The 56,624-nt window shown below is 70.6% G+C and carries 50 protein-coding genes and 1 pseudogene (1 of these 51 only partly in view); 21 read left to right on the forward strand and 30 right to left on the reverse strand.

Annotated elements, in window-relative coordinates:
• Positions 1-134 precede the first annotated feature (134 nt).
• Positions 135-893, reverse strand: a complete 759-nt coding sequence (locus ACFVTC_RS14410; protein ID WP_390126886.1) for a TIGR00730 family Rossman fold protein — start codon at positions 891-893, stop codon at positions 135-137.
• A 107-nt stretch (positions 894-1,000) separates the two neighbouring features.
• Positions 1,001-2,080 carry a succinyl-diaminopimelate desuccinylase gene (dapE, locus tag ACFVTC_RS14415; RefSeq protein WP_390126887.1) on the reverse strand — a complete coding sequence of 360 codons (1,080 nt, stop codon included), beginning with the start codon at positions 2,078-2,080 and terminating at the stop codon, positions 1,001-1,003.
• 109 nt (positions 2,081-2,189) lie between these two features.
• Here dapE and ACFVTC_RS14420 point away from each other — a divergent pair, with 109 nt between their 5' ends.
• Complete coding sequence (locus ACFVTC_RS14420; protein ID WP_390126889.1) at positions 2,190-3,218, forward strand: heavy metal transporter; 1,029 nt, start codon at positions 2,190-2,192, stop codon at positions 3,216-3,218.
• Positions 3,219-3,570: 352 nt separating this feature from the next.
• On the forward strand, positions 3,571-4,017 hold the full coding sequence (locus ACFVTC_RS14425) for an ATP-binding protein (RefSeq protein ID WP_390126890.1): 447 nt from the start codon (positions 3,571-3,573) through the stop codon (positions 4,015-4,017).
• An 80-nt stretch (positions 4,018-4,097) separates the two neighbouring features.
• Here the strand turns inward: ACFVTC_RS14425 and ACFVTC_RS14430 are convergent, their stop codons facing one another.
• Entirely contained in the window at positions 4,098-5,189 is a 1,092-nt protein-coding gene (locus ACFVTC_RS14430) for a bifunctional succinyldiaminopimelate transaminase/glutamate-prephenate aminotransferase (protein WP_390126891.1), read from the reverse strand.
• 130 nt (positions 5,190-5,319) lie between these two features.
• A complete protein-coding gene (fdxA, locus tag ACFVTC_RS14435; RefSeq protein ID WP_018089397.1) occupies positions 5,320-5,640 on the reverse strand; it encodes a ferredoxin in 321 nt (106 codons plus the stop codon).
• 140 nt (positions 5,641-5,780) lie between these two features.
• Here fdxA and ACFVTC_RS14440 point away from each other — a divergent pair.
• Both ACFVTC_RS14440 and ACFVTC_RS14445 read left to right on the forward strand, forming a co-directional pair.
• Positions 5,781-6,767, forward strand: a pseudogene (locus ACFVTC_RS14440) (GNAT family N-acetyltransferase); the annotation flags it as partial.
• 296 nt (positions 6,768-7,063) lie between these two features.
• Entirely contained in the window at positions 7,064-7,915 is an 852-nt protein-coding gene (locus ACFVTC_RS14445; protein ID WP_390126892.1) for a tetratricopeptide repeat protein, read from the forward strand.
• Positions 7,916-7,941: 26 nt separating this feature from the next.
• Here ACFVTC_RS14445 and ACFVTC_RS14450 read toward each other — a convergent pair whose 3' ends face one another.
• From ACFVTC_RS14450 to ACFVTC_RS14485, 8 genes are all read right to left on the reverse strand, one after another.
• Positions 7,942-8,556 (reverse strand): response regulator transcription factor, encoded by a 615-nt coding sequence (locus ACFVTC_RS14450; RefSeq protein ID WP_168530074.1) that lies wholly within the window; start codon positions 8,554-8,556, stop codon positions 7,942-7,944.
• A complete protein-coding gene (locus tag ACFVTC_RS14455; RefSeq protein WP_390126893.1) occupies positions 8,553-9,746 on the reverse strand; it encodes a sensor histidine kinase in 1,194 nt (397 codons plus the stop codon). The genes ACFVTC_RS14450 and ACFVTC_RS14455 overlap by 4 nt, the downstream gene beginning before the upstream one ends.
• A complete protein-coding gene (locus tag ACFVTC_RS14460; protein WP_168530072.1) occupies positions 9,743-10,483 on the reverse strand; it encodes an ABC transporter permease in 741 nt (246 codons plus the stop codon). Before ACFVTC_RS14460 ends, ACFVTC_RS14455 begins: the two co-directional genes overlap by 4 nt.
• Positions 10,480-11,406 carry an ABC transporter ATP-binding protein gene (locus ACFVTC_RS14465; RefSeq protein WP_390126894.1) on the reverse strand — a complete coding sequence of 309 codons (927 nt, stop codon included), beginning with the start codon at positions 11,404-11,406 and terminating at the stop codon, positions 10,480-10,482. Before ACFVTC_RS14465 ends, ACFVTC_RS14460 begins: the two co-directional genes overlap by 4 nt.
• Positions 11,407-11,573: 167 nt before the next feature.
• Positions 11,574-13,850, reverse strand: coding sequence for a hypothetical protein (locus ACFVTC_RS14470; RefSeq protein WP_390126895.1), 2,277 nt, complete (start codon positions 13,848-13,850; stop codon positions 11,574-11,576).
• A 160-nt stretch (positions 13,851-14,010) separates the two neighbouring features.
• On the reverse strand, positions 14,011-14,430 hold the full coding sequence (locus tag ACFVTC_RS14475) for a DUF6113 family protein (RefSeq protein ID WP_390126896.1): 420 nt from the start codon (positions 14,428-14,430) through the stop codon (positions 14,011-14,013).
• Positions 14,427-15,392 carry an N-acetyl-1-D-myo-inositol-2-amino-2-deoxy-alpha-D-glucopyranoside deacetylase gene (gene mshB / locus ACFVTC_RS14480; protein ID WP_390126897.1) on the reverse strand — a complete coding sequence of 322 codons (966 nt, stop codon included), beginning with the start codon at positions 15,390-15,392 and terminating at the stop codon, positions 14,427-14,429. Before mshB ends, ACFVTC_RS14475 begins: the two co-directional genes overlap by 4 nt.
• 172 nt (positions 15,393-15,564) lie before the next feature.
• A complete protein-coding gene (locus tag ACFVTC_RS14485; protein WP_390126898.1) occupies positions 15,565-16,443 on the reverse strand; it encodes a helix-turn-helix domain-containing protein in 879 nt (292 codons plus the stop codon).
• A 371-nt stretch (positions 16,444-16,814) separates the two neighbouring features.
• Here ACFVTC_RS14485 and ACFVTC_RS14490 point away from each other — a divergent pair, with 371 nt between their 5' ends.
• The gene (locus tag ACFVTC_RS14490; protein WP_390126899.1) at positions 16,815-17,090 is read left to right on the forward strand and encodes a Scr1 family TA system antitoxin-like transcriptional regulator; all 276 of its coding nucleotides are present in this window, start codon (positions 16,815-16,817) and stop codon (positions 17,088-17,090) included.
• Here ACFVTC_RS14490 and ACFVTC_RS14495 read toward each other — a convergent pair.
• Positions 17,080-17,274, reverse strand: a complete 195-nt coding sequence (locus tag ACFVTC_RS14495; RefSeq protein WP_385086132.1) for a hypothetical protein — start codon at positions 17,272-17,274, stop codon at positions 17,080-17,082. The two genes, ACFVTC_RS14490 and ACFVTC_RS14495, sit on opposite strands and share 11 nt — an antisense overlap.
• A gap of 176 nt (positions 17,275-17,450) precedes the next feature.
• On the opposite strand from ACFVTC_RS14495, the gene ACFVTC_RS14500 reads away from it, so the two are divergent.
• Positions 17,451-19,580 carry a prolyl oligopeptidase family serine peptidase gene (locus tag ACFVTC_RS14500; RefSeq protein ID WP_390126900.1) on the forward strand — a complete coding sequence of 710 codons (2,130 nt, stop codon included), beginning with the start codon at positions 17,451-17,453 and terminating at the stop codon, positions 19,578-19,580.
• Between the two features lie 170 nt (positions 19,581-19,750).
• On the opposite strand, the gene ACFVTC_RS14505 is transcribed toward ACFVTC_RS14500, so the two are convergent.
• The 5 genes from ACFVTC_RS14505 to ACFVTC_RS14525 form a co-directional block, all read right to left on the reverse strand.
• Positions 19,751-20,836 (reverse strand): ABC transporter ATP-binding protein, encoded by a 1,086-nt coding sequence (locus tag ACFVTC_RS14505; RefSeq protein ID WP_390126901.1) that lies wholly within the window; start codon positions 20,834-20,836, stop codon positions 19,751-19,753.
• Positions 20,829-21,839: an ABC transporter ATP-binding protein gene (locus tag ACFVTC_RS14510; RefSeq protein WP_390126902.1), complete on the reverse strand. Its 1,011-nt coding sequence runs from the start codon at positions 21,837-21,839 to the stop codon at positions 20,829-20,831. The genes ACFVTC_RS14505 and ACFVTC_RS14510 overlap by 8 nt, the downstream gene beginning before the upstream one ends.
• 5 nt (positions 21,840-21,844) lie before the next feature.
• Entirely contained in the window at positions 21,845-22,828 is a 984-nt protein-coding gene (locus ACFVTC_RS14515) for an ABC transporter permease (RefSeq protein WP_329527310.1), read from the reverse strand.
• Positions 22,821-23,744, reverse strand: coding sequence for an ABC transporter permease (locus ACFVTC_RS14520; RefSeq protein ID WP_390126903.1), 924 nt, complete (start codon positions 23,742-23,744; stop codon positions 22,821-22,823). The genes ACFVTC_RS14515 and ACFVTC_RS14520 overlap by 8 nt, the downstream gene beginning before the upstream one ends.
• A 62-nt stretch (positions 23,745-23,806) precedes the next feature.
• Positions 23,807-25,438, reverse strand: a complete 1,632-nt coding sequence (locus ACFVTC_RS14525) for an ABC transporter substrate-binding protein (protein ID WP_390126904.1) — start codon at positions 25,436-25,438, stop codon at positions 23,807-23,809.
• Between the two features lie 481 nt (positions 25,439-25,919).
• Between ACFVTC_RS14525 and ACFVTC_RS14530 the strand changes: the two genes are divergently transcribed.
• The 7 genes from ACFVTC_RS14530 to ACFVTC_RS14560 all read left to right on the forward strand — a co-directional run bounded on the left by ACFVTC_RS14530 (position 25,920) and on the right by ACFVTC_RS14560 (position 34,096).
• Positions 25,920-26,948: an ABC transporter permease gene (locus ACFVTC_RS14530; RefSeq protein WP_390126905.1), complete on the forward strand. Its 1,029-nt coding sequence runs from the start codon at positions 25,920-25,922 to the stop codon at positions 26,946-26,948.
• 82 nt (positions 26,949-27,030) lie between these two features.
• Positions 27,031-28,791, forward strand: a complete 1,761-nt coding sequence (locus ACFVTC_RS14535) for an ABC transporter substrate-binding protein (protein WP_390126906.1) — start codon at positions 27,031-27,033, stop codon at positions 28,789-28,791.
• Positions 28,792-28,893: 102 nt separating this feature from the next.
• Positions 28,894-29,874, forward strand: a complete 981-nt coding sequence (locus ACFVTC_RS14540; protein WP_390126907.1) for an ABC transporter permease — start codon at positions 28,894-28,896, stop codon at positions 29,872-29,874.
• A 58-nt stretch (positions 29,875-29,932) separates the two neighbouring features.
• On the forward strand, positions 29,933-30,970 hold the full coding sequence (locus ACFVTC_RS14545; RefSeq protein ID WP_390126908.1) for an ABC transporter ATP-binding protein: 1,038 nt from the start codon (positions 29,933-29,935) through the stop codon (positions 30,968-30,970).
• Positions 30,971-30,996: 26 nt separating this feature from the next.
• Positions 30,997-32,043 (forward strand): ABC transporter ATP-binding protein, encoded by a 1,047-nt coding sequence (locus ACFVTC_RS14550; RefSeq protein ID WP_390126909.1) that lies wholly within the window; start codon positions 30,997-30,999, stop codon positions 32,041-32,043.
• Between the two features lie 258 nt (positions 32,044-32,301).
• Entirely contained in the window at positions 32,302-33,594 is a 1,293-nt protein-coding gene (locus ACFVTC_RS14555) for an MFS transporter (RefSeq protein ID WP_390126910.1), read from the forward strand.
• Positions 33,595-33,694: 100 nt separating this feature from the next.
• Entirely contained in the window at positions 33,695-34,096 is a 402-nt protein-coding gene (locus tag ACFVTC_RS14560) for a VOC family protein (RefSeq protein ID WP_390126911.1), read from the forward strand.
• A 98-nt stretch (positions 34,097-34,194) separates the two neighbouring features.
• Here the strand turns inward: ACFVTC_RS14560 and ACFVTC_RS14565 are convergent, their stop codons facing one another.
• Positions 34,195-34,602 (reverse strand): DUF4232 domain-containing protein, encoded by a 408-nt coding sequence (locus ACFVTC_RS14565; RefSeq protein WP_390126912.1) that lies wholly within the window; start codon positions 34,600-34,602, stop codon positions 34,195-34,197.
• Between ACFVTC_RS14565 and ACFVTC_RS14570 the strand changes: the two genes are divergently transcribed.
• Positions 34,601-34,783 carry a hypothetical protein gene (locus ACFVTC_RS14570; RefSeq protein ID WP_390126914.1) on the forward strand — a complete coding sequence of 61 codons (183 nt, stop codon included), beginning with the start codon at positions 34,601-34,603 and terminating at the stop codon, positions 34,781-34,783. The genes ACFVTC_RS14565 and ACFVTC_RS14570 overlap by 2 nt on opposite strands.
• Before the next feature lie 244 nt (positions 34,784-35,027).
• On the opposite strand, the gene ACFVTC_RS14575 is transcribed toward ACFVTC_RS14570, so the two are convergent.
• Together ACFVTC_RS14575 and ACFVTC_RS14580 are read right to left on the reverse strand one after the other, a co-directional pair.
• A complete protein-coding gene (locus ACFVTC_RS14575) occupies positions 35,028-35,444 on the reverse strand; it encodes a VOC family protein (protein WP_390126915.1) in 417 nt (138 codons plus the stop codon).
• 4 nt (positions 35,445-35,448) lie between these two features.
• The gene (locus ACFVTC_RS14580; protein ID WP_390126916.1) at positions 35,449-35,961 is read right to left on the reverse strand and encodes a DinB family protein; all 513 of its coding nucleotides are present in this window, start codon (positions 35,959-35,961) and stop codon (positions 35,449-35,451) included.
• Positions 35,962-36,052: 91 nt separating this feature from the next.
• Between ACFVTC_RS14580 and ACFVTC_RS14585 the strand changes: the two genes are divergently transcribed.
• A complete protein-coding gene (locus tag ACFVTC_RS14585) occupies positions 36,053-37,099 on the forward strand; it encodes an amidohydrolase family protein (RefSeq protein WP_390126918.1) in 1,047 nt (348 codons plus the stop codon).
• A 66-nt stretch (positions 37,100-37,165) separates the two neighbouring features.
• Positions 37,166-37,915, forward strand: coding sequence for a class I SAM-dependent methyltransferase (locus ACFVTC_RS14590; RefSeq protein ID WP_390126919.1), 750 nt, complete (start codon positions 37,166-37,168; stop codon positions 37,913-37,915).
• A 72-nt stretch (positions 37,916-37,987) separates the two neighbouring features.
• Here the strand turns inward: ACFVTC_RS14590 and ACFVTC_RS14595 are convergent, their stop codons facing one another.
• The 7 genes from ACFVTC_RS14595 to ACFVTC_RS14625 form a co-directional block, all read right to left on the reverse strand.
• Positions 37,988-39,031 (reverse strand): ABC transporter ATP-binding protein, encoded by a 1,044-nt coding sequence (locus tag ACFVTC_RS14595; protein ID WP_390127060.1) that lies wholly within the window; start codon positions 39,029-39,031, stop codon positions 37,988-37,990.
• Positions 39,032-39,198: 167 nt separating this feature from the next.
• Positions 39,199-40,266 (reverse strand): ABC transporter ATP-binding protein, encoded by a 1,068-nt coding sequence (locus ACFVTC_RS14600; protein WP_390126920.1) that lies wholly within the window; start codon positions 40,264-40,266, stop codon positions 39,199-39,201.
• A gap of 19 nt (positions 40,267-40,285) precedes the next feature.
• On the reverse strand, positions 40,286-41,263 hold the full coding sequence (locus ACFVTC_RS14605; protein ID WP_390126921.1) for an ABC transporter permease: 978 nt from the start codon (positions 41,261-41,263) through the stop codon (positions 40,286-40,288).
• A 104-nt stretch (positions 41,264-41,367) separates the two neighbouring features.
• A complete protein-coding gene (locus ACFVTC_RS14610) occupies positions 41,368-43,170 on the reverse strand; it encodes an ABC transporter substrate-binding protein (RefSeq protein WP_390126922.1) in 1,803 nt (600 codons plus the stop codon).
• A gap of 141 nt (positions 43,171-43,311) precedes the next feature.
• Positions 43,312-44,340: an ABC transporter permease gene (locus ACFVTC_RS14615; protein ID WP_390126924.1), complete on the reverse strand. Its 1,029-nt coding sequence runs from the start codon at positions 44,338-44,340 to the stop codon at positions 43,312-43,314.
• A gap of 549 nt (positions 44,341-44,889) precedes the next feature.
• Positions 44,890-46,797, reverse strand: coding sequence for a translational GTPase TypA (gene typA, locus ACFVTC_RS14620; protein ID WP_390126925.1), 1,908 nt, complete (start codon positions 46,795-46,797; stop codon positions 44,890-44,892).
• Positions 46,798-47,026: 229 nt separating this feature from the next.
• Complete coding sequence (locus ACFVTC_RS14625) at positions 47,027-49,249, reverse strand: ABC transporter family substrate-binding protein (protein WP_390126926.1); 2,223 nt, start codon at positions 49,247-49,249, stop codon at positions 47,027-47,029.
• Between the two features lie 548 nt (positions 49,250-49,797).
• Here ACFVTC_RS14625 and ACFVTC_RS14630 point away from each other — a divergent pair.
• From ACFVTC_RS14630 to ACFVTC_RS14645, 4 genes are read left to right on the forward strand one after another with little or no spacing between them, the layout of a single operon-like run.
• Positions 49,798-50,085 carry a hypothetical protein gene (locus tag ACFVTC_RS14630; protein WP_168530044.1) on the forward strand — a complete coding sequence of 96 codons (288 nt, stop codon included), beginning with the start codon at positions 49,798-49,800 and terminating at the stop codon, positions 50,083-50,085.
• Between the two features lie 20 nt (positions 50,086-50,105).
• A complete protein-coding gene (locus ACFVTC_RS14635; RefSeq protein ID WP_390126927.1) occupies positions 50,106-50,927 on the forward strand; it encodes a hypothetical protein in 822 nt (273 codons plus the stop codon).
• The gene (locus ACFVTC_RS14640) at positions 50,927-52,870 is read left to right on the forward strand and encodes a fumarate reductase/succinate dehydrogenase flavoprotein subunit (RefSeq protein WP_390126928.1); all 1,944 of its coding nucleotides are present in this window, start codon (positions 50,927-50,929) and stop codon (positions 52,868-52,870) included. Before ACFVTC_RS14635 ends, ACFVTC_RS14640 begins: the two co-directional genes overlap by 1 nt.
• Positions 52,867-53,637 carry a succinate dehydrogenase/fumarate reductase iron-sulfur subunit gene (locus tag ACFVTC_RS14645; RefSeq protein WP_390126929.1) on the forward strand — a complete coding sequence of 257 codons (771 nt, stop codon included), beginning with the start codon at positions 52,867-52,869 and terminating at the stop codon, positions 53,635-53,637. The genes ACFVTC_RS14640 and ACFVTC_RS14645 overlap by 4 nt, the downstream gene beginning before the upstream one ends.
• On the opposite strand, the gene ACFVTC_RS14650 is transcribed toward ACFVTC_RS14645, so the two are convergent.
• A complete protein-coding gene (locus ACFVTC_RS14650) occupies positions 53,618-53,926 on the reverse strand; it encodes a hypothetical protein (RefSeq protein WP_390126930.1) in 309 nt (102 codons plus the stop codon). The genes ACFVTC_RS14645 and ACFVTC_RS14650 overlap by 20 nt on opposite strands.
• A gap of 126 nt (positions 53,927-54,052) precedes the next feature.
• Entirely contained in the window at positions 54,053-55,297 is a 1,245-nt protein-coding gene (locus ACFVTC_RS14655) for a hypothetical protein (protein WP_390126931.1), read from the reverse strand.
• A gap of 105 nt (positions 55,298-55,402) precedes the next feature.
• Between ACFVTC_RS14655 and ACFVTC_RS14660 the strand changes: the two genes are divergently transcribed.
• Positions 55,403-56,624, forward strand: partial view of a TPM domain-containing protein gene (locus ACFVTC_RS14660; protein WP_390126932.1) — the 5' portion only. Its footprint extends 740 nt past the window's final position; the window shows 1,222 of its 1,962 coding nt (coding positions 1-1,222); the start codon lies at positions 55,403-55,405; its stop codon lies beyond the right edge, outside the window.

Below are 56,624 nucleotides of genomic sequence, written 5' to 3' on the forward strand. Positions count from 1 at the left end.
TTATTTTTTTTCACTCCCCCCCCCCCCCCCCCGCCGCTGCCGGGGGGGCGCGCGGCCCCGGCCCCCGGGGGGGCCCCCCGCCCCCGGCGGGTTCGGGGCCGAGAACCCCCGGGTCGCCCCGGGTCACCCCCGCGTCAGCGGCCCGCCTCCTTCGACACCAGGGCCACCGCCTCCTCCACCTCGTCCGTGAGGTGGAACAGGAGGAGGTCCTTCTCGGACGCCTTGCCCTGGGCGATCAGGGTGTTCTTGAGCCAGTCGACGAGCCCGCCCCAGTACTCCGTCCCGAAGAGGACGATCGGGAAGCGGGTCACCTTCTGGGTCTGGACGAGGGTGAGGGCCTCGAAGAGTTCGTCGAGGGTGCCGAGCCCACCGGGCAGCACCACGAACCCTTGGGCATATTTAACAAACATCATTTTTCGGACGAAGAAGTATCGGAAGTTCAGCCCGATGTCGACGTACTGGTTCAGGCCCTGCTCGAAGGGAAGCTCGATGCCGAGGCCGACGGAGACGCCCTTCGCCTCGCACGCGCCTTTGTTGGCGGCCTCCATCGCGCCGGGCCCACCCCCCGTGATGACGGCGAACCCGGCTTCGACCAGCCCCCGGCCGAGCGCGACGCCCGCCTCGTACTCGGGAGAGTCCACCGGCGTCCGGGCGGAGCCGAACACGCTGATCGCGGCGGGGAGTTCGGCGAGCGTGCCGAAGCCTTCGATGAATTCCGACTGGATGCGCAGCACCCGCCAGGGGTCGGTGTGCACCCAGTCCGAGGGCCCGCCCGCGTCCAGCAGCCGCTGGTCCGTGGTGCTCGCCTGGACCTGGCCCCGCCTGCGCAGCACCGGACCCAGCCGCTGCTCCTCCGGTGGCCGCTTCTTGCCCTCGGGGTTGCCAGTAGCCATGTGCGCTCCCTCCGCTTGCAATTGTTCAGCCCCAGGGTAGATCTCAGGGGGTTACGGAGGGGGGACATGCGCATGTCCGCCGCGCACCGTGGTGGAGCGCCTCCGCGTCAGGAGGCCAGCCAGGCCCGCAGCCGCTCCTCGGCCTCGGGGACGGCCGAGGCCCGTACCCGCTCGTCCTCCTTGTGCGCGAGCAGCGGGGCGCCGGGTCCGTAGTTCACCGCGGGCACCCCGAGCGCGCTGAAGCGGGCGACGTCCGTCCAGCCGAACTTGGGGCGGGCCTCGCCGCCGACGGCCGCCATGAAGGCCGCTGCCGCGGGGTGGGTCAGGCCGGGGCGGGCCCCGCCGGTGTGGTCGTCGACGACGAACTCGTCCACGCCGCAGTCCGCGAAGTAGTCGCGGACGAATGCCTCCGCCTCCGCCTCGGTGCGGTCCGGCGCGTAGCGGAAGTTGACGACGACGGTGCAGGCGTCGGGGATGACGTTGGTGGCCACGCCGCCCTCGATGCGGACGGCGTTGAGGCCCTCGTGGAAGCGGAGGCCGTCCACGACCGGCGTGCGCGGCTCGTACGCGGCGAGCCTCGCCAGGATCGGGGCCGCCGCGTGGATCGCGTTGGAACCCATCCAGGCACGCGCGGAGTGCGCCCGCTCCCCCTTGGTCCTCAGGAACATCCTGAGGGTGCCCTGGCAGCCGCCCTCCACCTCCCCGTCCGTCGGCTCCAGGAGGATGGCGAAGTCGCCTTCCAGCCAGTCGGGGTGGGCTTCCGCCACATGCTTCAGACCGTTCAGGTGGGCGGCGACCTCTTCGTTGTCGTAGAAGACGAAGGTGAGGTCGCGGTTGGGGGCGGCGACCGTGGCCGCGATCCTCAGCTGCACCGCCACACCCGACTTCATGTCGCAGGTGCCGCAGCCCCACAGGACGCCGTCCTCGTCGAGCCGGGAGGGCACGTTGCCCGCGGCGGGCACGGTGTCGATGTGACCGGCGAGGATCACGCGTTCGGGCCGCCCCAGGTTCGTCCGCGCCACGACGTTGTTGCCGTACCGGTCGACCGTGAGGTGCGGCAGTGCCCGCAGGGCGTCCTCGATGGCGTCCGCGAGGGGCTTCTCGCTGCCGCTCTCGGAGGGGAAGTCGACGAGCCGCGCGGTGAGCTCGGCGGCGTCGAGCGTGAGGTCAAGTGGGGTGTCGGCCATGTCCCCGACCCTAGCGCCCCGTCCCGTGGGCACCGGGCGTCGCGGTTCGCATCACAGTTGTCCACAACCTCACGCACCGTCAACAGGGTCCTCCAGTACCTTGTACGACGTGCCAGAGCCGTCCCCCACTCCCGCCCGGCGCGGTCGACTCCTTCGTTTCGGAGCGGCCGTCGCGGTCCTGTTCGCGCTCGCGGGCTATCTCGCCGTGCAGTACCTCACGGGAGGTGCCGGTGAGCCGCGCTGCCGGGTCGTCTCCGGCAAGGGCGACGACGCGTCGTACGAGTTCACACCCGAACAGGCGGTGAACGCGGCGACGATCTCGGCGGTCGGCAGCTCCCGCCGCCTGCCCGAGCGCGCGGTGGCCATCGCCCTGGCGACCGCGCTCCAGGAATCGAATCTGCGCAACATCAAGCACGGCGACCGGGACTCGCTCGGCCTGTTCCAGCAGCGGCCCTCGCAGGGCTGGGGCACGACGAAAGAGATCATGGACCCGACGTACGCGGCCGGTGTGTTCTACGAGCACCTGACCAAGGTGCCGGGCTACACACGGCTGCCGCTCACCGTCGCCGCGCAGCGTGTGCAGCGCAGCGGCTATCCCCAGGCGTACGCGAAGCACGAGCCGGACGCCACGATGCTGGCCGCGGCCCTCACCGGTCGCGCGGCGGCCACCCTGACCTGCCAGGGGAGTCCCGGGGCTACGCCGGTCGGCGGCCCCGACTCGGTGCGTGCCGCTCTGGTGCGCGACTTCGGGCACGAGGTGCTCCAGGACGCGGGTGCCGACATCTCCGCCCAGGGCGACTCCTCCGCGCCGGACGGCACGTCGTCGTCCTCGGCGGCGTCCGGACCGGCGTCGGCACGGGCATCGGGTTCCCCGTCTTCGACTTCTTCGGCCGTGTCCGCGCGGACCGTCACCGTGCCCGTGCGCGAGGACGCCTCCACCGGCACCGGTGTGCGCGGCTGGGAGCTGGCGCACTGGGCCGTGGCCAACTCCTCGGCCCTGCACATCGAGCGGGTGTCCTACGCGGGGCGGGAGTGGACGGCGGGGCGCAGAGAGGGCGAGTGGCTCGGGTCCGGCACCCAGGGCGCCCCGCCGGCGAAGCAGGCCGCCACCGAGGTCCGTATCGTCACCGCGCAGTAGTACGGAGGGTCACCCTTCGGAGGGACGCGCGGCAGCGCCGGGCACCGGGGTGGGCGGGTTTTCGCGTGAGCATGCCCGAATCCGTCGGATCCCTTGCGGACAAAGGGCCGTAAGGATTCAGCCGACTATCCGGTCGGGTGCTCTTTGCCCGTTTTTATCCACAGCCGATAATGCGACGCATTACCAATTCTTTGCGTCGGGTCACCGCAACCTTCGCGGGTTTCGAGCGGTAGTCACTGCGTCCGAGCCCGGAACGATCACGGCTCGACCGGCAGCCGGCCGGTCGGAGGCCGGCCGTCAACTCCCGGGCGCGATCGGACACTTCACCGTTCCCTCCCGTCTAAGGAGCATCATGTCCCTCCCCCTGACCCGCCGGATCGCCCGTGCCGCGCTGCTCATCGCGGCGGGAGCGGCGCCCGTGGTCGGTGCGGCCGGCTCCGCCGGAGCGGCGACCGCACTGCCGGCCACTCCCGACCTCGGCGGGCTCACCGCCCTGGACGGAGCGCACGTCGGCAACACGGTCGACGGTGCGACGCAGAACGTCACCGGGCTGGCGGGCACGGCCGGTGGCAACGCGGTCAAGAAGGCGGTGCCGGGCGCGGGCAGGACCGGCGGCAAGGTCGCCAAGACGGCGACGCCGGCCGCGCAGAAGGTGGCCGGGACCACGGCGGGGCAGGCCGGGAGCCTGCTCGGTGACACCACCAAGACGGCGACGGGCGGCGGCCTGCCGACCGACGCCGTGACCAAGGGCGGCCTGCCGACGGGACAGCTGCCCCTGAAGGGCCTGCCGCTCGGCTGACCTCACGGTCCTCACGACCGCGGTACGGCGGAGGGACCCGGGAGGTTTCCCGGGTCCCTCCGCCGTATCCGGGACACTCCCTAGAGGCGTTCCACCGCCGCGGCGACCCGCTCGTCCGTCGCCGTCAGTGCCACGCGGACGAACCTGTCGCCCGCCGGGCCGTAGAAGTCGCCCGGGGCGACGAGGATGCCGAGCCGCGCCAGATGGGCCACGGTGTCCCAGCAGGACTCGTCACGGGTGGCCCACAGGTACAGGCTCGCCTCGCTGTGCTCGATGCGGAAACCGTGGCGCACCAGGGCCTCGCGCAGGGCGGCACGGCGCACGGCGTAACGCTCACGCTGTTCGCGCACATGGGTGTCGTCCGACAGGGCGGCGACCACGGCGGCCTGGGTCGGCGCGGACGTCATCATGCCGCCGTGCTTGCGGATCTCGAGGAGCTCACCGAGGACGGCGGGGTCACCGGCGAGGAACGCGGCGCGGTAGCCGGCCAGGTTCGAGCGCTTCGAGAGCGAGTGGACCGCGACGATCCCCTCGTACGAGCCGCCGCACACGTCCGGGTGCAGGACCGAGACCGGGTCGGCCTCCCAGCCCAGTTCGAGGTAGCACTCGTCGGAGAAGACCAGGACGCCGTGCTCACGGGCCCAGGCGACGATCCGAGTGAGGTCGGACGCCGAGAGCACCCTGCCGGTCGGGTTCGACGGGGAGTTCAGCCACAGGAGCTTGAGGTCCGTGGGATCCAGCTCGGTGGGGTCCTCGTAGCCGACGTGGTCCGCGCGGGCCAGCCGTGCGCCGACCTCGTACGTCGGGTACGCCAGGCGCGGGTAGGCGATCTTGTCGCCGGGGCCGAGGCCCAGCTGGGTCGGGAGCCAGGCGACCAGTTCCTTGGAACCGACGATCGGCAGCACGTGGTGGTGGGTGACCCCGCGGGCGCCGAGCCGTCGCTCCACCCAGCCCGTGAGCGCGTCCCGCAGTCCGGGGGTGCCCCACACCGTGGGATAGCCCGGCGAGTCCGCGGCCGCGATCAGAGCTTTCTGGATCAGCTCGGGCACGGGGTCGACCGGGGTGCCGACCGAGAGGTCGACGATGCCGCCCGGGTGAGCGGCGGCGGTCGCCTTGTAGGGCTCCAGCTTGTCCCAGGGAAACGCGGGAAGCCGGTCGGAGACTGCGGACACGGGATCGGGCTCACTTTCTCGTACGGACGACCACCCGTACGTGTGACGGTCACGGACTGCCACGGCAAACGCCTCGGTCCCGTACGGCGGTGAGGCCGTACGGGACCGAGGCGGCGCGTGTGCGGGCCGCTTACTGGTTCTGCGGCGGCAGCGCTGCGATGAAGGGGTGGTCGCGCTCGATCAGACCGAGCTTGCTGGCGCCGCCGGGCGAGCCGAGTTCGTCGAAGAACTCGACGTTCGCCTTGTAGTAGTCCTTCCACTCTTCCGGAGTGTCGTCTTCGTAGAAGATCGCCTCGACCGGGCACACCGGCTCACAGGCTCCGCAGTCGACGCATTCGTCCGGGTGGATGTACAAGGACCGGGAGCCCTCGTAGATGCAGTCGACCGGGCACTCCTCGATGCACGCCTTGTCCTTGACGTCGACACAAGGCTGCGCGATGACGTAGGTCACGCTGTCGTTCCTCCTCGATAGGGCGCTGGCGGGCCTGCGTAGGCTCCGCCGCCTGGCGCGCGGGAGCGCGGCGTCGTCGATGCCCGCACCTAGTATCTCCGTTCCGGGGCATGATCCGAACAGGAGGGGTGAACTGACCTGTGGAAATCTCTGCGGCCGGACGGCTCAAGGTCCATATCACCACTGCTGACGTGGGCAAACGCGTCTCTGTTCGGCAGTTGATCGAAGATGGTGGCGCGGGTGAGAAGTTCACCGACACGGTAGGCGTTCTCACATCATGGGACGACGGCGTGCTGCTGATCACACGACGCGGCGGGGAGAGTGTCCGGATTCCGCAGTCCGCGCTGGTCGCGGGCAAGGTCGTCCCGGCCGCCCCGGCGCGTCGCCGCGGGCCCGCGGCGACGTACGAGGAGCTGGCGCGGGCCGCCGCGCGTGCCTGGCGGCCGGTGGAGAGCGAACGGCTCGGGGACTGGGAGCTGCGGGCGGCCTCCGGTTTCACCCGGCGCGCCAACTCCGTGCTGCCGCTCGGCGAGCCCGGCGTACCGCTGGACGAGGCGCTGACCCGGGTACGCGACTGGTACGCGGCCCGTGGGCTGCCCGCGCGCGTGCAGACCGCCACCGGCGCCGAGGGCACGCAGGAGGCGCTCTGCGCGGAGCTGGAGGCGCGCGGCTGGACGCGTGAGGTCACGGCCGGGCTGTGGATCGGCCCGCTGGCACCCCTCGGCGACCGTGCGGCCCCCGACGTCGTCCTGTCCCGCACCGCGGACGCCGCATGGCTGGACCGCTATCAGCGCAAGGGGCTCGGCGACGTCGCCCTGAAGGTGCTGGGCGGCGGGCCCTCGGTGTGGTTCGCGACGGTTGCGGGCACGGCCGGTGAGGCGCCGGCCGCGATCGGGCGGTGCGTCGTGGACGGGCGGTGGGCCGGTTTCGCGGCCGTCGAGGTCGATCCGGCGCACCGCCGGCGGGGCCTTGCCACCGCCGTCATGGCCGCGCTGGCCGGCCGGGCCCTGGAGGAGGGCGCCTCGGCGGCCTGGCTCCAGGTGGAGTCGGACAACGCGGGAGCGCGGGAGCTGTACACCGGCCTGGGCTTCGCCCCGCATCACGCGTACCACCACTACCGCGCGCCACGGACGCCGGACGAGCCCGTCCGACCCACCGGGACCGAAGCCGAGAACACGCACGGCCGACCCACCGGGACCGAAGCCGACGACACGCACGGCCGACCCACCGGGACCGAAGCCGACCACACGCACGGCCGACCCACCGGGACCGAAGCCGACGACACGCACTCCGCCGCACGGGGCTCCGGACCCGGCGGCACGCACGACGTCCCGGGCGATGCCGGAACCGACCGCTCGCACAGCGCACTCCCCCTGGACGGCGGCGACCGCTCCGCGTCGGCGTGACGGGGGGCGAGGCCGGCATGGGTTCCCCTCGTCCGCCGGGGCCGGAGCGTGCCGCGGAGGTGCGGCGGCTGTTCGCCGAGCAGGCGCGGTCCGAGCGGCCCGATCTGGCGCTGCTGTGTCTGCTGGTGGGGGCCGCGGCGGACGGGGAGCTGGACGAGGCGGGGATCGACGCGGCGCAGATCGAGCTGGACGAGTTGGCCGGACGGCTGCCGTTCCGGCCCGGCGGACCACGCTCCTGGGCCACGACGCTGGCCGGACTGCTCGGCGAGCGCTGCGGGTTCCGCGGCTCGCCCGGCGACTACCAGCGGCTCGAGTCGTCGCTGCTGCACCAGGTGCTGCGGCGGCGCCGGGGCCTGCCCATCCTGCTGTCCGTGGTCTGGGTGGAGGTGGCCAGGAGGGCCGGCGCCCCGGTGTACGGGGTCGCTCTGCCCGGGCACTTCGTGGTGGGCTTCGGACCGCCCGAGGAGCAGGTGCTCGCCGATCCCTTCGACGGCGGCCGGGTACTGAGCGGCCCGGACGCCGAGCTGCTCGTGCAGGGGGCCACCGGTGCGCCCCTGCACCCGTCGATGCTGGGGCCCGCCGATCCCCTCGACGTGGTCGTGCGGGTCCTGAACAACGTCCGGGCGTGGGCGGCCGTGCGGCCGGAGCGGTCGGATGTGGCCCTGTGGGCAATCGAGTTGTGCCTGCTGATGCCCTCGCACCCGGCCCGGCTGCGCTATGAGCGGGCGCAACTCCTCGTGCAGCGAGGGGACTTCCTCGCGGGCGCGGCCGAACTCGACGCGTACGCGGAAGTCGTGACGGCGGTCGATCCGCCGACCGCGGAACGGGTACGGGGGCAGGCCCGAGCGGCGCGGGCGATGCTCAACTGAGGCCGCCGCGAAGGCGCGGACCCGGCCTACAGCCAGCCCTTCTCCCGCGCGATCCGCACCGCCTCCGCGCGGTTGCGGACCGCGAGTTTCTGGATCGCCGTGGAGAGGTAGTTGCGGACCGTGCCCTGGGAGAGGTGCAGGGCCTTGGCGAGCTCCGCGTTCGTGGAACCGTCGGCCGCCGCGCGCAGCACCTCGCGCTCGCGGTCGGTCAGCGGGTTCGCTCCCTCGGCGAGGGCCGCGGCCGCGAGCCCGGGGTCGATGACGCGCTCACCGGCGAGCACCTTGCGTACCGCCGTCGCGAGTTGGGCCGCCGGGGCGTCCTTGACCAGGAAGGCGTCGGCACCGGACTCCATGGCGCTGCGCAGATAGCCGGGGCGTCCGAAGGTGGTGAGGATGAGCAGCTTGATGCCGGGGAGTTCCCTGTGGACCTCGGCCGCTGCCTCGATGCCCGTCTTTCCCGGCATCTCGATGTCGAGGAGCGCCACGTCGACGTCGTTCGCGCGCGCCGCGGCCAGCACCTCGTCGCCGCGCGCCACCTGGGCGACCACCTCGATGTCCGGTTCGAGGCCCAGCAGGGCCGCCAGCGCCTCGCGGACCATCGACTGGTCCTCGGCGAGCAGGACCTTGATCGTGCGGCTCATGCACCGGATCCTACGGGGTGCCCCCCGGCGTCGGCAGGGGCCTCGGCCGGCACCCGGGCGACCAGCCGGAAGCCCCTGCGCACCCGGCCCGCCTCCAGCGTCCCGCCGGCCTTCTCCAGGCGCTCGGTCAGCCCCGTGAGCCCGTTCCCGGGACCGTCGCCGGAACCGCCCGACCCGTCGTCCTCCACGACCAGTTCGAGCACCGGGCCGTCCAGCGTCTGGCGGCGCACGAGCTCCACCGCGCAGCGCCGGGCCCCGCTGTGCCGTACGACGTTGGTGATCGCCTCGCGCAGCGCCCAGGCCAGCGCGGACTCGGTCTCCTCGGCGACGCCGGCGGCGCCGACGACATCGGCGAGGTCCGGCTCGGTGGGCAGGTCCGCCGTGACGCCGGCCGCCGTCAACGCGACCTGGGCGCCCGCGAGTTCGCCGGACAGCCGGGGTCTGCGGTAGCCGGTGACGGCCTCGCGCACGTCGACCAGGGCCTGCCGGCTGACCTGTTCGATGTCGGCGACCTGCTGGGCCGCCTTCTCGGGCTGGCCGGGGAGCATCCGTCCGGCCAGCTCGCTCTTGAGCGTGATGAGCGACAGCGAGTGGCCGAGCAGGTCGTGCAGGTCCCGGGCCAGCCGCAGGCGCTCCTCGTTCGCGGCCAGTTGGGCAACGGTCGCGCGGGCCTCGCGCAACGCGATCGTCGTGCGGACCAGTTCGCGGACGCCGGTCATCGCGAACCCGCCGAGGAAGGCCGGGATGAGCAGCCCCGCCAGATACGCCTTGCCGCCCGGGACCGCCAGCGCGATCGCCGTCAGCAGGGCGGACACGGCCGGGATGGCCCAGCGGGACATCCGCAGCGGGAGCACGGCCCCGGAAGCGATCGAGACGTACACGAACAGGACGAGCCACTCCCGCCCGAGGCTGAGGGCGAGGAGGCCGGACTGGGCCGCCAGTACCACCAGCGAGCCCAGCACCAGGGGGGTGGCCTCGCCGCGGCCGGTACGGAAGACCAGCATCCCGTACCAGGCGACGAAGACCACCAGGCCGATCCAGCCGAGCACGACGACGCCGGTGCTGTGGCCGCCGTGCACGAGGTCGCTGACGGGCGCGCTCAGATAGACCAGCCAGATGCCCGTCCAGACGGCCTTGATCAACCGCTGCCTGTGGTTCCGCGGGGGTTGCCCGATGCCTACGCTGCTCACGCTTTCAGCGTGTCCTTCCGGTACAGCCAGGCCGCGCCGCCCGCGAAGAGGAGGAAGGACACGGCGAGGATGGCGAGGTCCTTCGCGTGCGGGGCGTCGCCCAGCTCGATCGACCGCCCGAGGGCAGCGTACGCGTGGGTCGGCAGCCAGGACGCGATCTTCTGCAGCCAGTCGGGGAATGTGGTCGTGGGCATCCACAGACCGCCGAGCACCGACAGTCCGAAGTACAGGATCATCGTGATCGGGCGGACCGCGTCACCGCTCGCCAGATAGCCGACCGCCACGCCGAGCGCGGCGAAGACGAGGCTGCCTGCCCAGATCGCGCCGGTGAGCGCGAGCCACTGCCAGGCGTCCAGCCGTACGTGCTTCACGGCGGCGGCGACCGCGAAGACGACCACGATCGACGGCAGGCTGATGACGGCGGCGCTGGCGGTCTTCGCCAGCACATAGCCGCGGCCGGGCAGCGTGGTGAGCCTGAGCTGCCGTACCCAGCCGCTCTCGCGCTCCTTGGCGATCCGCTCGCTGTTGCCCATCAGGACGGCCGTCAGCGCCCCGAAGGAGGCCATGGAGACCATGAAGAAGGTCGGCAGGGTGAGCCCGGTGCCGTCGACCTTGGTGGTGTCGTCGGCGCTGCCCGCGATCAGCAGGAACAGGGCGGAGGGATAGATCACCGAGAAGAACAGGAACTTCTTGTTGCGCAGGGCACGGGTGATCTCGAGGCGGATGAGGCTGTTCACTGCGACTTCGCCTCCTCGGCGGCGGTGATGGCGACGAAGGCCTGCTCCAGGCCGAGTCCGGCGACTTCGAGATTGCGGGGGTAGAAGCCGAGCCCGTACAGCGCGTGCACGGTCGCGTCGGCGTCGGAGGACTGGATGCGGACGGTGTGCCCGGAGACGTCGATCGTCGTCAGGAAGGGCAGGGCCCGCAGCGCGGTCTCGTCGATGGGGTCTTCCAGGTCGAAGGCGATCCGGCGGGCGCCGGCCTTCGCCTTGATCTCGGCGGCGGTACCGTCGGCCAGCAGCCGGCCCCGGTGCAGCACGAGCACCCGGTCGGCGATGGCGTCGGCCTCTTCCAGGTAGTGCGTGGCGAACAGCACGGTCCGGCCCTGTTCGGCCTGTTCGCGCATGGTGGCCCAGAATGCCTGGCGGGCGGAGACGTCCATGCCCGTGGTGGGTTCGTCGAGCACGATCAGATCGTTCGCCCCGGCGGTGGCGAGCGCGAAGCGGACGCGCTGCTCCTGGCCGCCGGAGAGCTTGTTGACCTTGCGGTCGGCGATCTGCGAGATACCCGCGCGGGCCAGCACCTCGGTGACCCTGAACGGCTTCGGGTGCAACTGGCAGGCGAGTCTGACCAGTTCGACGACCGTCACCTCGTCCATCAGGCCGCCGCTCTGCAGCATGGCGCCCACCCGGCCGCCGACGATGGCCTCGCGGGGGCTGGTGCCGAACACCCGGACGGTGCCGCTGTCGGCGTGCTTGAGGCCGAGGAGCAGGTCCAGGGCGGTCGACTTGCCCGCGCCGTTCGGCCCCAGCAGGGCGACGGTCTCGCCCGGGTGCAGGTCGAGCGTGAGCCCGTCCACGGCGCGCACATCGCCGTACGTCTTGGTCACCTGGTCGAATCCGACCACCGGGGTGGTGGGCGGTGCCGCTGTCGTTGTCATGCCGACCATGGTGGCCGCGGGGACCCGGTGCCCGGCAGTGTCGGCGGTCCCGAGTGCCGGATGACAGATGTCATACGGACAGGGTGACGGACGCGGCGGCGGACACAGTGGCGGACATGGCGAGGGGGGCGCCCGGTGGACGCCCCCCTCGTACGGTCAGAACATGCCTAGCCCGGGTTCGTGGCGATGACCGCGATCCGGTTGGTCTTGCTCATCAGCGCCTGTCGCAGGGCGCCGTAGACGTCCTGGGGCGTGACGGGCGTCTTCTCGCCGTTGCCCCGGGCGATGAGCACACCGTCGAACGTCTGGCCGTAGAGCGCCTTCAGAGCGCTCAGGTCGGGCTTGTCGACGAGCTTGCCGTCGGTGGCCGTCACCCGGAGGAACTTCCACAGCGACTTCTGCGGGCTCAACGGGATCGAGTGCGCCTCGTCCGTCCGTACGATCACGGAAGCCGACATCGCGGGCTGGGCGAACTTCGCCATCATCCGGTCGACCTCGGCGTCCGAGACGGTCGGCTGACGGGTCGTGGTGGCGACCTTCACCGGGGTGGCCGAGCCGGTCTCGACCTGGGCCCGGTACGCGTCCTCGACGGCCTGGGTGGAGCCCGCCACGTCGACGCCCTTGCCCGTCTTGCCGTAGACGGCGACGGCCTTGCCGGACTCGAACCTGATCGTGCCGTCGTTCGCCGAGCCGGAGCCGCCCGCGACGCGCTCCAGGGCGGCCTGCAGCTTCTCCTTGTCGACGGGCATGTCCGGTGCGACGACGCGCTTCTGGCCGAACAGCGAACCGATCACGGAGACCGGGTTGTAGTCGCTGCCCGCGGCGGCGCGGACGGTGGCCTGGCTGTCCAGCTGGAGCCCGGCCTGGTCCGGCTTGAGCGAGACGGTGGTGTCGTTCACCGTCAGCTTGAGCGGCTTGTTCATATTGGCCCCGAAGGCGTCGTCGAGCTTCTTGACGGCCTCGTCCCGGGTGCCGCCGCCGATGTCGACGCCGAGCACGGTGGTGCCCTTGGGCACGTCCGAGTGGTTCATCAGCAGCCCCGCGCCGTACGCGCCACCGGCCAGGACCACCACGAGGACGCCCAGCAGGGCCGGCTTGTTGCGGCCCTTCTTCTTGGCCGGCTTGGACGGCGCGGCCGGCTTCGGGGCCGGCGCGGACGCCCTCGGCGGGGTGTGCGGCAGCGGGCCGTCGGTGTGCGTGCCCGGTCCGAACGGGGAGTTCGGGGCCGCCGGCACGACGGGGATGCCACTGGTCAGGGTGTGACCGGAGACGTTGCCCCCGGGGGCGCCGTAGCCGTGGCCGCCCGGGTCGGGCGCGGGCTTCTGCGGGGTGAGGATCGCGGTGTCGTCGCTGAGACCGCCCCCGGAGTAGCCGGTCCCCGTGCTCGGACCACCGAGGCCGCCAGGTCCACCCGGTCCGCCATGACCACGCGGGCCACCCGGGCCACCCGGGCCACCCGCGGCCAGGCTGCCCGGAGCCACGCCGGGGCCGGCCGGGGGCACCAGCGGGCCGTCTCCGGTGACCGGACCGCCGGTCGGGCCCACCGGGCCACCCACGCCGTTGTCGGAGAAATTCTCCGCGAAGTACGGGAGGTCGTCGCGGCGCGGTTCGCCGCCCGGACCGCCGGAGCCGCCCGGACCACCGTTGCCGGCCGGACCGTCGGTGCCGATGGCCGGGAAGGACGCCGTGTTGCCCAGCGCCGCGGAGACGTCGAAGGAACCGGTGCCGCCGCCGTGGCCGGGGGCCACGGGTCCGGCGCCGGTGGCGCCGGGAAGTCCCGCGCCGTTGGTGCCGCCGCCCCCGCCCGGACGGGGGATGTTCGCCCCGCCGGGGCGGACCCCGCCGGTGATGCCCAGCGGACCGGCGCCGCTCGCGCCACCGGGAGCACCCGCGGCGCCGTTGCCGCCCGGAGCTCCCGGACGTGCGCCGCCGGCTCCCGGGCCGCCCGGCGCACCCGTGCCCGGCGGCAACGCCGGACCCGAACCGCCGGGCAGGCCCGCACCGTTGGTGGACCCGCCGCCCGGGCCGCCCTTGGGCGCGCCGGACTTGCGGGGTGCGAACCAGTCGCTGGACTTCTCCCCGGGCCCGGCCTCGCCCGCACCGTCGGCCGCGGGGGCCGCGGCCGCCGGCGGACCTATGGCGCGCTGCGTCTCCGCGGGCGGTCCCGCGGGGGCCGCGGGCTCGGCGGGCACGTCGGCGTCCCCGACCGGTGTGCGGACGACGACCGGCGGGATCGGCCGCGATCCGGGGATGTTGATCCGGATCCGTGTCGTCAGTGTGGTCTCGGTCTTGCGCTCCTCCGGCGGCGTGCCGCCGGCCGAACGGCCCGCGTCGGCACCGATATCGGAAGCCATGGGGGTCCCGTAAGGGGGCGTCCCCGACGGGTACGCGGCTCCACCGCGCCCGTTGGGCCCGGAGGACGAACTGTCAGTTTCACGACTCAAGGCAGGTTCTCCCGGTTGGCTCCGCCGCCCGTTTACTCGACCTCATCTCGGGCAGCTCGGCGGCGCGCACCACCATACTGGCCGTGTCCGGCCCGCAAACCTCGCCCGCGAAGGAAACTGCCACAGGACCCGCACCCGTCCGATACGGCGAAGTGGTACGTCACTTCCCAAGTCGGACGCCGGAGCCGTCCGGTTGCCGCCCCAGCCCAAGGGTGGCGCAGATCACAGCGACAGCCATCCCGCCGAGCAGGAAGAGGTACGAACCGAGGCCCGCGCCGAAGAGGAAGTCCCCTTCCGGACGGCTGGCGGTGAGCAGCACCACCGCGACCATCCAGCCCGCCGCGGGCGCGACGGCGCCGGCCCGGGACCCGGTGGCCCGGGAGCCGCCCAGGAAGAGCCCGGCCGCCCCCGCCAGGGCCAGCAGCAGACCCCCGGGGAACCAGCCCGACTGCACCAGCGTTCCGGCCGCCCCGACCACGGCGCCGAGCACGAACAGACCCGTGCAGGCGGCCGCCCGTCCGGGCGAGGGGGTCCGCAGTGGCTGGGCGAGCAGGCTCCCGCGCTGTCCGCTCGTACTCATCGTGTCTCCGTCTCCGTCGTCGTCGCCGTCGTCTCGGTCGTCGCCGTCGTCTCGGTCGTCTCGGTCGTCTCCGTCCGGTCACCGGTCCCGGCGAACAGATCCGTCTCCCGGTCCGCACCCGCGCGCTCCCCGCGCACCAACTCGTAGTACTCGGTGGTGAGAAGTGGCTGGGCAAGCGCGTTCGAGAGCGCGAACCACGGCTCGGCCACCTCGATCTGGGTGACGTGCGCCCGCAGGGCGGCGGCCTTCACGGCGGCGTACGCGGTCCCGTCGATCTCGGTGGTGATCACCGCGTCGTCGACGACACCCGGTACGTCGTCCAAGGCGGCCGACGCGTCGAAGGGCAGCCCGGGGAGTGCCTCACGCAGCCGCTCGAAGCCGTCCTCGGCGACCGAGCGGGGTACGCGGTTCCAGTAGACCTTGGCGATCTCCCAGGGTGCGCCGAGGTCGGCGCGGACGGCCGGGTCGGCGGCCAGTTCGGTCGCGCGCAGGGCGACGCGGTGCGCCTGGATGTGGTCGGGGTGCCCATAACCCCCATCGGGGTCATAGGTGACGAGCACATGCGGGCGTACCTCACGGATCACCTCGACGAGATGGGCGGCGGCCTCGTCCACGTCGGCGGCCCAGAAGGCGCCCGCGCGGTGGTTCTGCTCGACGCCCATCATCCCGGAGTCGCGGTAGCGGCCGGGGCCCCCGAGGAAGCGGTGGTCGGTGACCCCGAGCTCCTTCATGGCGGCGGCCAGCTCACCGGCCCGGTGCGGGCCGAGTCCGCCCTCGCGGTCGGGTGCGAGGTGCGCGAGTCCGGGCGGGATGACCTCGCCCTCCTCGCCGAGGGTGCAGGTCACCAGCGTCACGAGGGCGCCCTCGGCCGTGTACCTGGCCATGGTGGCGCCGTTGTTGATCGACTCGTCGTCCGGGTGCGCGTGCACCAGGAGCAGACGCCGGTCGGGCAGTTCCGTCATGGCACCCACCCTACGAGGCGCCGGTTCCTCCGGGTGCTGCCCGGGTTCCTCACCGCTCCAGGTCATCGAGGACGCCGAGCACACGAGCACCGGCCGGTGACCGGCTTTCTCACGCCGCCGGCGGTCGGGGCGGGCTGGGGTACGCGCGGGACACGGAGGCGGCGGCTTCGCATCAGGCGGCCGGCCGGTGGTCGGACCGGCAGTCGCGGCAGCGGCCGGGGTCGGGCGCCCGGAAGGCCCTCTCGCAGCCGTCGCAGGTCTGGAGCGGGTGCTGGACACCCGGCGGCCGCGCGGGCGCGCGGAACGGCGGCGGAGGCGGCAGCTGGGCGGCGAGCCGGTGCGCGAGCAGGGCCGCCGGGCGGCGGAGCCCTTCGGGCGGCAGATCGCTCGTGAGCGCGTGGCGTACGGCGCCGGGGCCGACGTCGCGCTCCAGCCAGGCGGCGACGCCGGGGGCGAGGTGGGCCGTGTCGCAGGCGGAGAGCAGCAGCCGGGGGTCGTGGCGGCGGAGGTCCGCGAGAAGGTCGGTGGCCGTCCGCAGGAGAGCGGGCGCCGGGCACACGGGACGGGGTACGGCGGGCAGTGTCCTGCGGGGTGCGCGCTCCTCGCGCTTGCGGGCCGCCTCCGGTCGGGCCGGGGCGGACCGCACGGGCTCCTGCGTCCGGCCGCGTCCGGGCTGGTTGCAGGAGACCGTGCGGGTGACGATGCGGCCGCCGGGGACGCGTTCGCGAACGCGGCGCAGATAGCGGTGGGCCTCCAGCTCGCGCAGGGCGGCGGCGATCCGGGTCGCGCCCTCGGGGAAGCGCGCGGTGAGGGTCTTGATGTCGACCCGGGCGCCCTTCGGCAGCGACTGGAGGTGCACGGCCAGCCCGATCGCGAGCAACGAGAGCTCGGAGTGCTGGGCGAGGTGGTTGCCGATCACCGTGAAGCGGGTGGTGTGGCGGGTGTTGTCGTGGGTGAGGCCCCCGGAGCGCGCGGGGCGCCGGTCCGGGTGTTTGTCGCCCGCAATGCGGGACTGGGCGTGCGGGGGCGCGCTAGGGTCGTTGGTGTCCATCGGGAAGCTCCTACTTCCTCGGTGGTCAGGCCCTCGCACTGGGATTGCCGTCCCGGCGGGGGCCGTCGCATGTCTGCTGTTGTGTCGCGCTGAGCGTAGGGCAGGCAACGGGCCCCGAATCCAGCCGAGTCGGTGATGTTCACTCTCGCGGGTGAGAGCGCCCGGCGGGCGGGAGGGGTGGGGCTCGGTCGGGTTCTTTCACCCTCGCGTTCCTTGGGGAAGACCGCTCCTGGCACCGGAGCCCGAGCGGCCGGGTTCCGGTGGGAGACCGGCCTCCGCCCACACCGTCCTGCGCGGCGGCAGGCGGTGGGGACGCGCGCGGCCGGGTTCGGCAGGGCAGGTTCGGCAGGGCGGTCGACTACGGCGCCGACATGGTCTACGGGATCGAGGGCGGCAAGCGGATCCCTCAGCCCGAGTTCCTGGACAGGGCGGACGAGGCGGAGCGCATGGTGGCCGCGCGCACGGCAAGGCAGTCGGTCGTCGAACGCGCCCCCGCGCCGGTCCTCAGCTTCGTACCGGAGGAGGCTGCACCACGGCGTCCGATCGGGGGCACGATTCGTACGCGTCCGATGAATGACCGGCGCGGAGGGACGGGCTCCGGTCGCTCGACGCGCGGAGCCCCCGATCCCACCCGGGTCAGAACTTGAAGCTGCCGATCATGTCCGCGACGTTCGTCGTGAGGTCGCTGATGGTGGGCGCGACCGTCGAGGAGGCGAGATAGAAGCCGAACAGGACGCACACAATCGCGTGCCCGGCCTTCAGCCCTGACTTCTTCACCAGGATGAAGACGATGATCGCCAGCAGCACCACCGCCGAAATCGAGAGTGCCACGGCGGATCACCTCCAAAGATCCCAGGGACATGGGGGGTTGGTCATGGGGGTCGGTCGTTCCCAACAGCGGGCAGCAGGTTCTTACCCACGCACCGCTAGTGATCATAACTATCCGTACGCGCGCATTGATCGGCGCACGGCCGCACAAGGGGGCGCATGGCCAATATGGTCGGGGCATGACGACCGAGCCTCTTTCCTTCCCGCGCCGGTACGCCCGGACGCAGCGGTTCACCCTGGGCGCACCCCGCGCGTTCACCGTCTCCCCGGACGGTTCCCGGGTCGTGTTCCTGCGGTCCCCGTCCGGCACGGACCGGGCGAACCAGCTGTGGGTCCTCGATGTCGCGGGCGGGCAGGAACGCGTCGCGGCCGATCCCGGAGCCCTGCTCAAAGGCGCCGGCGAACGTCTCTCCGCCGCCGAGCGGGCGCGCCGCGAACGCAGCCGTGAGGGCGGCGCCGGGGTGGTCGGCTACGCCACCGACAACGCGGTCGAGTTGGCCTCTTTCGCCTTGTCGGGGCGGCTTTTCACGGCGGAGCTGCGAGCCGGTACTGCGCGTGAACTCCGCGTCCCCGGACCGGTGATCGACCCGCGCCCCTCGCCCGACGGGCGGCTCGTCGCGTATGTCTCCAAGGGCGCGCTGCGGGTCGTCGGCGCCGAGGGCGAGGACGACCGGGCGCTCGCGCGGCGGGACCCCGAGGCGGACCCGGAGTCGGTTTCCTATGGATTGGCCGAGTTCATCGCGGCCGAGGAGATGGACCGGTCCCGCGGCTTCTGGTGGTCGCCGGAGTCGGACCGGCTGCTCGTCGCGCGGGTCGACGACGCGCCCGTACGCCGCTGGTGGATCTCCGATCCCGCCCAGCCGGAACACGCTCCGCAGGAGGTCGCCTACCCGTCGGCGGGGACGGACAACGCGGACGTACGACTCTTCGTGATCGCCCTCGACGGCACCCGCACGGAGGTCGCCTGGAACCGGGCACAGTACCCGTACTTGGCGCATGTGCACTGGTCAGCTGCGGGTGCGCCACTGATTCTGGTGCAGGCCCGGGACCAGCGCAGCCAGCTGTTCCTGGCCGTCGACCCGGACACCGGGACGACCCGGATGGTGCATGCCGACGAAGATCGACAATGGCTTGATCTTTTCCATGGAGTGCCCTGCTGGAGCCCCGGCGGACAGCTCGTACGGATCGCCGACGAGGGCGGGGCGCGGGTACTGGCGTTCGGTGAACGCCTGCTGACCGGACCGCAGTTGCACGTGCGCGCGGTGCTCGACGTCTCGGACGACGATGTGCTGGTCTCGGCGTCGGCGGGGGAAACCGCCGCCTCCCCCGAGACCGGCGAGGTGCACGTCTACCGGGTCAACGAGCTGGGGGTCGAGCGCCTCTCCCAGGAGCCCGGGGTGCACTCGGCGGTGCGTTCCGGGCGGGTGACCGTGCTCGTCTCCGCGGTGCCGGGTGAACCGGGGGCCCAGGTGCAGGTGCTCCGGGAGGGCAAGCGGGCGGCGCTCGTCGCCTCCCACGCCGAACATCCCGGTCTGTCCCCGCGCGTGACGCTCACCGAGGGGGGCGCACGCAAAATCCCATGCGCCCTGCTTATGCCTACGGACTACGACGGCGAGGGGCCCCTGCCCGTCCTGATGGATCCCTACGGCGGTCCGCACGGCCCCCGCGTCCTGGCCGCGCACAACGCGCACCTCACCTCGCAGTGGTTCGCGGACCAGGGCTTCGCGGTGATCGTCGCGGACGGTCGCGGCACCCCCGGCCGCTCCCCCGCCTGGGAGAAGGCGGTCCGGGACGACTTCACCCTCACCCTCGACGACCAGATCGACGCGCTGCACGGACTGGCCGAGAGGTATCCGCTGGACCTGTCCCGGGTGGCGATCCGCGGCTGGTCGTTCGGCGGCTGGCTCGCGGGGCTCGCCGTACTGCGCCGCCCGGACGTCTTCCACGCGGGCATCGCGGGCGCCCCGGTCACGGACTGGCGGCTGTACGACACCCATTACACGGAGCGGTACCTCGGCGATCCGGCGACGGCGGCGCAGGCGTACGCGAAGAGCTCACTGATCACCGAAGGAGGGCTGTCCGAGCCCGCCGAGCCGCACCGCCCGCTGATGATCGTGCACGGGCTGGCCGACGACAACGTGGTGGTGGCCCACGCGCTGCGGCTGTCCTCCGCGCTGCTGGCGGCGGGCCGCCCGCACGAGGTGCTGCCGCTCTCGGGCGTGACGCACATGACCCCGCAGGAGCAGGTCGCGGAGAACCTGCTGCTGCTCCAGGTGGACTTCCTGAAGCGCTCACTCGGGATGCGCTGACCCGCGTACGGCCGGCCCCGTTCGTGCGACCGGCCGGAGCGACATGGCGCGCTCCGGCCGGTCTACGGCACCCGCACGGCCGTACGCCGCTCAGACTGACGCGTCCGTATATCGGTGTCGCGACAGCCGAGTTGCCTGCGTGTTAACGAAGTTGATGCGCATTTATCATCTTATGCACGCTCGTCCGGCGGGTCGTCCGGCGTTCCGGGCGGTGTGTCGTCCAGTGCTCCCTCGGGCGGCACGACCTGCTTCTCCTCGGCGAAATGGCAGGCCGAGGCGTGCGCGGCCGGCCCCTCGGCGTGGCGGAACTCCGCGGGCACGGCGAGCAGCGGCACCTCCAGCGCGCACCGCTCCTGGGCCTTCCAGCAGCGGGTACGGAAGCGGCAGCCGGACGGGATGTTCGCCGGTGAGGGCACGTCCCCGCTGAGGATGATCCGCTCACGGTGCTCGCGGGCCTCCGGGTCGGGCACCGGCACCGCGGAGAGCAGGGCCTGGGTGTAGGGGTGCGTCGGATGGTCGTAGATCTCGGCGTCCCTGCCCGTCTCCACGATCCGCCCGAGGTACATGACGCCGACCCGGTCGGAGATGTGCCGCACGATGGAGAGGTCGTGCGCGATGAACACGTAGCTGAGGTCGAACTCGTCCTGGAGCCTCGCCATCAGGTTGATCACCTGAGCCTGCACGGAGACGTCGAGCGCGGAGACCGGCTCGTCCGCGACGATGATCTCGGGGCGCAGCGCCAGCCCCCGCGCGATGCCGATGCGCTGCCGCTGGCCGCCGGAGAACTGGTGCGGATAGCGGTTGATGTACTCGGGGTTGAGACCGACCACGTCCAGCAGGTCCTGGACGCGCTTCCTGCGGTCGCCCTTCGGCGCGACCTCGGGGTGGATCTCGTACGGCTCCCCGATGATGTCGCCCACGGTCATCCGGGGGTTGAGCGAGGTGTAGGGGTCCTGGAAGACCATCTGGATGTTGCGGCGGACGGCCTTGAGGGCCCGGCCGGACAGCCGGGTGATGTCCTCGCCCTTGTACTTGATGACCCCGGCGGTCGGCCTCTCCAGGTTGACCAGCATCTTCGCGACCGTGGACTTGCCGCAGCCGGACTCCCCGACGATGCCGAGGGTCTCGCCGCGGCCGAGGTGGAAGTCGACCCCGTCGACGGCCCGGACCGCGCCGATCTGTTTCTTGAACAGGATTCCCCGGGTGAGCGGGTAGTGCTTGACCAGTCCGCTGATCTCCAGCAGTGCCTCAGGCACGGTGGCCTCCCCCGGTGGTCCCGGCGTCGAGCGTCTCCCGCCAGAAGAAGCAGGCGCTGGCACGTTCCCCGCCCCCCTGGTCCACCTCGGCGAGCGGAGGCACCTCGGTCCGGCAGATGTCCTGGGCCATCGGGCAGCGGGGGTTGAAGGCGCAGCCGGGCGGGATGTGCATCAGGTTCGGCGGCAGGCCCTTGATGGCGTAGAGCTCGTGGCCCTTCTGGTCGAGCCGGGGGATCGACTCCAGCAGGCCCTTCGTATAGGGGTGGGCCGGCGCCTTGTAGATGTCGTGGACGGGCGCCGACTCGACGATCCGGCCCGCGTACATCACGGCGATCCGGTCCGCGACGTCGGCGACCACGCCGAGGTCGTGGGTGATGAGGATGAGCCCCATGTTGAGCTCGCGCTGGAGCTCGGCGAGGAGGTCCATGACCTGGGCCTGGACCGTGACGTCGAGGGCGGTGGTGGGTTCGTCGGCGATGATCAGCGCGGGTTCGAGGGCCAGCGCCATGGCGATCATGATGCGCTGGCGCATGCCTCCGGAGAACTGGTGCGGATAGTCGCGCACCCGTTGGGCGGCGGCCGGGATCCGTACCCGGTCCATCAGCTCGACCGCCTTGGCGCGGGCGTCCTTGCGGGACATCCCGCGGTGCACGGTGAACATCTCGCCGAGCTGGTCGCCGACGCTGAGCACCGGGTTCAGGGAGGACAGCGCGTCCTGGAAGATCATCGCCATCTCGGCGCCGCGCACCTTGCGCCGCTCGTCCTCCTTGAACTTCAGGAGGTCCTTGCCCTGGAAGAGGATCTCGCCGCCGGTGATCCTGCCGGGCGGCATGTCGAGGATGCCCATCACCGCCTGGGCGGTCACGGACTTGCCCGAGCCGGACTCGCCGAGCACCGCGAGCGTCTCGCCCTCGTCCACACCGTAGGTGACTCCGTTGACGGCCTTGGCGACCCCGTCCCTGGTTCTGAACTCCACGTGCAGATCGCGTACTTCGAGCAGCACGGCGGTCACCTCAGCTTCGGGTCGAGGGCGTCGCGCACCGCGTCGCCGAGCATGATGAACGCGAGCACGGTGATCGCGAGGGCGCCGGCGGGCCACAGCAGCATGTGCGGGGCCTGGCGGATGTACGCGGACGCCGAGGAGATGTCGATTCCCCAGGACACCGTCGGGGGCTTCAGACCGACCCCCAGGTAGGAGAGCGTCGCCTCCAGCGAGATGTACGTGCCGAGCGCGATGGTCGCCACGACGATCACCGGCGCGATCGCGTTGGGCGTGATGTGCCGCAGCAGCAGCCGGGAGTTGGAGGCGCCCAGGGCGCGGGCGGCCTGGACGTAGTCGTTCTGTTTGGTGGTGATGACGGAACCGCGCGCGATCCGGGAGATCTGCGGCCAGCCGAGCAGCACCATGAACCCGATGACGGGCCAGACCGTATTACTGGTCACCACGGAGAGGAGGACCAGACCGCCGAGCACGACGGGGATCGCGAAGAAGATGTCGGTGATCCGGGACAGGACCCCGTCCGACGCCCCGCCGAAGTACCCGGCGAGACCGCCGAGTACGGAGCCGAGGATCGCGACGCCGAGGGTGGCGCAGACGCCGACGGTGATCGAGACGCGTGTCCCGTACACCGTCCTTGTGTAGACGTCGCAGCCCTGTCCGTCGAATCCGAAGGGATGGCCCGGCTGCGAGCCCTGCTGGGCCTTGGCGAGGTCGCACTTGAGGGGGTTCTGGCCGGCGATCAGCGAGGGCCAGATGGAGATGACGACGAGGAAGAGGATGACCAGTCCGGCGATGATGAAGACGGGGTTGCGCCGCAGGTCGCGCCAGGCGTCGGACCACAGGCTCCTGGGCTTCTCCTGCGGGCCCGTGCCCAGCGGTCCTCCGGGGGTCTTCTCCAGGGTCTCGGCCTCGCTGGCGGCGAGGTCCATGGCGCCGCCCATCCCGGTCGCGGCGATGGCGCCCTGCTGGTCGAACGGCGGCTGCTCAGGCATAGCGGATCCTCGGGTCGAGTACGGCGTAGAGGAGGTCTACGAGCAGGTTGGCGACCAGGAAGACGATGACCAGGACGGTCACGAAGCCGACGACGGTCTGGGTGTTCTGGCGCAGGATGCCCTGGTAGAGCTGGTAGCCGACGCCGTGGATGTTGAAGATCCGCTCGGTGACGATCGCACCGCCCATGAGCGCGCCGATGTCCGTGCCGATGAAGGTGACCACCGGGATCAGCGAGTTGCGCAGCAGGTGCTTGGTGATCACCCGGCGCCGGGGCAGGCCCTTGGCGATGGCCGTACGGACGTAGTCGGAGCGCCGGTTCTCCGCGATGGAGGTCCGGGTCAGACGGGTCACGTAGGCGAGCGACACGGAGGCCAGGACGAGACCGGGCACGATCAGCTCGCCGAAGGCGGCGTCCGGGGAGACCGAGGGTTTGATCCAGCCCCACTCGACGCCCAGCAGCAGCTGGAGCAGCAGACCGGTCACGAAGGTGGGCACGGAGATGACGACGAGGGTGAGCAGCAGGACCCCCGAGTCGACGGGCCGCCCGCGGCGCAGGCCCGTGATGACGCCGAGCGTGATGCCGATGACGATCTCGAAGAGGATCGCGACGATCGTCAGCCGGATGGTGACCGGGAACGCGGACCCCATCAGCTCCGTGACGGGCTGTCCGTTGAAGGCGGTCCCGAAGTCGCCGGTGAAGACGTTGCCCATGTAGGTCAGGTACTGCTGCCACACCGGCTGGTCGAGTCCGAACTCCTTGCGCAGTTGGGTGGCGGTGGCGGGGTCGCACTGCCGCTCGCCGCACAGACCCGCGATGGGGTCGCCCATCACGTTCACCATCAGGAAGATCAACAGCGTGGCGCCGATGAAGACCGGGATCATCTGCAGCAGGCGCCGGATCACGTACCGTCCCATGAGGACTCCGGGGATAGGGGCGGGCGGGCGCCCCGGACTGCCCGGGGCGCCCGCCCTTCGGCTCAGCTGACCTTGATCTCGTTGTAGACGGGGACGCTGAACTGGTTGAGCGCCACGTTGGAGACGCGGTCCGAGTAGCCCGCGCTGCCGTTCTGGTACCAGAGCGGGATGGCGGCCATGTTGTCCCGCACGACGCCCTCGGCCTGCTGGAAGAGCGAGACGGCCTTGGCCCGGTCGGTCTCGGCGTTCGCCCGGTCGACGAGCTTGTCGAAGTCCTTGTTGGACCACTTGCCGTCGTTGGAGGAGGCGTTCGTGTAGTACAGCGGCTGCAGGAAGTTCTGGATCAGCGGGTAGTCCATCTGCCAGCCGGCCCGGAAGGGACCCGACATCTTGTGCTGGGTGATCTGGTTGCGGAAGTCGGCGAAGGTCCCGATCGGGTTGCCGACGCAGGCCTTGTCGTTGCCCATGGCGTTGTTGACGGAGTGGCAGACGGCGTCCACCCACTCCTTGTGGGAGCCGGTGTCCGCGTTGTAGGAGATCTTGAGCTGGCCGCCGGGCAGACCGCCGCCCTCCTGGATCAGCTTCTTGGCCTCGGTCGGGTTGTACGTGCAGGAACCGCCGCACAGTCCGTCCTGGAAACCGCCGGCCTTGCCGAGCACCGGTGAGGTCCAGTCGGTGGCCGGGGTGCGGGTCTTCTGGAAGATCGTGTTCGTGATCTGGGCGCGGTCGATCGCCATGGAGAGTCCCTTGCGGACCTTCTCCGACCCGCTCTTGTCCCAGTTCTTGTCATAGAACGGGAAAGCGAGGGTCTGGATGATGCCGGCCGGTGTATTGATGTACCGGCCCCCGAGGTCGCTCTTCACGTTCTTGAGCTGAGAGGCGGGCACGTCGTCGACGAGGTCGAGGTTGCCGGCGATCAGGTCGGTGTAGGCGGTGTTGTTGTCGGTGTAGACCTTCAGGTCCACACCGTTGTTCTGCGCCTTGTCCGTGCCGGGGTAGCCGTCCCACTTCCGCAGGGACATCAGCGATCCCTTGGTGTACGAGTCGACGGAGTACGGCCCGTTGCCGACCGGCTTCTTCAGCCAGGCCGCGTGGTCGTCGAAGAACGCCTTGGGCAGCGGCGCGTAGGCGACGTAACCGAGAGTGTCGGGGAACGTCGAGAACTTCTGGTTGAGCTTCACGGTGAAGGTGTCGGTGCCGGTGACCTTGAGCCCGGACAGCTTGTCCGCGCTCTGGGTGCCGGTGTCGGGGTGGACCTTGTCGTACCCGTCGATGTAACCGAAGAAGTACGCGTTCTTCTGGTTGTTCTTCAGGCTCGCGCCGTAGTTCCAGGCGTCCACGAAGGACTGGGCGGTGACGGCCTCGCCGTTGCTGAATTTCCAGCCGTTCTTGACCGTGATCGTGAAGTTCTGCGAGTCCGAGGTGTCGATCTTCTGCGCCAGCATGTCCTGGGCCGCGCCGGTCTTGGCGTCGTAACGCTTCAGACCGCGGAAGATCATGTCGAGGACCTTGCCGCCCTGCACCTCGTTGGTGTTCGCCGGCTCCAGCGGGTTCTGCGGATCGCCCCAGGAGGAACTCACGACTCCGGAGCCACCGCCACCGCCACCGTTGCCCCCTCCTCCTCCGCAGGCGGTCGCCGCGAGGGCCACCGCCGCCGCGGCCGCGGCCCATCTGGCGTGCGTCGCTCCACGCATGGAGTGCCTCCTCAAGAGTGCGCTGTACGGACGGCGCCCGGCCGGCGCATGACGGCTCCGGCGCACTATGTCTTTAGCGCCCAATATCCGGGCATCACGGACGTGACGCACATTCACACCACCCTTCCGGGTGGTCACATCATCCGGAAGCAGGCACTCCGGACCGCGGGCGCAATGGATCTTTACCGTTCGATGCGCAACCGTTGGATTGAACGCCCCGGATGTACGCATTCCGAGACTCCGGCGTCCGCATATCGAACCTCTTGCCCGATAAGCCCAGTTGGTCCGATTACGGACACGGAACGGCCACAGTGCGCTACACGCGTAGTTACGGTCAAGTCATGGCAAGGTAAAGAAAGTAAAGAGAAGACCAAGGCGGGCGAGATTTTATTGACCTTGCATGAATTGCGTTGAAAAAGTCCGGCGTAGCTGCGTAGGGAGCGCCCTACGGAGTCGTTGACCCCCTCGGGCCTGGAGCACCATGACCCTCCCCACTCCTTCCGCGGCCGCTTCGCTTGAGGTGACCGACGAGACCGACCTGACCACGGTTCCGTCTTCCACCACCCAGGGCTCCGAAAGCCGCTCCCCGGGACGGCTCGCCTGGAAGCGATTCAAGCGAGACCGCACAGGCGTCATATCCGCCTACATCGTGATCTTCTTCTTCGTGATCGCGATCTGCGCCCCGCTGATAGCGAAGCTGTACGGCAAGAACCCGTACACCACGTACGCCAGCCAGCGGCCGGAGCTCCTCGACGCGTTCGCCTACCCCTCGGGGCCGAACGGCGGGATGAGCTCGGAGTTCTGGTTCGGTATCGAGCCGCAGCTGGGCCGTGACGTCTTCACCTTCCTGCTGTACGGCATCCGTACCTCGCTGGGCATCGCCGTGGCGGCCACCCTGCTGACCACCATCGCGGGCGTGATCATCGGCGTGACCGCGGGCTACCTGGGCGGCAAGACCGACTACTTCGTCGGCCGGATCATCGACATCCTGCTGTCGTTCCCGTCCACGCTGTTCTTCATCGCCTTCATGCCCGTGGTCTACGGGCTGTTCGTGGCCCCCGACGAGAACATCCCCACGTCCCTGCGGGCCATCTCCCTGATCCTGGTGCTCTCCGCCTTCGGCTGGGCCTCGATCGCCCGCCTGCTGCGTGGCCAGGTGCTCGGCCTGAGGGAGCGGGAGTACATCGAGGCGGCCAAGGTCACCGGTGCCTCCCCGGGGCGCATCGTGTTCAAGGAACTGCTCCCCAACCTGTGGACGCCGATCATCATCCAGTCCACGCTGATGCTCCCGGCGTACGTGACTGCGGAGGCCGGGCTGGCCTTCCTCGGCGTCGGCATCATCGACCCCACCCCGGACTGGGGTGTCATGATCCAGCGCGGCGCCCAGTTCTACACCGAGGACCTCACCTTCATGCTCTTCCCGGGCCTGTCGATGGTGATCTTCGTCCTCGCCTTCAACCTGCTCGGCGACTCGGTGCGCGACGCGCTCGACCCGAAGTCCAAGCGGTAGCCATCCCGTTCCACCCCGGCCAGTTCAGTGTCGTGCGGCCGGTCTCATCCGTCCCGATCGTCCACATAAGGCAGGCTCACCCGTGTCCTTTTCCCGTAGAAACTTCCTGATCGCGACCGGCGTGGTCGCGGCCTCGTCGACCGTCCTGACCGCCTGTGGCGGCAGCGGCGGCGGCGGCAAGTCGGACCGGAAGGTCCCCTCGGTCAGCGGCTCGAAGACCCAGGAGATCCCCGTCGGCACCAAGGCCGACTCCACCGGCCCGGCGCCGGAGGTCAAGGGCGCGGTCAAGGGCGGGACGATCTACTCGCTCGACCAGTTCGACATGGACCACCTGGACCCGGCGCAGATCTACGTCTCGACCGAGGGCGCCATCACCCGTCCGATCCTGCGCGGCCTCACCGGCTACAAGATCGACGAAAAGGGCGGCGCCACCCTGGTCGGCGACGCGGCCACGGACGCGGGCACCATGAAGGACGGCGGCAAGACCTGGTCCTTCACGCTGAAGGACGGCGTGAAGTGGGAGGACGGCTCGGAGATCTCCGGGGACGACCTGCGCCACACCTTCGAGCGCCTCTTCGCCGCCTTCGTCACCGAGGGCCCCCGCTACGTCCAGCAGTGGCTGGTCGGCGGCGACAAGTACAAGGGCCCCTACGAGGGCAAGAGCCTCGCCTCCATCGAGGTCGACGGCAAGACCATCACCTTCCGCCTCAACGAGGCCCGCGCCGACTTCAACTTCACGCTCGCCATGCCCGGCTACGGACTGGTGTCGAAGAAGCAGGACACCAAGGAGAAGTACGACAAGCGTCCCTTCTCCTCCGGCCCGTACAAGATCGGCGGCCGCAGCGTCGGCAAGTCGCTCACCTACGTGCGCAACGAGCACTGGGACCCGGCGACGGACTCGATCCGCAACAACTACCCGGACAAGTACGTCTTCCAGTTCGGCTTCGAGCTGCTGGCCTCGACCGACCGCTACATCGCGGACTCGGGCAACGACCAGTACGCGATGTCGATCTTCAACGAGGTCGCTCCCGAGCGCATCGCCCAGGTGCTCACCAACGCCAAGTACAAGCAGCGCATCCTCACCGAGGTCGACACGGTCACGTACTACTGGCCGATCAACATGACCCGCATCAAGGACGTCAAGGTCCGTCAGGCCATCAACTGGGCCTGGCCGCACCAGCAGCTGCAGACGATCCGCGGCGGCGCCTCCACCAGCGAGCTGGCCTCCACGATCCTCTCGCCGGTGACCCCGGGTTACGCGAAGTTCGACCTGTACGGCGTGACCAAGAAGCCCGGCGGCGACCCGGTCAAGGCCAAGGCGCTGCTGAAGGAGGCCGGCAAGGTCGGCCAGAAGCTGGTCATCGCCTACCAGGCCTCGGACAACGCGGTGAAGTCGGCCGTGGCGGTCAAGAACGCGCTGGAGGCGGCGGGCTTCACCGTGGTCAACAAGCAGGTTGACAAGTCGACCTTCTACACCCAGATCGGCAAGATCGACAACGACTTCGACCTGTTCGCCGCGGGCTGGAGCCCCGACTGGCCGAACGGCTACTCGGTCTTCTTCCCCTGCTGGAGCGGCAAGAACATCGGCGACGGCCGCAGCAACTACGCCCAGCTGAACGACCCGAGCGTCAACAAGGCCATCGACGCGGCTGCCAAGATCACGGACACCGCCGCGGCGAACAAGGCCTGGGGCGAAGTCGACCGCCAGATCATGGAGCTGGCCGCGGTGGTCCCGGACTACCACTCGATCCGCAACTGGATGCACGGTTCCAAGGTCGGAAACGTCGTCTACGACAGCGGCAACACCTGCATCGCGCTCACCAAGCTCTACGCGATGAAGTAAGCCGTACGACCCAAGGGGGCGGCCGTTCGCCCGGCCGCCCCCTCCGGCCCCCCTCCTTTCACGCCCCCGGCGACGGCGCCCCGTCCGGAAAGTCACGCCCCCATGTCCCGCTTCCTCGTCCGCCGAGTCCTCGGCGCACTGGTCATCCTGCTGATCATCAGCGCCATCACCTTCGGCCTCTTCTACGCCATCCCGCGTGACCCGGCGATGATGTCCTGCGGCAAGAACTGCACGCCGGACATGCTCGCGCAGATCCGGCACAACCTGGGCATCGACCACCCGATCCCGGTGCAGTACTGGGACTGGCTGAAGGGTGTCTTCGTCGGGCGGGACTACGCCGGCTTCGGGAACTGCAACGCTCCCTGCCTCGGCTACTCCTTCGCCAACCGTGAGCCCGTCCTCGGCACGATCATGGACCGCCTGCCGACGACCCTCTCGCTCGCGTTCGGCGCGGCCGTCGTCTTCCTGATCTTCGGCGTCGGCGCCGGCATGCTGGCCGCCGTCAAGCAGGGCAAGTTCCTGGACAAGTTCGCCAGCTCCGCCTCGCTGTTCGGCTCCTCGCTGCAGATCTACTTCGTCGGCTACGTCGCGATGTTCTTCCTGGTCTCCAAGCTGGGTCTGTTCGCGCAGCCGTCGTACACGCCCTTCACCGAGGACCCGACCGCCTGGTTCTCCGGGCTGCTGCTGCCCTGGCTGACACTGGCGATCATCTTCACCGCCAACTACACCCGTATGACCCGCTCCCAGCTCGTCGAACAGCTCAGCGAGGACTACGTCCGCACCGCCCGCGCCAAGGGCCTGTCCCGTGCGAACGTCTTCTTCCGGTTCGCCTGGCGCGGCGCGATGGGCCCGATCGTCACGGTCTTCGGCATCGACCTGGGCACGCTGATCGGCGGCGCGATCATCACCGAGTCGACCTTCAGCATCCAGGGCATCGGCCGCCTCGCGGTGGACTCCGTGAACAAGAGCGACCTGCCCATGCTGCTCGGCGTCACCATCCTGTCGGCCGGCGCGATCGTGTTCTTCAACATCATCGTCGACGCCGTCTACGCCCTCATCGACCCGCGGATCCGGCTCGCCTGACCCCGGGCAACCCGCCCCCGACAGCTACCCCCGGCATCACCCCCTCAGGAGCGTCCCCGTGACGAGCACCGATCAGCAGCCCTTCCTGTCCGTCAGGGATCTGAAGGTTCACTTCTCCACCGAAGACGGCGTCGTCAAGGCCGTCGACGGTCTCTCCTTCGACCTGGCCAAGGGCAAGACGCTCGGCATTGTGGGCGAGTCTGGCTCGGGCAAGTCCGTCACGAACCTGACGATCCTCGGCCTGCACGACCGCGACCGCACCGCCATCGACGGCGAGATCCTGCTCGACGGCAAGGAGCTGCTGACCGCCACCGAGCGGGAGCTGGAGCAGCTGCGCGGCAACAAGATGTCGATGATCTTCCAGGACGCGCTGGCCTCGCTGTCGCCGTACCACACCATCGGCAAGCAGATCGGCGAGACGTACCGCAAGCACACCGGTGCCTCCAAGGCGGAGGCCCGCACCCGTGCGATCGAGATGCTGCGGCGTGTCGGCATCCCGCAGCCAGACGTCCGCGTGGACGACTACCCGCACCAGTTCTCCGGCGGTATGCGCCAGCGCGCGATGATCGCGATGGCGCTGGTCTGCGACCCGGAGCTGCTGATCGCGGACGAGCCGACGACCGCCCTGGACGTCACCGTGCAGGCCCAGATCATGGACCTGCTCAAGGACCTCCAGCAGGAGTTCGGCACCGCGATCATCTTCATCACCCACGACCTCGGTGTCATCGCGGACATCGCGGACGACGTGCTGGTGATGTACGGCGGCCGGTGCGTGGAGCGCGGGACCAAGAAGGAGGTGCTGCGGGCGCCGCAGCACCCGTACACCTGGGGTCTGCTCGGGTCGATGCCGACCCTGGACGGCCCGGTCGACGTACCGCTGACGCCGATCCCGGGCTCACCGCCCTCGCTGCTGAACCCGCCGACCGGCTGCCGCTTCCACCCGCGGTGCACCTTCAAGGAGAAGGTCGAGAGCGGCCTGTGCTCCTCCGAGCAGCCACTGCTGGAGATCACGGACGGGCGCGGTGCCGCCTGCCACCTCACCGCGGACCAGCGCCGCGACTACTTCGCCGACCACACCGCGACCCGGTCGCACTGACGTAACAGAGACGGGATTTCACGATCATGAGCAACACGAACCCCCTCCTGGACGTCACCGGTCTGACCAAGCACTTCCCGGTGATGGGAGGCTTCCCCTTCAAGCGGAAGATCGGCGCGGTCCAGGCCGTGGACGGCCTCGACTTCCAGGTCGCCGAGGGCGAGAGCCTCGGCCTGGTCGGTGAGTCGGGCTGCGGCAAGTCGACGACCGGCCGGCTGATCACTCGCCTGCTGGAGCCCACCGGCGGCAGGATCAGCTATCGCGGCCAGGACATCACGCACGCCGGCCGCAAGCAGCTGGCCCCGGTCCGCTCCGAGATCCAGATGATCTTCCAGGACCCGTACGCCTCCCTCAACCCCCGCCAGACGGTCGGCAAGATCATCTCGGGTCCGATGGAGATCAACGGCATCAAGCCGGCCGGCGGCTACGAGAAGCGCGTGCGCGAGCTGCTGGAGACGGTGGGTCTCAACCCCGAGCACTACAACCGGTTCCCGCACGAGTTCTCCGGCGGCCAGCGCCAGCGCATCGGCGTGGCCCGCGCGCTCGCCCTGGAGCCGAAGCTGATCGTCGCGGACGAGCCTGTCTCGGCCCTGGACGTCTCCATCCAGGCGCAGGTGGTCAACCTGCTCCAGGACCTCCAGAAGGACCTGGGCATCGCGTTCCTCTTCATCGCCCACGACCTGGCGATCGTGCGGCACTTCTCGCAGCGCGTCGCGGTCATGTACCTCGGCAAGATCGTCGAGATCGCCGACCGCGAGGACCTGTACGACAACCCGCGCCACCCGTACACCCGCGCCCTGCTCTCGGCCGTCCCCGAGGCCACGGCGGACGATGTCCCGGCCCGTGAGCGCATCCTGCTGACCGGTGACGTGCCGTCGCCGCTCAACCCGCCGTCCGGCTGCCGCTTCCGTACCCGCTGCTGGAAGGCGACGGAGAAGTGCGCGTCGGAGGCCCCGCCGCTGGTCCGGATCGAGGGCAACCGCGAGGGTCACCTCACGGCGTGCCACTACCCCGAGGTCAAGGAGACCGTCCCGGCTCCCGGCCTCTCCAAGAACCCCGAGATCACGGCCTGACACACCCCTTTTCGTCAGCCGTGCTCCACGGAGCCAGACTTTCGCCGGCCCATTGACCCGAGCCCGAACGTCCGGTTCCAGGGGGACAGAAGGCCCGTGCACTCCCAGGAGCGCACGGGCCTTCGCGCTGGGCACCGAGCACCCCGGTGTGCTCCCCCGTCCTCCCGGTCCGGGCACGAGCGGGTGCGCGTCGCCGGGTTCCCCGATCCTTCACGGGGTCTCGTCGGCGTCGGCCCGAGCCGCATAGAGTGCCTCGCCGTGACCGTCTCCTCGCAAGCGCCACCGCTGTGGCGCAACCGGCCGTTCGTGCTGCTCACCTCCGCGCGGGTCGTCTCCGTGCTCGGCAACGGCTTCGCGCGCGTCGCGCTGGCGTTCGCGGTGCTCGCTCTGCCAGGAGCCACTCCAGGCCGTCTGTCGCTGGTGGTGGCCTGCCAGGCGCTGCCGCAGCTGGTGTTCATCCTGGTCGGCGGAGTGATCGCGGACCGGATGTCACGGTCCCGGTTGATGGCGGTGGCCGACGTACTGGGGGCCGGGGCCTACGCGGGGCTGGCGGCGATGGTGCTGACCGGTCACGCGCCGCTGACGGCGATGTGCTTGCTGGCCGCCGCGGCCGGAACAGCGACCTCCCTGTTCGCTCCGGCGATGGACGGCATCGTTCCGCTGGTCGTGCCCGCCGACCGGCTGCAGCAGGCCAACGGCCTGCTGCGGGTCGGCACCAACAGCTCGCTGCTCCTGGGGCTGGCGCTGTCGGGCGTGACCGTGGCCCTGGTCGGCGCCGGCTGGGCGCTCGCGCTGAACGCCGCGTCCTTCGTGGTCAGCGCGATGTTGACGGCACGTCTGCGGACGGCCTCGCGGCCTCCGAAGAGGTCGTCGGGCTGGGCCGACCTGCGCGAGGGCTGGCGGGAGTTCTCGTCCCGCCAGTGGCTGTGGGTCGTCGTCGCCCAGTACGCGATCGTGATCGCGGCCCTCAACGCCAACGTCGGGGTCCTGGGCCCCATGACGGCCGAGGATCACCTGGGAGGGGCACGGGCGTGGTCGGTCATCGTGGGTGCCCAGGCCCTGGGCACCGTCGCCGGGGCGGGACTCGCCGCCCGGGTACGGGTCGAACGACCCCTCCTGGTCGCGGTCCTGGCCACCTTCCCGGCGGCCGTGCCGATCGCCCTGCTCGGTGCGCGGGCCCCGGTATGGCTGATCGCCTCGGCCATGTTCCTCGCGGGCGTCGCCGGGGACGTCTTCGGGGTGCTGTGGGCCACCACGATCCAGCGCGAGATCCCCGAGGAAGTCCTCTCCCGTGTCAGCTCCTACGACTGGTTCGGGTCCCTCGCCCTGGCGCCGCTGGGACTGCTCGCCGCGGGGCCCGTCGCCTCCGCCCTCGGCACCAGCCGCACGCTGGCCGGCTGCGCGGCCCTGGTGGTCCTGGCCACCGCCGCGGCCCTCCTCTCCCCCCAGGTACGCACTCTTCGCGCCGCCACCGGTGCGTCGTCCGGAGCCGCGGTCCCGGCTCCGTCGGGCCCGGCGGAGCATCCCGTCGGCGAGGAGGCGGCGGGCTGAGGGCCCGCTCCACATGACCGTACGGGTCCTCCCGGGCATCGGCCCCCGGCCGGTCCGGCTGACAGAGATCTGAAAGTAACGGCGGACGGCCGACACCCGCGTGGAGATCGAGGACCTCGTCGCCGACCGCGCCGATCCGGAGCGACTGGCCTCGTTCTGGGCCCAACTGCTGGGCAGACCCGTCGCGGCGAGAACGGGCCCGTACGTCCGGCTCGCACGCGCCGACGGCCCGGGGCTCGGTTTCCAGAAGGTCACCGAGCCGAGGGCCGGCAGGAACCGCATCCATTCCGACGTCGCCTCGCAGGACCCCGCCGCCGGACGGCGGCGCGTCGAAGCGTCGGGCGGTCGGCTCCTTCCGCAGTACGCGGCGGGCGGATTCCCGGTCATGGCCGACCCCGAGGGAAACGAGTTCTGCGTCATCCCGCGCGGGTCGTTCGAACTCGACGACGACGGGCGCGCGAGCTGTCTGAACGACCGCGACAGCGCTGCCGACCCGGCGTGAACCGGTGGTCGCCCCGCCGGTTCCGGGCAGCCGTGCGCTCGGGGCCGTCGTCCGCCCCGTTCCCCCTCGCCGGGAGATCCCCCGTCAGGAGATCCCTGTCAGGAGGGCTTGACCGGGGACACCGCGGTGACCGTCACCCTGTCGTCGCACTCGGCCAGGACACCGTCCTCCAGGGCGACCTGGTGCGATCCGGAGCCCGGCAGGCCGACCACCAGGGTCGGGTAGGTGACGGGCCGGGTCCCGGAGACGCAGTAGCCGTCGCCCTCACCCTGGACCTGGACGAACGTCAGCTTCGTCCAGGCCCTCCCGCCGGGCGCGAGGCGCACCGCGGACACGGAGCCCGTGGGGGTGACCTGGAGCGGACGGCTGCTCTGCGGGGAACCCTGGCCCGCGCCGGCGACGGTCGGGCGGCCCCGGACGACGCACGGCTCGCCGGACACGTTGGTGAACTCGACGATCACGGCGCCGGTTCCGGTGCCCTGCGGGCGGGCGGCGGCCTGGTACATGGACGCCTCGAGACGGTCCGCGCCGCACCTAGTGGCGGTTGCCGTGGCGGTGGGGGTGGCCGGAGCCGTGGCGGTCGCCGGGGCTGTGGCGGTGGCCGGGGTGGTCGAGGAGGACCCCGCTCCCCCGGCCGGGCGAGCCGGGGACGAGCCCGTCGGCCCCGTCGCCTTCCCGCCCGGCTGACATCCGGTCATGAGCAGGGTGGCTGCCGACGCGGTCACCAGCGCCAGCGCCGCCCCGCGGATACCCGTTCCGTATTTCATGAAGTCCCCCGAAGCAGAAGTCCGGGTGCCGGACTCTCATCGGCACCCGACACCTGAGAGGACAGGACCCGCGTCGGGGGTTCGACGGTCTGACCGTCTGTGACAGGACGATGACACGAACGGCACGCCATCGCGTCGCGGGGCACTCCGTCCCCTTCCGTCACCTATTGCGTCGCGGGTTCCTTCACCCGGTCCAGATCCCCGCGCTCCACGCAGAACTCGTTGCCCTCCGGGTCCGCGAGCGTGACCCAGCCGCGGCCGTCGGGCCGGGTGTGGTCCGCGACCTGCCGCGCACCGAGGCCCAGCGCCCGGGTGACCTCCTCCGCCCGTGTCCGGCCGTGCGGCTCGAGGTCGAAATGGATGCGGTTCTTGGCGGTCTTGCCCTCCTCGACGCGTACGAACAGGAGGCTGGGTCCGCCCGAGGGGTCCCGCAGCAGCGCCTCCGGGTCCCCCGGCTTGTCGTCGTCGTCCAGGGGCCGGCCGAGCAACTCGCTCCAGAACAGGCCCAGGTCGTAGGGATCGCCGGTGCAGTCGAAGGTGAGGGTGCGGATGGTCGGGTTCAACCCGTTCGTGTCGCCCATGAGTTCAGGATCCCGTCTCGCCGTCGGCCAGCTCGCGCAGAATGTCGATGTGTCCGTTGTGACGCGCGGTCTCCTCGATCAGATGGAGGAGGATCCAGCGCAGGTCGACATGGCGGCCGTCCCGGATGGAGCGCCGCGCCGTGTCGTCGAGGGAGTGCCCGACCACCAACGTGCGGTACCGCGCGGCCTGTTGCTCGTATTCCGTCAGGAGGTCGGCCAGCGGCACGTCGACGGCGATCCGCATCTCGCGGTCGGGGTCCTCCTCCGTCCAAGGGCCCGCGTCCTCCTCACCGAGGAAGACCACCTGGAACCAGGAGTACTCGACCCAGCGCAGATGGCTGATGAGCCCGCACAGGGTCATCAACGGGGAGCCGGGCAGCGGTGCGCTCCGGGCGTCCTGCGCGGAGACGCCCTCGCACTTGGCGCGGGCGGTGGCACGGACGTAGTCGAGGAAGGTGGCGAGCTGGGTGCGCTCGTCCCATGCGGAAGGCGTGTCTGTTCGCGTCGTCGTCGTCATCGCGGTGAAGCTTCCTCGCCCGCCCGGTCGATGTCGAACGAATTAGGCAGCACTTGTCGGCGCCCTCGTCCGGACGACAGACTGCCACGCCATGGCCTTTCATCTGCGTGGGACCGTACTGCCCGACGGCGTCGTCCGGGACCTCTGGATCCTCGGCGACCGGATCACCTTCGAGCGTCCCTCGGGCGCGGTCGAGACCGTCGCCGACGGCGGTTTCCTGCTGCCGGGACTCGTCGACGTGCACACCCATCCCGGTGTCCGGGACGAGGACGGCGTCTCCTCCTTCGACGCCGGTCTGTTCGCCGAACAGATCGCCGCCCACCGGGACGCCGGGACCACCGCCCTGCGCTTCCCGGGGCTCCTCGGTGAGATACCCGCCGCGCTGCGCGACGCGCCGGGCTCGCCGCGGATGATCACCGCGGGGCGCTGGCTGGCCTGGGTCGGGCTGTCCCGGAGCGCCCCCTTCCACACGGTCGCCGAGGACCTGGTGGCGGCGGCGGTCGCGGAGGCGAAGGCCCACGACGGCTGGTGCAAGCTCATGGGCGACTGGGACTTCGAGGCCGCCGCCGTACCGTACGAGCTGCTGCGGGAGGTCGTGGACGGCGTGCACGCGGTGGGTGCGCGCGTCGCCGTGCACTGCCAGTCCGCCGAGGGAGTGCTGCACGCCGCTCGCGCCGGTGTCGACTCCATCGAGCACGGGATGGGCATGCCCGAGGAATGCGTCGGGATCATGGCCGCGCACGGGACGGCGTTCGTCCCCACCCTCACCGCCTTCGCCGGCAGCGCGCCCCGCAGGACCGGGGGCACCCCCCGGGACCGGCTGTGGCGCGAGGGGCACCGCACGCTGATCCGTCGCGTCCGCGAGGCGTACGACGCCGGTGTCACCGTCCTCGCCGGAACGGACTCCGCGCCGTTCGGGAACGTCGCCGGCGAGGTCGGGCACCTGATCGCCGCCGGACTGCCCGCCGAGGCCGCGGTCGGCGCCGCGAGCTGGAGCGCCCGCGCGTTCCTCGGCCTCGGCGGCCTCACCGAGGGCGGGCTCGCGGACGTCACCGTTCACGACGCCGACCCGCGCCGCGAACCGGGCGTCCTGCGCCACCCCAGCCGTATCGTGCTGCGCGGCCGGGTGGTGCGCTGAGCGCGCGGGTCGCGCGAGTGTGTCGATCTTGCTTCGAGCGGCTCCGGGGGCTGTCAGACTGCTGCGATGGCTGACCGCTCGTTCAGTGACGTCCCGCTCGCCGCCTTGTACGACACACTCAATCCGTGGGGGCCGAGCGACGACTTCTACCTGGACCTGGTGATGTCCGCGCGATCCGTGCTCGATGTCGGATGCGGGACCGGGCGGCTGCTCGCGCGGGCCCGGGAGGCCGGTCACGGGGGCCGGCTGTGCGGGCTGGACCCCGCCGCGGCCATGCTGGTGCAGGCGCGCCGCCGGGCCGCCTGCGAATGGGTGCTCGGGGATCTCGCCTGCGCCGGGTGGGAGGGGGAGTTCGACCTCGTCGTGATGACCGGTCACGCGTTCCAGGTGCTGCTGGGCGACGGGGAGTTGCGCACCGCGCTCGCCGCGGTACGCCGCTCCCTCACCGACGGCGGACGGTTCGTCTTCGAGACGCGCAATCCCGCCGACCGCGCCTGGGAGCGCTGGACCTCCGAGAGGGCTCGCCTCGTCACCGACGCCGACGGTGAGGTCGTACGGGTGTGGCACGAGGTGGAGACACCGGTGGCAGGGGACCGGGTGACGTTCACCGAGACGTTCGCGCACCCGGCGTGGGAGGGTCCACGGGTCAGCCGCAGCACGCTGCGGTTCCTGCGGGCGGAGGCCCTGTCCGGTTTCCTCGCGGCGGCGGGGCTCACCGTGGCCGAGCAGTACGGCGACTGGGCGCGGGGGCCGCTCACCCCCACCGCCCCGGAGATCATCACGACGGCCCGGCCGGACACGGCCCGGGTGTACTGACGCACGGGCCCGCCACCTGCCGGCCGTTCCCCGTGCCGGAGACCCCGCGCGTCCGTGCACCCGGCCCGGTGCTCAGCTCCGGCCCTCCTCCAGTGCCGCCAGCGCCGGGTCGAGGACGATGTCCTCGGCGCGGGCCTCGATGCTGGGCTCCTCCGGGAAGTGACAGGCCGTCAGATGCCCTTCGGCGTTGCCCTCGAGCCGGATCAGCGGCGGTTCCTGCTGGGCACACCTGTCCTGCGCCTTCCAGCAGCGGGTGCGGAAGCGGCAGCCGGACGGCGGCGAGATGGGGGAAGGCACGTCGCCCTGGAGCCGGATGCGTTCCTTCTTCTCGGCGTCGACGTCCGCCTCCGGGACGGCCGACATCAGGGCGTGGGTGTAGGGATGGCGCGGGCCGGTATAGAGCGAGGTGCGGTCCGCGATCTCCACGATCTTGCCGAGGTACATGACCGCGACGCGCTGCGAGAAGTGCCGCACGATCGCCAGGTCGTGGGCGATGAAGACGAACGCGATGCCCATCTCCCGCTGGACCTCCTGGAGCAGGTTGACCACCTGCGCCTGGATGGAGACGTCCAGGGCCGAGACCGGTTCGTCGGCCACGATCAGCCTGGGCGAGAGGGCCAGTGCCCGTGCCACCCCGATGCGCTGGCGCTGGCCGCCGGAGAACTCGTGCGGGAACCGGTTGTAGTGCTCGGGGTTGAGACCCACCGTCTCCAGCAGCTCGCGCACCCGCTTCTCCCGGCCGCCGGGCGGATTGACGCCGTTGACCTCCATCGGGGAGGAGACGATCGTGCCGACCGTCTGACGGGGGTTGAGCGAGGCGTACGGGTCCTGGAAGATCATCTGGATCTCGGAGCGGACCGGGGCCAGCTGACGGCGGGTGGAGCGGCTGATGTCCTTGCCCCGGTACGCGATCGTGCCCGCGCTCGGCTCCAGGAGGCGGGTCAACAGGCGTCCCGTCGTGGACTTTCCGCACCCCGACTCACCCACCAGTCCCAGGCTTTCGCCGGGAAAGACGTCGAAGGAGACGCCGTCCACGGCCTGGACCGCGCCGACGGTGCGCCTGATCGGAAACCCTCCCTTCACCGGGAAGTACTTCCTCAGGTCGCGTACCCGCATGAGTGGTTCGCCCACCTGTCCGCCCTGCTGCCCGTCCTGCTGCCCGTCCCGCTGCCCGGGCACCGGACCGGCCGCGGCCCTCCCCTCGTCCACGGCCCCGGTCCGCGCGGTCGCGTCCTGTCCGTCGCCCGCGACCGTGCTCTTCTCTTCGCTCACAGTCGGCCTCCTCAGCCCAGCCGGGGCCGGATCGTCCCGGTGAAGATCCTGGTCTTCTGGTCCATCGTCAGGTGGCAGGCCGCGCCCCGCCCTTGCACGGGCAGGTCCGGCCGGACGTCGGCACACCGGCCGGAGCCCTCGACCTCGCCCCGGAAGGCGCACCGCGGGTGGAACGGACACCCCGAGGGCGGGTTCAGCAGGGACGGGGGCGCGCCCGGAATCGGTGTGAGCGGTTCGTCGACGTCCGCCGAGAGCCGTGGCATGGAGGCCAGCAGGCCCCAGGTGTACGGGTGTTGCGGGGATTTGAGCACCTCGCGGACCGTGCCCCGCTCCACCGCCCGGCCGGCGTACATCACGAGCAGGTCGTCCGCCATGTCGGCGACCACCCCGAGATCATGGGTGATCATGATGATCGCGGAGCCGAACTCCTGCTGGAGGTCCTTGAGCAGGTCCAGGATCTGGGCCTGCACGGTGACGTCCAGGGCGGTCGTCGGCTCGTCGGCGATCAGCAGGTCCGGGTCGCAGACCAGCGCCATCGCGATCATCACGCGCTGGCGCATGCCCCCGGAGAACTGGTGGGGATAGTCGTCGACCCGCTGCCCGGCGTGCGGGATGCCGACCTTCTCCAGCATCTCGATCGCCCGCTCGCGCGCCTCCTTCCTGGAGGCCCCGGTGTGCTTGCGGAACGGCTCCCCGATCTGCCGTCCCACCGTGTGGTACGGCGAGAGCGCCGTCAGCGCGTCCTGGAAGATCATCGCCATCTTGTTGCCGCGGAGCCTCTCGAACTCGGCCTCGGTGGCGGTGAGCAGTTCCTTGCCGTCGAGGACGATCTCGCCGTCGATGGTGGTCGTCGCCGGGTTGTGCAGACCGAGGACGGTCAGGTTGGTGACGGACTTTCCGGAACCGGACTCGCCGACGATGCCGAGGGTCGTCCCCCGCTCAAGGGCGAAGGAGAGGCCGTCGACCGCCTTGACGACACCGTCCTCGGTGGAGAAGCGCACCCGCAGGTCGCGGACCGAGAGGAACGCGTCGGCTCCGGCGGCGGCCGGAGTGTCCTCGGGCTCGGTGAGTGTGGTCACTGGGAGGTCTCCTCAAGCACTAGGACAGCCGTACTCGCGGATCGATGACCGCGTACAACGCGTCCACGATGACGTTGAGCAGGAGGATGAAGGCGGCACTGAAGATCATCACGCCCATGAGCTTGGGCAGGTCCTTGCCGACGACGGAGTCCACGGCGAGCCGTCCGACGCCCGCGAGCCCGAAGGTGAACTCGGTGACGACGGCACCGCCGAGCAGGGCCGAGAGGTCCATGCCGAGGATCGTCAGGATGGGGATGAGCGAGCCGCGCCAGGCGTACCGGAAGAAGACGTACCGGCCGGTCATGCCCTTCGCGCGGGCCGCGCGCACATGCTCCTCCTGGAGCTGCTCGATCATCGTCGAGCGCGCCATGCGGGTGTAGTTGGCGGTGAAGATCACGGACATGACGAGCCAGGGGATCAGCAGGCCCATGAACCACTGCGCGGGATTCTCCGTGAGGGGCACGTACTTGGGTTTGTCCAGCCAGCCGGTGCTGTACACGAAGATGCCGAGAACGACCGGGCCGAGGAAGTAGATCTGCATCGAGCTGAGCACCAGCGAGACGCTGCTGAACGCCTTGTCGAGCCAGGTCCCGCGGAAACGGGCGGCGATCAGGCCGGTGCCGAGGCCGACGACGAGGAAGACCAGCAGGCCGCCGATGGTCAGGGACAGCGTCAGCGGGAAGCGGTCCATGATCGTGGACCAGACCATCTGCTGGTCGCGGAAGGAGACCCCGAAACAGGGGGCCGGGCAGTGGCCCACCGAGAAGTCCCGCCCGGCGAAGATGCCGACGAGGAACTTCCAGTACTGCACCGGCACGGGATCGTCCAGGCCGAGGTTCTTGTGGATGATCGCGAGCGCGTCCGGAGTGCAGTTCTTGCCGCACGCGAGCGTCGCCGGGTCCTGGGGGATCGCGTAGTACATGAAGAAGGTGAAGGCGCTGATCAGCAGGAGGATGAGCACGGCGCCGAACGTCCGGCGAAGGAGGAATCGAAGCATGGCGGAACGCTGCTCTCAGGACGGCTGGCCAGGGACAGGAGCGGCGCCCGGGGCACACCCGGCGGCCCGCTGAGCGGAGTACCGGGTGCGCCCCCAGGCCGTGTTCAGCTCTTGAGGAAGACCCGGGTCGGGTCGGTGTAGCTCGTCACCGTGGAGTAGCGCAGGCCGCCCACGTTGGTGCCGGCGATCTGGAACGTCTTGGTGTAGTAGATCGGCGCCGCCGGGTTGGCCTTCTCGCTGATGTACTGGTTGAGCGCGGTCCAGGCCTTGGTGGCCTCGGCGTTGTCGGTGATCTTCAGGATCCGCTGGATCTCGGAGTTCACGTGGTCGTCGTTGATGTGCGAGTAGTTCGACGCGCCGTCCTGGATCTGCTTGCCGTCGTACAGCGGCGGGAAGACGGTGGAGGCGGAGGACCAGTCCTGGCCCCAGCCGGTCATGTAGATGTCGTAGCCGTTGTCGACCTTGCCGACCTGCTCGTACCAGGTGGCGGCGTCGACCTCCTTCTTCTGGACGTCGAGACCGATCTTCGTGAGCGCGTTCTCGATGAGCACGGCCTGCTGCTGGCGGACCGGGATGTTCGAGTAGGCGTAGACGATCTTCTTGCCCTTGGCGCCGGCCTCCTCGATGAGCTTCTTGGCCTTCGCGATGTCACCGTTGGGGTGCTTGGCCCGGTCGAAGGGGTCGTAGTCCTTCTGGTAGCCCGGAGTGGTCGGCGACATCAGGCTGTTGGCGACCTCACCGCCGTACGCGCCGCCGTCGGCCTTGTAGACCGCGGTGGACGGCATGGCGTAGGTGATCGCGTCGCGGATCTTCTTGTCCTTGATGCGGTCCATGTTGAAGTTCATCTGCCACACGTACGGCGCGTAGCCCTGGATGGTGCGCTTCATCGCGGCGGCGTCCGAGACGACCTTCTGCACCTGGGTGGTGGCGACCTGACCGGTCATCATGATGGCGTTCCTGGCGTCACCGCGGTCGGCGAGGATGGTCTTGGTCTGGTCCTCGTCGTCGTGGTTGATGTCGATGGTGAAGCCGTCGACGTACTGGTGCCGCATCGGGTCGGACTTCGGGTCCCAGGCGGTGTTCTTGACCAGCTTCACGCTCTTGCCGGCCTTGAACTCAGAGATCTTGTACGGGCCGACGGCGACCGGCTTGGTGTCGTACTTCGCCTTGGTGTCCGTCTTCTCGGGCACGACCGAGTAGCCGGCCATCGCCAGCGCCTGCGGGAGGTCGGGCTGCGCGTCCTTGAAGTGGAAGACGACCGTCTTGTCGTCCGGCGTCGCGAGGACGGTGTCCGGCAGGTGCTTGCCCTTGAACGGACCCGCGTAGGCCTTGCGGTAGGTCGTGCCCGTGCCGGACAGCCACTGCTGGATGAACGACGGACCGTCCGTGATGAAGGGGTCGTACAGCCGCTCGAAGGTGTGCCGGATGTCGGCCGAGCCGATCACGTGACCGGTCTCGTCCTTGATGCCGTCCTTCAGCGTGTACGTCCAGGTCCTGCCGCCGTCCGAGACCTTGCCCGGGTCCGTGGCGAGGTCGCCGACGACGGTGAGAGCGCCCTTGTCGTCCTCCTTGTACGTGGTCAGACCGCGGAAGATGAGCTTGGAGAGCAGGCCGGCGTCGCTGACGTATATCTGGCCCGGGTCGAGGTGCGAGAAGTCGTCCTCCTCGTACACCTGGATCGTCCCGCCGGGCCGGGCCCCCGTGACCTCCTCGGCGGGGCCCGTGGAGTCCTGCGCGGTGCCCATCTTCACCGCGGCCGACTGCGCGGCGGCCTCCTCCTTGTTCTTGCTCTTGCTCTTGTCCTTGCCGCCGCCACTGTCGCCGTTGCTGCAGCCGGCCAGTGCCAGGGCGCCGGCCGCGACCGCGACGACGGCGGTGCGCGCTCTGCGGGAACTGAGGATGCTCATCGAGTCGAGTCCACCTGCCTGTGAGTAGTGGGACTGTCCGTGCGGAGTGGGCTGCCCGTGCGGGGCGGAGTGCGTGCCGTGCGGGGTGGGACGGTCCGCGCGCGACGGAACCGCCGTGCGCGGAAGGGGGGAGGGCGGGGGTCAGCGCCCCGTCTTGGGATCGAACGCGTCCCGGACCGAGTCGCCGAGGAGGTTGAACGCCACGACGAAGACGACCATCGCGATGCCCGGGAAGAACATGTAGACGGGGTCCTGCTCGTAGATGTCCGAGCCGATGGCGAACATCCGGCCCCAGTCGGGGGTCGGTTCGGTGTAGCCGACGCCCACGAAGGAGAGGAACGCGACCGAGAGGATGGTGCTGGGCAGCATGTACGTGCCCTGCACCAGGATCGGTGTGACGAGGTTGGGCAGCAGTTCCTTGCGGATGATCCGCCACGGCGAGGCGCCCGCGACCTTCGCCGCCTCGACGAACTCCCGCTCGCGCAGCGAGAGTGTGACCGCCCGGATGAGCCGTGCGAGGCCCATCCACCCGAGGAACCACAGCACGCCGATGATGGCGAGCGCGTGGATGTAGGTCGGCGTCTCCTCGTCGGGGGCGACGAACACCGCGGTGATCACGGGCATCGAAGCGATCATGAACAACTGCTGCGGGAAGGCGAGCAGGAAGTCCGTGAGCCGGCCGAGCCAGTAGTCGACCCTGCCGCCGAAGTAGCCGCCGACCAGGCCGATCAGGATGCCCATGAAGACCATCGCGGCCGTCGCCGCCAACGCCGTGTACAGCGAGGTGCGCATGCCGTACAGCAACTGGGTGAACACATCGCGTCCGAGGGTGGGTTCGATCCCGAACCAGTACTCCGACGTGATGCCGCCGTTGGGTCCCGCGGGCATGTTGAAGTCGTTCAGGAGCGTGGGATCGTCCTGCCCGTAGAGCGTGTAGGGATTCTTGCCGTAGAGCTTCGAGATCAGCGGAGCGAGGGCGGCGACCAGGAAGAAGAACAGCACGACGTAAGCCGAGACCACACCGCTGCGATCACGCTTGAAGCGGCGCCACATCAGCCGGCCGGGCGATCTGCCCTCCAGCGCCGCCGGCTGCTCGCCATTGCCGCTGCTGGTCTTCTCGTGCACCCCCGAAGAGGCTTCCGCGCCCTCGACCTCGATAGGACTCGTCATGATTCGTCCATTTCATGGGTACGCCGAGTCCGCGGCCGCCGCAGGGTGCGGACGGCCACGGTTCGGACCATGCGGATCAGGAGAGACGTATGCCTATCGGTCGCTGCGCGCCGGGGCGCGACTTACAACAACTCGCAGATGAACACGCGTAGTTGGCATCTGGTGCCTCCTCATGACTCAACCGGTGCACGGACAGGCGGGGTCCATGACTGACCTCCGACACCCCTGACGGAGGGTCAAAAACCCTACGGTGCTCGTGAGTCGGCGCCGATGCACGGCGCATGACCCATTGACCCGAGCGCTACGCGGCTAACTATCTGACATGAGCCAGAGAGCGACCACAGGCTTTAGGTCTCGGTTCAATCACAGCTGAGGTGTACATCTTCTAAAATCTGGACAAAGGTATCCCAGGGAGAAGCCCCCGAAACGGACGTGTTACATGTCTATCGGGCGAGGTGCTCCGCATTTCGGACAGCGCGGCCGGAAAATGGGTTGCGAAAAGCCCGGGTGCCCCCACGACGGGGGCACCCGGGCTCGACAGGCGCTGGATCAGCCGTTCTTGGCGCGGCTCGCGGCGCGGGCGCGTTCGCGGCCGTCCAGGTTGACCTTGCGGATGCGAACGGCCTCCGGGGTCACCTCGACGCACTCGTCGTCGCGGCAGAACTCCAGGGACTGCTCCAGGGAGAGCTTGCGCGGCGGGACGATCGCCTCGAACGAGTCGGCCGAGGACGACCGCATGTTCGTGAGCTTCTTCTCCTTGGTGATGTTCACGTCCATGTCGTCGGCGCGCGAGTTCTCGCCGACGATCATGCCCTCGTACACCTCGGTGCCGGGGTCGGTGAACAGCACGCCGCGCTCCTGGAGGTTCGTCATCGCGAACGCGGTGACGGCGCCGGCGCGGTCGGCGACCAGAGAACCGTTGTTACGGGTGGCCAGCACGCCGAACCAGGGCTCGTGGCCCTCATGGATGGAGTGGGCGATGCCCGTGCCCCGGGTGCCGGTCAGGAACTCCGTACGGAAGCCGATGAGGCCGCGGGAGGGGACGACGAACTCCATGCGGACCCAGCCCGAGCCGTGGTTCGACATGTTGTCCATCCGGCCCTTGCGGACGCCCATGAGCTGCGTGACCGCGCCCATGTGCTCCTCGGGCACGTCGACCGTCATGCGCTCGACCGGCTCGTGGGTCTTGCCGTCGATCTCCTGGGTGACCACCTGCGGCTTGCCGATGGTCAGCTCGAAGCCCTCGCGGCGCATCTGCTCGACCAGGATGGCGAGCGCGAGCTCACCACGGCCCTGGACCTCCCACGCGTCCGGACGCTCGGTGTCGAGCACCCGCAGCGAGACGTTACCGACCAGCTCGCGGTCCAGGCGGTCCTTGACCTGACGGGCGGTGACCTTGCGGTCCTTGACCGCGGCCTTGTTGTCCGCGCCCTTGCCGGTGGCACCGCGGCCGACCATCGGCGAGGTGTTGGTACCGATGGTCATCGAGATCGCCGGTTCGTCGACCGTGATGAGCGGCAGCGCGACGGGGTTCTCGGTGTCGGCGAGGGTCTCGCCGATCATGATGTCCGGGATACCGGCGACGGCGCAGATGTCACCGGGGCCCGCCTTCTCGGCGGGCTTGCGGGTGAGCGCCTCGGTCATCAGCAGCTCGGTGATGCGGACGTTGGACATCGTGCCGTCGCGCTTGATCCACGTGACGGTCTGGCCCTTGCGCAGCTCGCCCTGCTCGACGCGCAGCAGCGCGATACGGCCGAGGAAGTTGTCGGCATCCAGGTTGGTGACGTGCGCCTGGAGCGGGGCCTCCTCGTCGTACTCGGGGGCCGGGACGTGCGACAGGATCGTGGAGAAGAACGGCTCCAGGCTGTCGCTGTCCTGCGGGACCGTGCCGTCGGCGGGCTTGGTCAGCGAGGCGACGCCGTCACGCGCACACGCGTAGACGATCGGGAACTCGATCTGGTCCTCGTCGGCGTCGAGGTCGAGGAAGAGGTCGTACGCCTCGTTCACGACCTCTTCGATGCGCGAGTCGGGCCGGTCCGTCTTGTTGATGCACAGGATGACGGGCAGGCGGGCCTGCAGCGCCTTGCGCAGCACGAAGCGGGTCTGCGGCAGCGGGCCCTCGGAGGCGTCGACGAGGAGGACGACCGCGTCCACCATCGACAGACCGCGCTCGACCTCGCCGCCGAAGTCGGCGTGGCCGGGGGTGTCGATGATGTTGATCGTGATGACCTCGCCCCCGTCCTTGGGGTGGTACTTCACGGCCGTGTTCTTGGCCAGGATCGTGATGCCCTTCTCACGCTCCAGGTCATTCGAGTCCATCATGCGGTCGTCAAGCGACTCGGCGGCGTGCGCGGCGAAGGCACCGGCCTGCTTGAGCATGGCGTCGACCAGGGTGGTCTTGCCATGGTCGACGTGGGCGACGATGGCGACGTTGCGGATGTCGTGGCGCGTGGCCATATTGAGGCGCTTCTCCCGGAGTGAGTGGACGGCCTCCGCAGCGCGGGGCCTGCCGGGCTGAACACGCCTCGGCCTTACCCCATGGTACGTGGCCCTGACGGAGGCCGCCCCCGCCGGGGGTTTGGGGCCCGGCGGGGGCGGCCTGCGGGCGCGGCTCGGCGGGGCCCGGCGCGGGCGCGCGGATGCGCGGGCGCACGGGCAGCCGCTCGGCGTCGGCGCCCCGTGCCCCTCAGGGGGTGCTGGGGGTCGCCGACGGCTTCGCGCCCTTCTTCAGGAAGCCCATGTCCTCGTAGAGAGGGGTCTGGAATCCGAAGGAGCCGGCGTTGGCGAGGTTCGGGCGGACGGCGGTGAGCTGGGGGCGCTGGTACAGGGGAATCGATCCTGCGGCGGCCCAGATCCGCGCGTCGGCCTTGCGGACCAGGGCCCGCTCCTCGTCCTCGTCCAGCGTGCCGATGGCCTGGTCGAACAACTGGTCGACCTGGTCCGTGCCGACCCGGGTGTAGTTCTGCTCGACGGTGAGGGAGCCGTCGGCGGCCGGGACCGGCTTCGCGAAGATCGGGCGGGCGTCGGTGGCCGGGAAGGCGGAGGCGGGCCAGGAGTACAGCGCCAGGTCGTACTGGCCGGCGGCGATGTGGTCCTTGAAGTAGCTGTCGCCGGCGACCTTGGTCGTCTCCGTACGGATGCCGATGCGCTCCAGCATGCGCGAGATGTGGTCGGCGACGGTGCTCAGCGACTCCGAGCCGGGGCCGGAGGGCAGCACGAAGCGGAGCGTCAGCGGCTTGCCGTCCTTGGCGAGCACACCGGACGCCACCCCAGCGGGCGCGGCCGTGCCCTTGGGCGCGTAGGCGCCGGGAGCCCCGCCCTGACGGGTGTCGTGGCGGGCGTACCGCTTGCCGTCGAACCGCGTGGCCGTCTGTTCGTCCGAGTGGTTCGTCCGCTGCCGCTCGGACTCGCCGGCCGGGTCCGCCTTCGCCCGGTCGATCCCGGCCGGCTTGTTGTCCTCACCGACGATGTACGTCCCGTCGTCGGAGTCCGGCCCGGCACCGGGGGCCGCCTTCTTGCCCTCGGGGCCGGCCGCCTTGCCCTTCTCCTTGTCCTTCTTCTTCTCCTCCTTCACCGGCCCCCCGGGCACCCAGCCCGCGTCCAGGAGCAGCGCCTGCGCCTCCTTGGTGTCGTGACCGCCGAGCGCGCCGCTGTTGTCGGCGTACGCCTGCTGGCCGGCGAGCGCGAGGTGGCTGCCGACCGGTACGGCGGGCAGGCCCAGCGGCTTGAGGACGGCCTGCGCGAGTGCGTCGCGGTCGAGGGCGCGGGCGACGGCGCGGCGGACGCGTTCGTCGGCGAGGGGGCCCTCGGAGCCGTTCAGGGCGAGCTGGGTGTAGGCGGGTTCGAGGGATTTGCGGACGACGAAGCCGCTCAGGCCGTCCTGCTCGGCGGTGTACTGCGCGGCGGACGGGTGCGGCGCCTGGGCGGGGTCGATGGTGGTGCCCGGAGTACTCGGGGAGCCCGGAGTGCCCGGAGTACTCGGGGTGCCCGGCGTACCCGGGCCCTGCATCGGGGCGCTGCCCCTGGTTCCGGCCGCGAGCGTGATCCGGCCCGCCTGCTCGGGATCGACATCGGCCATGTCGATCTTGTTCGCGGCGAGCGCGGTGGCGCGCTGATCGCGCGGGACGGCGACCAGCGCGATCTCCGCGAGCTTGGCGGGGCGGCCCCACCAGCGGGGATTGCGGGTGAGGTGGATCTCACCGGTCTTGCTGTCGACGCTCTGCAGGGCGAAGGGGCCCGCGGTGACCTTCAGATTGCGGCGGGCGCCGTCGTTGAAGGTGGCCGCGGCACCCATGACGTCCTTCGGGTACAGCGGCGAGAACAGCGACTTCCAGTCGGCGTACGGGCGGCTGAAGGTGACCCGGACCTCGAGGTTGTTCTTGCCGCGCTCGATCTTCTCGATGCGGTCGTACCCGGCGTTGCGGGCCGTCCAGTACGCGCTGTCCTTGCCGGACAGGGCGCGCCACTGGGCCGCGAAGTCGTCGGCGCCGATCTCGCGGCCGTCGCTCCAGACCGCCTGCTGGTTGAGCTTGTAGAGGACGACCTGCTTGGGCTCCTCGTCGACGACCTTGGCCGATTCCAGGTAGTCGGGGTTCAGCTGCGGGCGGCCGTCGCGGTCGAGCCGGTACAGGGAGGGCAGCACGGCACCGGCGACCCGTGAGGTTGTGGCGTCGGCGTCGGCCTGGAAGGTGTTGAGGGTCGCCGGGACGGCGTCGACGGCCCATCGCAGGGTGCCGCCGTCCGTGACCTGGTCGCGGCCCGCGGGCGCGATGTCCTGCGCGGCGACGGGACTGGCCTTCTCCTCGTCGTCCGAGCTGCACGCGGTCAGGACGGGCACCGCGAGCGCGCCCGCGGTCAGGAACGCGACCGAGCGCATCACCGCGCGCAGTCCGACGCCGTCGTGGGACATCACTGCAACCTCCGGTGGGGGGACAGACTGGATCTGATCATTTTTGGTCGGATATGCGGTTGATCAGATGTATGCACCCACTGAACGGGAGTAGGGGTGTGCGGGGGCGCCGACACGGCTGGGGCGCGCGGAAGTCCACCCGTGCGGCGCAATGAACGGGCCCGTGCCCGCGGGTTCGCGGCCGGACGGGCGGGGTCCGCCGACGGTCCGGGGACGGTCCGGGGACGGTCCGGGGACGGTCCGGGGACGGTCCGGGGACGGTCCGGGGGCGGTCCGGGGGCGGTCCGGGGGCGGTCCGGGGATACGGGACACCGCATGGACCGCGGATTCGGGGCAGGGCCCGTGCGGGGCCGGAACGCTGGATCACGGCAGGGGATCGGCAGCCCGGCGTACCCGGCGCGTTCAGAGCGTGCGGGGGCGCGCTCCGGAAGGTTCGATCCGGGAATCCGTGCATACGCCTTCACAGGGGCTCATGTGACGCGCAACACTCGCAGGCGCATGAACGTTGCCGCCTTGGGCCGCAGAGCCCGTGGAAGTGAGGGCAAGTCATGTCCGTGCACGATGAACTCACGTCCGTCCAGCGTTGTCTCGACGACCTGCTGAGGTCGATGGGACGCCTGGAGCAGCAGATCGGCGGCGGGCTCGACATGCGCCGCGTCCGCGCCGACGCCGACCATCTGCGGGAGAGCGTGGCGCTGCTGCGCGAGTCCGCACCGGGGCTCACGAAACCCCGGCGCCCCGACCTCGTCTCCATCCCCGACACCCCGTACGACAGCTCCCTGTGGACGGACTCGGACGACGAAGGTCTCGGCGCCCGGGACCGGCACGCCCCCTGACCCGACCGGAGAGTCATAAGTTGGCCACTGGTACGGAACCCCATCCGAACAGCGGCGGCGTACGGGGCGGTACGCGCGCCGCGATCGCCGCCCCGCATCTGCGCACCGACCGCTGGTGGCTGGCGCCCGCCGCGACCGCGGCCGGGCTGCTGGCCTTCATCGTGTACTCGACCTGGCGGGCCTTCGCGGACACGGACTACTACGCGGCGCCGTACGTCTCGCCGTTCTACTCGCCGTGCCTGGCGGAGCGCTGCCGGTCCATGGACGCGGGGCCGAACGCGGACCTGTTCGGCAGCTGGTGGGGCATCTCCCCCGCGATCATCATCCTGGTCTTCCCGCTGGGCTTCCGGCTGACCTGCTACTACTACCGCAAGGCCTACTACCGGGGCTTCTGGGCGTCTCCCCCGGCCTGCGCGGTGGCCGAGCCGCACAAGAAGTACACCGGCGAGACCCGATTCCCGCTGATCCTCCAGAACGTCCACCGGTACTTCTTCTACGCCGCGATCCTCGTCGCCGGCACCCTCACGTACGACACGGTGCTCTCCTTCCGTGACGAGCACCACCACTGGGGACACATGGGCCTGGGCACCCTGGTCTTCCTGCTCAACATCACGCTGATCTGGGCGTACACCCTCTCCTGCCACTCCTGCCGGCACATCGTCGGCGGAAAGCTCAGACACTTCTCCAAGCATCCCGTGCGCTACCGGATGTGGCAGTGGGTCGGGAAACTGAACGCCCGTCACATGCTGCTCGCCTGGGCGTCGTTGGTGAGCGTGGCGCTCGCCGACTTCTACGTGTTCCTGGTCGCGTCCGGCGCCTTCGACGATCCGAGGTTCTTCTGATGTCCGTGGTCGACCGACAGGAGTGGGACGTCGTCGTGGTCGGCGCCGGCGGCGCGGGGCTGCGGGCCGCCATCGAGGCCCGCGAGCGCGGCGCCCGTACCGCCGTGATCTGCAAGTCGCTGTTCGGCAAGGCGCACACGGTGATGGCCGAGGGCGGCATCGCGGCCGCGATGGGCAACGTCAACTCCGGTGACAGCTGGCAGGTCCACTTCCGCGACACCATGAGGGGAGGGAAGTTCCTCAACCAGTGGCGGATGGCCGAACTACACGCCACGGAGGCCCCGGACCGGGTCTGGGAGCTGGAGACCTGGGGCGCCCTCTTCGACCGCACGGCCGACGGGCGGATCTCCCAGCGCAACTTCGGCGGACACGAGTACCCGCGGCTCGCCCACGTCGGCGACCGGACGGGACTCGAACTCATCCGGACCCTCCAGCAGAAGATCGTCTCCCTCCAGCAGGAGGACATGAAGGAGACGGGGGACTACGAGAGCCGCCTGAAGGTCTATCAGGAGTGCACCGTCACCCGGATCCTGAAGGACGGCAATCACGTCTCCGGGGTCTTCTGCTACGAGCGCGAGTCCGGGCGCTTCTTCGTCCTGGAGGCGCCCTCCGTCGTCATCGCCACCGGCGGCATCGGCAAGTCCTTCAAGGTGACGTCCAACTCGTGGGAGTACACGGGCGACGGCCACGCGCTCGCGCTGCTGGCGGGCGCCCCGCTGCTCAACATGGAGTTCGTGCAGTTCCACCCGACGGGCATGGTCTGGCCGCCGTCGGTGAAGGGCATCCTGGTCACCGAGTCCGTCCGCGGCGACGGCGGCGTGCTGCGCAACTCCGACGGCAAGCGGTTCATGTTCGACTACATCCCGGACGTCTTCAAGGAGAAGTACGCGCAGTCCGAGGAGGAGGGCGACCGCTGGTACGAGGACCCGGACCACAACCGGCGTCCCCCTGAACTGCTGCCCCGCGACGAGGTCGCGCGCGCCATCAACTCCGAGGTGAAGGCCGGTCGCGGATCGCCGCACGGCGGTGTCTTCCTCGACGTGTCGACGCGCATGCCCGCCGACGTCATCCGGCGCGGACTGCCGTCCATGTACCACCAGTTCAAGGAACTGGCGGACGTCGACATCACGGCCGAGGCGATGGAGGTCGGCCCCACCTGCCACTACGTCATGGGCGGCATCGCGGTCGACTCGGAGTCGGCGGCGGCCCGCGGAGTCCCCGGGCTGTTCGCGGCCGGCGAGGTCGCGGGCGGTATGCACGGCTCCAACCGGCTCGGCGGCAACTCCCTCTCCGACCTGCTGGTGTTCGGACGGCGGGCGGGACTGCACGCCGCCGAGTACGCCGCGGGCCGTACGGGGGACCGCCCGGCCGTCGACGACGTCCAGGTCGACACGGCCGCCGCGGAGGCGCTGCGGCCCTTCTCCGCGGAGGGCCCGGTGCCCGGCGAGGAGAACGGCCGGCCGCCGGAGAACCCGTACACCCTGCACCAGGAACTCCAGCAGGCCATGAACGACCTGGTCGGCATCATCCGGCGCGAGGCCGAGATGGAACAGGCCCTGGCGAAGCTCGCGGACCTGCGGGTACGGGCCCGCCGGGCGGGCGTCGAGGGGCACCGGCAGTTCAACCCCGGCTGGCACCTCGCACTCGACCTGCGCAACATGCTGCTGGTCAGCGAGTGCGTGGCCCGTGCCGCCCTGGAGCGCACGGAGTCCCGCGGCGGCCACACCCGCGAGGACCATCCGGTGATGGAGCGGGTCTGGCGCCGGGTCAACCTGCTGTGCCGATTGACGGACCCCACCGGCGGACTGGCCGCGACCGACCCGGTGCGCGGCCAGATCGACCTCACCCGCGAGAACACCGAGCCCATCCGCCCCGACCTGCTCGCCCTCTTCGAGAAGGAGGAGCTGGTCAAGTACCTCGCCGAAGAGGAGCTCTACGAGTGAGCAGCTACGAGGCCCGCTTCAAGGTGTGGCGCGGGGACGTGCAGGGCGGCGGCCTGGAGGACTTCGCGGTCGACGTCAACGACGGTGAGGTGGTGCTCGACATCATCCACCGGCTTCAGGCGACCCAGGTCCCCGATCTGGCCGTCCGCTGGAACTGCAAGGCGGGCAAGTGCGGTTCGTGCTCGGCGGAGATCAACGGACGTCCGCGGCTGATGTGCATGACCCGGATGTCGGTGTTCACCCGGGAGGAGACGATCACCGTCACGCCACTGCGCGCGTTCCCCGTCGTCCGGGATCTCGTCACGGACGTCGGCTTCAACTACGCGAAGGCGCGGGAGGTGCCCGCCTTCGTGCCACCCGCCGGGCTGGGACCGGGCGAGTACCGGATGCGGCAGGAGGACGTGGACCGTTCCCAGGAGTTCCGCAAGTGCATCGAGTGCTTCCTGTGCCAGGACACCTGCCATGTCGTGCGGGACCACGAGGAGAACAAACCGGCGTTCGCGGGGCCGCGCTTCCTGATGCGGGTGGCGGAGCTCGACATGCACCCGCTGGACGCCGCGGCCGACACCGGTCTGGACCGCAAACGGACCGCACAGGACGAGCAGGGCCTCGGTTACTGCAACATCACCAAGTGCTGCACGGAGGTCTGCCCGGAGGGCATCAAAATCACGGACAACGCCCTGATCCCCCTGAAGGAACGGGCGGTCGACCGCAAGTACGACCCGCTGGTGTGGCTGGGTTCGAAGATCAGGAGGCGGGAGGCGTAGCGGGGCGGCCCGGACGGCGGGCCGCCATCTGGAGCGCCGAGCCCACCAGGAACACGGCGGTGCCGGACAGCACGTAGGGCGCCATCCGGATGTCGGGCCCGCGGAACGGACCGAGGAACGCGAACACGCCGGAGCCGAGGGCGCTCACCAGTGCTCCGTACCCCCACAGCCTCGGCCTCAGGACCCGGTCGCGGCCGAGCGGCGGCAGCCAGTCCGTCGTGATCGCCGCGATTCCGGCTGCCACCAGGCAGCCCAGGGCGAGTACGACGCCCGCCGTCACCCACGACATGTCCATCGGTTCCGTCCCCCTCCCGCGCGCACCCGGCACGCCCCGCGATCATGGCACGCGAGGTCCCGGCCCTCCAGACACTTGACCGTCTCCTGACGGGAGACGCCTGTCAGGGTTCCGCCGGGGTCATCGGACCCATCCCCGCTCGTACTCCGCCCAGTCCTTCTCCCGGGCGGCGAAGTCCACGTAGGCGGCGACGCCGAAGTTCTCTCGGGTGCGGTCGGTGCGGGAGAGACCGAGGCGGACGCCGCGGACGGCCGCCGCGACCGTCTCGGCGGACCCGTGGTGGTCCATGTTGTCCTCGTAGTAGAAGGGCATGCCCATCAGCAGGTCCGTCGTCTCCGGGGTGACTTCCAGAGCGAGCGACGTCTGCTGGGCGACGTAGCCGCCGTACAGGCTCTCCAGCGGGAGCGCCGTGTCGTACGACATCACGGCGATCTGGTCGACCCGGCGGGCGACCTGGCCGAAGAACGCCTGGGACCACCACTTGGGGTGTCCCGTGACAGTGCCCAGGACGGAGTGCAGCGACGGCAACGGATCGATCTGGTGGGCGGCGACGGAGAGCAGGGCGCCGTGCGCGCGGGTGACGCGGCGCAGGTCGCCGAGGAGGGAGAGATAGTCCGCGTCGCCGGAGTGCAGCGGTTCCAGGTCGAAGTGGGCCCCGGCGAATCCGGCGTCGAGGACCTGCCCGGCGGAACGGACCACGGCGGTGCGGGTCGCGGGCCGTTCCAGCCGCAGTCCGACCGGACCCTCGGTCGCGAGTTCGTCGCCCAGCCAGGCCTGGACGCGGACGCCGGGCATCTCCCGGTGGATCGCCCCGATGAGCCAGCGCGCCCTCGGGTACGCGGACGCGGGCAGCGTCCCGTCGTGCTCCAGGGGGCCCGCGTGCACGTACAGGTCCCGGACGCCGGTCGTGCGCAGCCGTGCCGCCAGCGCCCTGACGTCCGCGTCCTTCTTGCGGCCGTCGACCCAGGCGTGGCCCATCCAGAGGGCGTCACGGTGTCTCGTGTACGTGCCGGTGGCCGGGTCCCCGGCGTAGTTGACGCGCAGGGCGACGCCCGCGGCGAGCGGCGGGAGCAGCAGGACGAGGACGAGCGCCGACGCGATGCGCCTGGGCCATCGCAGAGCGGGCCGCCGCCAGACACCGGCCAGACGCCGGAGCCGGCCGGGAGCCGTGCCGGGGGCGGGAGCGGGGTCGGGGTCGGGGTCGAGGTCCGTTCGCGGGTCCGGTCCTCCGGTCGACGCGTCCGGCGTTCCCGTCCGTATGTCCGGCTCGGGCGGTACCGGTATCGGTGCCGGTCCGTCCTCGGTGCCCGGCTCCCCCGGTTCCCCGTTCCGCCCTGTCCCCGGTTCCGTGCGCCCCGTACCCATCCCCCGTGCCCCCTCCGTACGCCCCTGTATCCCCCGTACCTTAGGTGCGCCCGGCCCGGCGCACCCCGGTCGCGCCCTCGGGCCGACGGTCATACGCTCCCAAATGTGACGTCGCCCCTGAACCGGACCCGGTCGCGCCGAGCCACGTCCTCCATAGCCGTGCGGGTGGCGCATACCGTGCTCGGGGGGCTGGTGGCGCTGGGGTGGCTGCTGCTGCCCGTCGCCCGGCCGGGTCCCGGGGACTCCGCGGAGTGGCGGGAGAAGGGGCCGGTGGCCGAGGAGGTGTCGGCGGCGCCGGGACAGGGGGGTACGTCCGCCGACGATCTGGTGCTTCCCGTCGCCGCGGTGGTCGTCGCGGGCTCGCTGGCCGCGTACGCCTCCGTCCGGCGAATACGTCGCGCGCGGACCCGTACGACCCCTGGCAAGGCCGTGCCGGGAACCGTGCCGCTCGGCGAACTCGACCGGCTCGCCCGGCGGTCGCTCGTCGTGACCGACGACTGCGTGCGCACCAGTGCCGAGGAACTCGATGCCGTGGCGGCCCTGTTCGGCCGGGAGGCGGTCGGAGCCTACGCGGAGGCGGTGGCGTTCGCGCGCTCCGAGCTGATGGTGGCCTTCCGGCTGCGGCAGCGACTGGACGACACCGCGCCGCAGGACGACGAGGACCGGCGCCGGACGCTGGAGGAGATCCGCGCGCGCTGCGCGGAGGCGGGGCGGCGGCTGGACGCGGAGGCGCCGGGATTCGACCTGCTGCGCGCCCTGGAACGGTCCGCGCCCGCCGCGCTGGAGTCGGCGGAGACCCGTTTCCGGGAACTCGCCCGCCGCGCGCCCGCCGCGCAGGCGACGCTCGCGGGGCTCCACGAGCGGTACGCGGCGTCCGCGTACCTGCCCGTCGCCGGACACGTCGAACAGGCCAAGGACAGGCTCCTGTTCGCCACGACCCACCTCAACCGGGCCCGGCAGTCGCTCGACCGGAGCGAGGTCGCGCGGGCCGCGGCGTATCTGCGGGCCGCCGAGGGCGCCATCGGCCAGGCGGACGTCCTGCTGACCGGTGTCGACCGGCTGGCGGCCGAACTCGACGCCGCGGCCGTCCGGTTGCCCGCCGCGCTGGCCCGCGCCGACACCGACCTCGAGCGGGCCCGCGCGGTTGCGGCCGGCACGGTCGGCGGAGCGCTGTCCGGTCGCGTCGCGCACGCCGGCTCGGTCGTCGCGGATGTACGCCGGGAAGCGGCGAGCGGCCCGTACGACCCCTGCGACGCCCTGCGCCGGGTGGTCCGGGCCGCCGCGACGCTGGCCGACACCCCGGCTCTCGGCCGGGACGAGGAACGCG

Origin of the sequence: Streptomyces sp. NPDC057950, assembly GCF_042887295.1 — a bacterium.
Lineage (GTDB): Bacteria > Actinomycetota > Actinomycetes > Streptomycetales > Streptomycetaceae > Streptomyces > Streptomyces kaempferi.

What these genes read in the sequence shown, in the direction of transcription:
- mshB (WP_390126897.1), bottom strand. Translation starts at nt 15,392, where the DNA reads ATGACGGAACTGCCCGACCGGCGTCTGCTCCTGGTGCACGCGCACCCG.
- ACFVTC_RS14485 (WP_390126898.1), bottom strand. Translation starts at nt 16,443, where the DNA reads ATGGACACCAACGACCCTAGCGCGCCCCCGCACGCCCAGTCCCGCATT.
- ACFVTC_RS14615 (WP_390126924.1), bottom strand. Translation starts at nt 44,340, where the DNA reads ATGACGAGTCCTATCGAGGTCGAGGGCGCGGAAGCCTCTTCGGGGGTG.
- ACFVTC_RS14550 (WP_390126909.1), top strand. Translation starts at nt 30,997, where the DNA reads ATGAGCAACACGAACCCCCTCCTGGACGTCACCGGTCTGACCAAGCAC.
- ACFVTC_RS14525 (WP_390126904.1), bottom strand. Translation starts at nt 25,438, where the DNA reads ATGCGTGGAGCGACGCACGCCAGATGGGCCGCGGCCGCGGCGGCGGTG.
- ACFVTC_RS14580 (WP_390126916.1), bottom strand. Translation starts at nt 35,961, where the DNA reads ATGACGACGACGACGCGAACAGACACGCCTTCCGCATGGGACGAGCGC.
- typA (WP_390126925.1), bottom strand. Translation starts at nt 46,797, where the DNA reads ATGGCCACGCGCCACGACATCCGCAACGTCGCCATCGTCGCCCACGTC.
- ACFVTC_RS14650 (WP_390126930.1), bottom strand. Translation starts at nt 53,926, where the DNA reads ATGTCGTGGGTGACGGCGGGCGTCGTACTCGCCCTGGGCTGCCTGGTG.
- dapE (WP_390126887.1), bottom strand. Translation starts at nt 2,080, where the DNA reads ATGGCCGACACCCCACTTGACCTCACGCTCGACGCCGCCGAGCTCACC.
- ACFVTC_RS14450 (WP_168530074.1), bottom strand. Translation starts at nt 8,556, where the DNA reads ATGAGCCGCACGATCAAGGTCCTGCTCGCCGAGGACCAGTCGATGGTC.
- ACFVTC_RS14655 (WP_390126931.1), bottom strand. Translation starts at nt 55,297, where the DNA reads ATGGGTACGGGGCGCACGGAACCGGGGACAGGGCGGAACGGGGAACCG.
- ACFVTC_RS14610 (WP_390126922.1), bottom strand. Translation starts at nt 43,170, where the DNA reads ATGAGCATCCTCAGTTCCCGCAGAGCGCGCACCGCCGTCGTCGCGGTC.
- ACFVTC_RS14540 (WP_390126907.1), top strand. Translation starts at nt 28,894, where the DNA reads ATGTCCCGCTTCCTCGTCCGCCGAGTCCTCGGCGCACTGGTCATCCTG.
- ACFVTC_RS14520 (WP_390126903.1), bottom strand. Translation starts at nt 23,744, where the DNA reads ATGGGACGGTACGTGATCCGGCGCCTGCTGCAGATGATCCCGGTCTTC.
- ACFVTC_RS14605 (WP_390126921.1), bottom strand. Translation starts at nt 41,263, where the DNA reads ATGCTTCGATTCCTCCTTCGCCGGACGTTCGGCGCCGTGCTCATCCTC.
- ACFVTC_RS14475 (WP_390126896.1), bottom strand. Translation starts at nt 14,430, where the DNA reads ATGAGTACGAGCGGACAGCGCGGGAGCCTGCTCGCCCAGCCACTGCGG.
- ACFVTC_RS14465 (WP_390126894.1), bottom strand. Translation starts at nt 11,406, where the DNA reads ATGACAACGACAGCGGCACCGCCCACCACCCCGGTGGTCGGATTCGAC.
- ACFVTC_RS14625 (WP_390126926.1), bottom strand. Translation starts at nt 49,249, where the DNA reads ATGTCCCACGACGGCGTCGGACTGCGCGCGGTGATGCGCTCGGTCGCG.
- ACFVTC_RS14490 (WP_390126899.1), top strand. Translation starts at nt 16,815, where the DNA reads ATGGTCTACGGGATCGAGGGCGGCAAGCGGATCCCTCAGCCCGAGTTC.
- ACFVTC_RS14500 (WP_390126900.1), top strand. Translation starts at nt 17,451, where the DNA reads ATGACGACCGAGCCTCTTTCCTTCCCGCGCCGGTACGCCCGGACGCAG.
- ACFVTC_RS14515 (WP_329527310.1), bottom strand. Translation starts at nt 22,828, where the DNA reads ATGCCTGAGCAGCCGCCGTTCGACCAGCAGGGCGCCATCGCCGCGACC.
- ACFVTC_RS14410 (WP_390126886.1), bottom strand. Translation starts at nt 893, where the DNA reads ATGGCTACTGGCAACCCCGAGGGCAAGAAGCGGCCACCGGAGGAGCAG.
- ACFVTC_RS14425 (WP_390126890.1), top strand. Translation starts at nt 3,571, where the DNA reads ATGTCCCTCCCCCTGACCCGCCGGATCGCCCGTGCCGCGCTGCTCATC.
- ACFVTC_RS14595 (WP_390127060.1), bottom strand. Translation starts at nt 39,031, where the DNA reads ATGCGGGTACGCGACCTGAGGAAGTACTTCCCGGTGAAGGGAGGGTTT.
- ACFVTC_RS14445 (WP_390126892.1), top strand. Translation starts at nt 7,064, where the DNA reads ATGGGTTCCCCTCGTCCGCCGGGGCCGGAGCGTGCCGCGGAGGTGCGG.
- ACFVTC_RS14575 (WP_390126915.1), bottom strand. Translation starts at nt 35,444, where the DNA reads ATGGGCGACACGAACGGGTTGAACCCGACCATCCGCACCCTCACCTTC.
- ACFVTC_RS14565 (WP_390126912.1), bottom strand. Translation starts at nt 34,602, where the DNA reads ATGTACCAGGCCGCCGCCCGCCCGCAGGGCACCGGAACCGGCGCCGTG.
- ACFVTC_RS14530 (WP_390126905.1), top strand. Translation starts at nt 25,920, where the DNA reads ATGACCCTCCCCACTCCTTCCGCGGCCGCTTCGCTTGAGGTGACCGAC.
- ACFVTC_RS14640 (WP_390126928.1), top strand. Translation starts at nt 50,927, where the DNA reads ATGTCCGTGGTCGACCGACAGGAGTGGGACGTCGTCGTGGTCGGCGCC.
- ACFVTC_RS14570 (WP_390126914.1), top strand. Translation starts at nt 34,601, where the DNA reads ATGGACGCCTCGAGACGGTCCGCGCCGCACCTAGTGGCGGTTGCCGTG.
- ACFVTC_RS14630 (WP_168530044.1), top strand. Translation starts at nt 49,798, where the DNA reads ATGTCCGTGCACGATGAACTCACGTCCGTCCAGCGTTGTCTCGACGAC.
- ACFVTC_RS14585 (WP_390126918.1), top strand. Translation starts at nt 36,053, where the DNA reads ATGGCCTTTCATCTGCGTGGGACCGTACTGCCCGACGGCGTCGTCCGG.
- ACFVTC_RS14590 (WP_390126919.1), top strand. Translation starts at nt 37,166, where the DNA reads ATGGCTGACCGCTCGTTCAGTGACGTCCCGCTCGCCGCCTTGTACGAC.